The sequence below is a fragment of the Bradyrhizobium sp. USDA 4354 genome (assembly GCF_054060315.1).
The window spans coordinates 2,566,843-2,624,513 of sequence record NZ_JBSSDC010000001.1 but is presented as its reverse complement, the minus strand read 5'-3'; the positions used below and the strand labels follow the sequence as shown (position 1 = coordinate 2,624,513).

General features: G+C 64.4%; 45 protein-coding genes and 2 pseudogenes (1 of these 47 running past the window's edge). 26 read left to right on the top strand and 21 right to left on the bottom strand.

Annotated features, from left to right (window positions below; all coding sequences use genetic code 11):
• The first annotated feature begins 75 nt into the window (after positions 1-75).
• Positions 76-2,607, top strand: a complete 2,532-nt coding sequence (locus ACVIIV_RS12245) for an NAD-dependent epimerase/dehydratase family protein (RefSeq protein ID WP_456744412.1) — start codon at positions 76-78, stop codon at positions 2,605-2,607.
• 154 nt (positions 2,608-2,761) lie between these two features.
• Here the strand turns inward: ACVIIV_RS12245 and ACVIIV_RS12240 are convergent, their stop codons facing one another.
• Complete coding sequence (locus tag ACVIIV_RS12240) at positions 2,762-3,496, bottom strand: SDR family NAD(P)-dependent oxidoreductase (RefSeq protein ID WP_456744411.1); 735 nt, start codon at positions 3,494-3,496, stop codon at positions 2,762-2,764.
• 84 nt (positions 3,497-3,580) lie between these two features.
• On the opposite strand from ACVIIV_RS12240, the gene ACVIIV_RS12235 reads away from it, so the two are divergent.
• The 5 genes from ACVIIV_RS12235 (at position 3,581) to ACVIIV_RS12215 (ending at position 10,819) form a co-directional block, all read left to right on the top strand.
• Positions 3,581-4,027, top strand: coding sequence for a winged helix-turn-helix transcriptional regulator (locus tag ACVIIV_RS12235; protein ID WP_456744410.1), 447 nt, complete (start codon positions 3,581-3,583; stop codon positions 4,025-4,027).
• Between the two features lie 471 nt (positions 4,028-4,498).
• Positions 4,499-5,941, top strand: coding sequence for an FAD-binding oxidoreductase (locus tag ACVIIV_RS12230; RefSeq protein WP_456748711.1), 1,443 nt, complete (start codon positions 4,499-4,501; stop codon positions 5,939-5,941).
• Positions 5,942-5,987: 46 nt separating this feature from the next.
• Positions 5,988-9,317: an AAA family ATPase gene (locus ACVIIV_RS12225; protein WP_456744409.1), complete on the top strand. Its 3,330-nt coding sequence runs from the start codon at positions 5,988-5,990 to the stop codon at positions 9,315-9,317.
• A 261-nt stretch (positions 9,318-9,578) separates the two neighbouring features.
• Positions 9,579-10,310 carry a haloacid dehalogenase type II gene (locus tag ACVIIV_RS12220; protein ID WP_456744408.1) on the top strand — a complete coding sequence of 244 codons (732 nt, stop codon included), beginning with the start codon at positions 9,579-9,581 and terminating at the stop codon, positions 10,308-10,310.
• 41 nt (positions 10,311-10,351) lie between these two features.
• Positions 10,352-10,819, top strand: a complete 468-nt coding sequence (locus ACVIIV_RS12215; RefSeq protein ID WP_061879018.1) for a YbaK/EbsC family protein — start codon at positions 10,352-10,354, stop codon at positions 10,817-10,819.
• A 107-nt stretch (positions 10,820-10,926) separates the two neighbouring features.
• Here ACVIIV_RS12215 and ACVIIV_RS12210 read toward each other — a convergent pair whose 3' ends face one another.
• Together ACVIIV_RS12210 and ACVIIV_RS12205 are read right to left on the bottom strand one after the other, a co-directional pair.
• Positions 10,927-11,274: a hypothetical protein gene (locus tag ACVIIV_RS12210; protein WP_456744407.1), complete on the bottom strand. Its 348-nt coding sequence runs from the start codon at positions 11,272-11,274 to the stop codon at positions 10,927-10,929.
• Positions 11,275-11,370: 96 nt separating this feature from the next.
• Positions 11,371-12,357, bottom strand: coding sequence for a tripartite tricarboxylate transporter substrate binding protein (locus ACVIIV_RS12205; RefSeq protein WP_456744406.1), 987 nt, complete (start codon positions 12,355-12,357; stop codon positions 11,371-11,373).
• A 149-nt stretch (positions 12,358-12,506) separates the two neighbouring features.
• Here ACVIIV_RS12205 and ACVIIV_RS12200 point away from each other — a divergent pair, with 149 nt between their 5' ends.
• The gene (locus tag ACVIIV_RS12200) at positions 12,507-12,764 is read left to right on the top strand and encodes a hypothetical protein (protein ID WP_456744405.1); all 258 of its coding nucleotides are present in this window, start codon (positions 12,507-12,509) and stop codon (positions 12,762-12,764) included.
• Between the two features lie 116 nt (positions 12,765-12,880).
• Here ACVIIV_RS12200 and ACVIIV_RS12195 read toward each other — a convergent pair.
• Positions 12,881-13,817 (bottom strand): annotated as a pseudogene (locus ACVIIV_RS12195) (LysR family transcriptional regulator).
• A gap of 119 nt (positions 13,818-13,936) precedes the next feature.
• Between ACVIIV_RS12195 and ACVIIV_RS12190 the strand changes: the two are divergent.
• The 3 genes from ACVIIV_RS12190 (at position 13,937) to wrbA (ending at position 16,166) form a co-directional block, all read left to right on the top strand.
• Positions 13,937-14,689, top strand: a complete 753-nt coding sequence (locus ACVIIV_RS12190) for an SDR family NAD(P)-dependent oxidoreductase (protein ID WP_456744404.1) — start codon at positions 13,937-13,939, stop codon at positions 14,687-14,689.
• A 38-nt stretch (positions 14,690-14,727) separates the two neighbouring features.
• Complete coding sequence (locus tag ACVIIV_RS12185; protein ID WP_456744403.1) at positions 14,728-15,426, top strand: pirin family protein; 699 nt, start codon at positions 14,728-14,730, stop codon at positions 15,424-15,426.
• A 140-nt stretch (positions 15,427-15,566) separates the two neighbouring features.
• A complete protein-coding gene (gene wrbA, locus ACVIIV_RS12180) occupies positions 15,567-16,166 on the top strand; it encodes an NAD(P)H:quinone oxidoreductase (RefSeq protein WP_456744402.1) in 600 nt (199 codons plus the stop codon).
• 273 nt (positions 16,167-16,439) lie between these two features.
• Here wrbA and ACVIIV_RS12175 read toward each other — a convergent pair whose 3' ends face one another.
• Together ACVIIV_RS12175 and ACVIIV_RS12170 are read right to left on the bottom strand one after the other, a co-directional pair.
• The gene (locus ACVIIV_RS12175) at positions 16,440-17,324 is read right to left on the bottom strand and encodes a protein-L-isoaspartate O-methyltransferase family protein (RefSeq protein ID WP_456744401.1); all 885 of its coding nucleotides are present in this window, start codon (positions 17,322-17,324) and stop codon (positions 16,440-16,442) included.
• Between the two features lie 116 nt (positions 17,325-17,440).
• Complete coding sequence (locus ACVIIV_RS12170; RefSeq protein WP_456744400.1) at positions 17,441-17,917, bottom strand: Lrp/AsnC family transcriptional regulator; 477 nt, start codon at positions 17,915-17,917, stop codon at positions 17,441-17,443.
• A 122-nt stretch (positions 17,918-18,039) separates the two neighbouring features.
• Here ACVIIV_RS12170 and ACVIIV_RS12165 point away from each other — a divergent pair, with 122 nt between their 5' ends.
• Positions 18,040-18,579, top strand: a complete 540-nt coding sequence (locus tag ACVIIV_RS12165) for an RBBP9/YdeN family alpha/beta hydrolase (RefSeq protein WP_456744399.1) — start codon at positions 18,040-18,042, stop codon at positions 18,577-18,579.
• A 15-nt stretch (positions 18,580-18,594) separates the two neighbouring features.
• Here the strand turns inward: ACVIIV_RS12165 and ACVIIV_RS12160 are convergent, their stop codons facing one another.
• The 3 genes from ACVIIV_RS12160 to ACVIIV_RS12150 all read right to left on the bottom strand — a co-directional run bounded on the left by ACVIIV_RS12160 (position 18,595) and on the right by ACVIIV_RS12150 (position 22,304).
• A complete protein-coding gene (locus ACVIIV_RS12160; protein WP_456744398.1) occupies positions 18,595-19,740 on the bottom strand; it encodes a GNAT family N-acetyltransferase in 1,146 nt (381 codons plus the stop codon).
• 107 nt (positions 19,741-19,847) lie between these two features.
• Positions 19,848-21,200, bottom strand: a complete 1,353-nt coding sequence (locus ACVIIV_RS12155; protein WP_456744397.1) for an O-antigen ligase family protein — start codon at positions 21,198-21,200, stop codon at positions 19,848-19,850.
• A 3-nt stretch (positions 21,201-21,203) separates the two neighbouring features.
• On the bottom strand, positions 21,204-22,304 hold the full coding sequence (locus ACVIIV_RS12150; RefSeq protein ID WP_456744396.1) for a glycosyltransferase: 1,101 nt from the start codon (positions 22,302-22,304) through the stop codon (positions 21,204-21,206).
• 248 nt (positions 22,305-22,552) lie between these two features.
• On the opposite strand from ACVIIV_RS12150, the gene ACVIIV_RS12145 reads away from it, so the two are divergent.
• Positions 22,553-23,539 (top strand): glycosyltransferase, encoded by a 987-nt coding sequence (locus ACVIIV_RS12145; RefSeq protein WP_456744395.1) that lies wholly within the window; start codon positions 22,553-22,555, stop codon positions 23,537-23,539.
• A 15-nt stretch (positions 23,540-23,554) separates the two neighbouring features.
• Here the strand turns inward: ACVIIV_RS12145 and ACVIIV_RS12140 are convergent, their stop codons facing one another.
• Positions 23,555-24,583 (bottom strand): glycosyltransferase family 2 protein, encoded by a 1,029-nt coding sequence (locus ACVIIV_RS12140; protein WP_456744394.1) that lies wholly within the window; start codon positions 24,581-24,583, stop codon positions 23,555-23,557.
• A gap of 323 nt (positions 24,584-24,906) precedes the next feature.
• Here ACVIIV_RS12140 and ACVIIV_RS12135 point away from each other — a divergent pair, with 323 nt between their 5' ends.
• From ACVIIV_RS12135 to ACVIIV_RS12115, 5 genes are all read left to right on the top strand, one after another.
• On the top strand, positions 24,907-25,707 hold the full coding sequence (locus tag ACVIIV_RS12135; protein ID WP_456744393.1) for a class I SAM-dependent methyltransferase: 801 nt from the start codon (positions 24,907-24,909) through the stop codon (positions 25,705-25,707).
• Positions 25,708-25,986: 279 nt separating this feature from the next.
• Positions 25,987-28,359 (top strand): exopolysaccharide transport family protein, encoded by a 2,373-nt coding sequence (locus ACVIIV_RS12130; RefSeq protein ID WP_456744392.1) that lies wholly within the window; start codon positions 25,987-25,989, stop codon positions 28,357-28,359.
• The gene (locus tag ACVIIV_RS12125; RefSeq protein WP_456744391.1) at positions 28,352-29,155 is read left to right on the top strand and encodes a WecB/TagA/CpsF family glycosyltransferase; all 804 of its coding nucleotides are present in this window, start codon (positions 28,352-28,354) and stop codon (positions 29,153-29,155) included. The genes ACVIIV_RS12130 and ACVIIV_RS12125 overlap by 8 nt, the downstream gene beginning before the upstream one ends.
• Positions 29,156-29,174: 19 nt before the next feature.
• The gene (gene galE, locus ACVIIV_RS12120; protein WP_456744390.1) at positions 29,175-30,167 is read left to right on the top strand and encodes a UDP-glucose 4-epimerase GalE; all 993 of its coding nucleotides are present in this window, start codon (positions 29,175-29,177) and stop codon (positions 30,165-30,167) included.
• A gap of 221 nt (positions 30,168-30,388) precedes the next feature.
• Positions 30,389-30,730: a hypothetical protein gene (locus tag ACVIIV_RS12115; RefSeq protein ID WP_456744389.1), complete on the top strand. Its 342-nt coding sequence runs from the start codon at positions 30,389-30,391 to the stop codon at positions 30,728-30,730.
• Here the strand turns inward: ACVIIV_RS12115 and ACVIIV_RS12110 are convergent.
• Complete coding sequence (locus ACVIIV_RS12110) at positions 30,704-34,810, bottom strand: bifunctional diguanylate cyclase/phosphodiesterase (protein WP_456744388.1); 4,107 nt, start codon at positions 34,808-34,810, stop codon at positions 30,704-30,706. The two genes, ACVIIV_RS12115 and ACVIIV_RS12110, sit on opposite strands and share 27 nt — an antisense overlap.
• 294 nt (positions 34,811-35,104) lie before the next feature.
• Here ACVIIV_RS12110 and ACVIIV_RS12105 point away from each other — a divergent pair, with 294 nt between their 5' ends.
• The 3 genes and pseudogenes from ACVIIV_RS12105 (at position 35,105) to ACVIIV_RS12095 (ending at position 37,530) form a co-directional block, all read left to right on the top strand.
• Positions 35,105-35,440: an Ldh family oxidoreductase gene (locus ACVIIV_RS12105; RefSeq protein WP_456744387.1), complete on the top strand. Its 336-nt coding sequence runs from the start codon at positions 35,105-35,107 to the stop codon at positions 35,438-35,440.
• On the top strand, positions 35,361-36,728 hold the full coding sequence (locus ACVIIV_RS12100; RefSeq protein ID WP_456744386.1) for an LLM class flavin-dependent oxidoreductase: 1,368 nt from the start codon (positions 35,361-35,363) through the stop codon (positions 36,726-36,728). Before ACVIIV_RS12105 ends, ACVIIV_RS12100 begins: the two co-directional genes overlap by 80 nt.
• 15 nt (positions 36,729-36,743) lie before the next feature.
• Positions 36,744-37,530: pseudogene (locus ACVIIV_RS12095) on the top strand (fumarylacetoacetate hydrolase family protein).
• Between the two features lie 110 nt (positions 37,531-37,640).
• On the opposite strand, the gene ACVIIV_RS12090 reads toward ACVIIV_RS12095, so the two are convergent.
• Positions 37,641-38,096 (bottom strand): Lrp/AsnC family transcriptional regulator, encoded by a 456-nt coding sequence (locus tag ACVIIV_RS12090; RefSeq protein WP_456744385.1) that lies wholly within the window; start codon positions 38,094-38,096, stop codon positions 37,641-37,643.
• A 154-nt stretch (positions 38,097-38,250) separates the two neighbouring features.
• Between ACVIIV_RS12090 and ACVIIV_RS12085 the strand changes: the two genes are divergently transcribed.
• Both ACVIIV_RS12085 and iaaH read left to right on the top strand, forming a co-directional pair.
• Positions 38,251-41,700: an indolepyruvate ferredoxin oxidoreductase family protein gene (locus ACVIIV_RS12085; RefSeq protein ID WP_456744384.1), complete on the top strand. Its 3,450-nt coding sequence runs from the start codon at positions 38,251-38,253 to the stop codon at positions 41,698-41,700.
• A 58-nt stretch (positions 41,701-41,758) separates the two neighbouring features.
• The gene (gene iaaH / locus ACVIIV_RS12080; protein WP_456744383.1) at positions 41,759-43,177 is read left to right on the top strand and encodes an indoleacetamide hydrolase; all 1,419 of its coding nucleotides are present in this window, start codon (positions 41,759-41,761) and stop codon (positions 43,175-43,177) included.
• A 148-nt stretch (positions 43,178-43,325) separates the two neighbouring features.
• Here the strand turns inward: iaaH and ACVIIV_RS12075 are convergent, their stop codons facing one another.
• Positions 43,326-44,237: a LysR family transcriptional regulator gene (locus ACVIIV_RS12075; RefSeq protein ID WP_456744382.1), complete on the bottom strand. Its 912-nt coding sequence runs from the start codon at positions 44,235-44,237 to the stop codon at positions 43,326-43,328.
• Positions 44,238-44,537: 300 nt separating this feature from the next.
• Between ACVIIV_RS12075 and ACVIIV_RS12070 the strand changes: the two genes are divergently transcribed.
• The 3 genes from ACVIIV_RS12070 to ACVIIV_RS12060 all read left to right on the top strand — a co-directional run bounded on the left by ACVIIV_RS12070 (position 44,538) and on the right by ACVIIV_RS12060 (position 47,935).
• Entirely contained in the window at positions 44,538-45,719 is a 1,182-nt protein-coding gene (locus tag ACVIIV_RS12070; protein WP_456744381.1) for an HlyD family secretion protein, read from the top strand.
• A gap of 118 nt (positions 45,720-45,837) precedes the next feature.
• The gene (locus tag ACVIIV_RS12065; protein WP_456744380.1) at positions 45,838-47,445 is read left to right on the top strand and encodes an MDR family MFS transporter; all 1,608 of its coding nucleotides are present in this window, start codon (positions 45,838-45,840) and stop codon (positions 47,443-47,445) included.
• A 28-nt stretch (positions 47,446-47,473) separates the two neighbouring features.
• Positions 47,474-47,935 (top strand): carboxymuconolactone decarboxylase family protein, encoded by a 462-nt coding sequence (locus ACVIIV_RS12060; RefSeq protein ID WP_456744379.1) that lies wholly within the window; start codon positions 47,474-47,476, stop codon positions 47,933-47,935.
• Positions 47,936-48,145: 210 nt separating this feature from the next.
• On the opposite strand, the gene ACVIIV_RS12055 is transcribed toward ACVIIV_RS12060, so the two are convergent.
• The 6 genes from ACVIIV_RS12055 to ACVIIV_RS12030 form a co-directional block, all read right to left on the bottom strand.
• Positions 48,146-49,006 carry a D-amino-acid transaminase gene (locus ACVIIV_RS12055; RefSeq protein WP_456744378.1) on the bottom strand — a complete coding sequence of 287 codons (861 nt, stop codon included), beginning with the start codon at positions 49,004-49,006 and terminating at the stop codon, positions 48,146-48,148.
• Between the two features lie 181 nt (positions 49,007-49,187).
• Positions 49,188-49,919: an amino acid ABC transporter ATP-binding protein gene (locus ACVIIV_RS12050; protein ID WP_456744377.1), complete on the bottom strand. Its 732-nt coding sequence runs from the start codon at positions 49,917-49,919 to the stop codon at positions 49,188-49,190.
• Positions 49,920-49,931: 12 nt separating this feature from the next.
• Positions 49,932-50,624 carry an amino acid ABC transporter permease gene (locus ACVIIV_RS12045; RefSeq protein ID WP_212378523.1) on the bottom strand — a complete coding sequence of 231 codons (693 nt, stop codon included), beginning with the start codon at positions 50,622-50,624 and terminating at the stop codon, positions 49,932-49,934.
• A 4-nt stretch (positions 50,625-50,628) separates the two neighbouring features.
• Positions 50,629-51,360, bottom strand: a complete 732-nt coding sequence (locus ACVIIV_RS12040) for an amino acid ABC transporter permease (protein WP_456744376.1) — start codon at positions 51,358-51,360, stop codon at positions 50,629-50,631.
• Positions 51,361-51,547: 187 nt separating this feature from the next.
• A complete protein-coding gene (locus ACVIIV_RS12035) occupies positions 51,548-52,459 on the bottom strand; it encodes an amino acid ABC transporter substrate-binding protein (protein WP_456744375.1) in 912 nt (303 codons plus the stop codon).
• A gap of 87 nt (positions 52,460-52,546) precedes the next feature.
• Positions 52,547-53,932: a M20 family metallopeptidase gene (locus ACVIIV_RS12030; protein WP_456744374.1), complete on the bottom strand. Its 1,386-nt coding sequence runs from the start codon at positions 53,930-53,932 to the stop codon at positions 52,547-52,549.
• A 299-nt stretch (positions 53,933-54,231) separates the two neighbouring features.
• Here ACVIIV_RS12030 and ACVIIV_RS12025 point away from each other — a divergent pair, with 299 nt between their 5' ends.
• Positions 54,232-55,614, top strand: coding sequence for an LLM class flavin-dependent oxidoreductase (locus ACVIIV_RS12025; protein ID WP_456744373.1), 1,383 nt, complete (start codon positions 54,232-54,234; stop codon positions 55,612-55,614).
• A gap of 188 nt (positions 55,615-55,802) precedes the next feature.
• On the opposite strand, the gene ACVIIV_RS12020 is transcribed toward ACVIIV_RS12025, so the two are convergent.
• Positions 55,803-57,464 (bottom strand): thiamine pyrophosphate-binding protein, encoded by a 1,662-nt coding sequence (locus ACVIIV_RS12020; RefSeq protein ID WP_456744372.1) that lies wholly within the window; start codon positions 57,462-57,464, stop codon positions 55,803-55,805.
• Between the two features lie 165 nt (positions 57,465-57,629).
• Positions 57,630-57,671, bottom strand: the 3' end of a protein-coding gene (locus tag ACVIIV_RS12015; RefSeq protein WP_456744371.1) for a GFA family protein. 462 nt of this gene lie beyond the right edge of the window; 42 of the gene's 504 nt are visible here — the last part of the coding sequence; its start codon lies off the right edge, out of view; the stop codon is at positions 57,630-57,632.

Here is a 57,671-nt window from a genome sequence, read left to right as displayed (position 1 = left end):
GGACGCAAAAGCAAGTTGGAGAGAAACTTTCGGGTGCCCGGGTCGTTCGCTAAGACACGTTGAGCAGCGAATGTCATGTCCCGTCCCACCGTCCTGATCACCGGCAGCAGCGGCTTTCTGGGCCAGGCGATCGCGCGCGGCTTGATGGATCGTTACCAGGTCATCGGCCTCGATGTCAGCCGCCCTAAGAAGCCGTTGCCCGGCATGGAGACGATTGAGATCGACCTCACCTCGGATGCAATCGTGGCGAAGGCGCTGGACCAGGTTCGTGCGCGAACCGGCGGTCGGATCGCCTCGGTCATTCACCTTGCCGCCTATTACGACACGACCGGCGAGAACGACCCGAGATACGATGCCGTGACCGTTCAGGGAACGCGCCGACTGCTGGCGGCGCTTCAGGCATTCGACACCGAGCAGTTCGTCTTCTCGAGCACGCTGCTCGTGCATGCTCCCAGCCCCGCAAAGGGAACAAAGATCGATGAAGATTCGCCGATCGAACCAGCTTGGGCCTATCCGCAATCAAAGGCGGAGACCGAGACCCTGATCCTGAACGAGCACGGGGACATCAAGGTCGCGATCCTGAGGCTTGCAGGTGTCTATGACGAGGACTGCCGAGCGGCGTTCATCGCGCAGCAGATCGCCCGCATCTTCGAGCGCTTGCCGACCGCCTATCTCTTCACCGGCGACATCACCACTGGCCAACCTTATCTCCACAAGAACGATCTCGTCGAGGCCGTGGTGCGCGTGGTCGATCGGCGCAACGATCTTCCTGATGAAACGACATTGCTCATTGGCGAAGAGGAAACGCCGACCTACGACGAGATGCAGAGGCGGATTGGCCAGCTCGTGCATGGGGAGAGATGGAGGACGATGTCCCTCCCGAAAGAGATGACGAAGCTCGGCACCTGGATGCAGGAGAAGGTTCTCGATCAGGAGACCGACATTAAGTCGTGGATGATCGAAAATGCCGACGACCATTACGAGATCGATACTTCGCGAGCGAAGAAACTGTTGGGGTGGCAACCCCGACACAGTCTGACCGCCACGCTGCCAGAAATGATCCGGCGGCTTAAGGTCGACCCAACGGACTGGTACGAGACGAACAAACTTCATCCTGCGACGGTCGCCGCTTCCGAACCTGAGCTCGATCAGGCCGCGAAGAGACTGGGGCAGCCGCTGGGGCCTTCGAAAGATGAGGTTGAGGCCGAGACGGAACGACATCGGGCGCGCACGCTCTGGGCGCCGCTGACCAATGCAGCGATTGGACTGTGGCTCGTGGCCTCACCTGTCACGCTTGGCCTGTTCGATCCATCCGCGGCGCCAATTCCGCCGGCGCTGGGACATGAGATCGCTTCGCCCGAGACGCGTGACGGCAGGCTCGGCATCAGCGAGATCGGGTCGGGCATTCTTGTCGCCGCGTTCGCACTCATCGGCATGCGTCGGGGCTGGCACTGGCTGCAGTGGCTCACCGCTGCCGTCGGCGTATGGGTCATGTTCGCACCTCTCGTGTTCTGGACCACCAGCGCTGGGGCCTACTCCACCGATACGCTTGCTGGCATGCTGATCGTGACGCTCGCGGTGATGGTTCCTCCAACGCCGGGCATCAGCCGCCAGGCCCTCGCCGCCGACGATGATCGCCCCCTCGGCTGGACCTACTCGCCATCCACATTCAGCCAGCGCCTCCACATCATTGCTCTGGCCTTTGTCGGCCTGTTCGTCTCGCGTTATCTCGCCGCCTATCAATTGGGTCATATCGACGGGCTGTGGGATCCTTTCTTCGGCCCAGGTGATGCAGCGGTCGCCAATGGCAGCGAGGCGGTGGTGACCTCTTGGGTCTCGAAGGGCTTTCCGGTCGCCGATGCCGGGTTTGGCGCCTTCGCCTACGCGCTAGATGCCCTGGCAGGCGCGATCGGCGACCGTCGCCGGTGGCGCACAATGCCATGGATGGTGATTCTGTTCGGCCTACTGGTTATCCCGCTCGGACTCGTGAGCGTCAGTTTCATCATTATCCAGCCCCCGCTGATCGGTGCGCTGTGTACGCTCTGCATCATCCAAGCCGCGATCACGATAGTGCTCATTCCCTATTCGATAGATGAGGTACTGGCGAGCTGTCAGTATCTGTGGGGCGCGAAGCAGGCGGGCGAGCCGTTCTGGCGCACCTTCTGGCGCGGTGGCCCGGCGCTCTCGGAGAAGCAGGCGCCGACGCCCGACCTCGACCGCCCCTTATCGGATCTGCTGCGTGACATCGCCACTGGCGGCGTCAATTTTCCCTGGACGCTGATCGCGAGCTCTTTCATCGGAGTGCTGCTGATGACGACGCCGCTTGCCTTCGGCACGCGCCCGCCCCTGTATTTCAGCGATCATGTCACCGGCTGCCTTGTCATCCTAGTCGCCGTTGCGGCGATGGCGGAGGTGGCGCGTGCGGCGCGGTTCGCCAACGTCGCGCTCGGAGCATGGGTGGCAATCTCCCCCTTTGTCCTCGACGGCGGCACGGCAACAGCGACGATTGCCAACGTTACGGCCGGCGTTCTCCTCATCGGGCTGAGCCTGCCACGCGGCACCCGCAGCGGCGCGCATTACGGCGGATGGGACCACGCAATAGTATGATGCAACGGCCGACTCGCTAAAGCGTGATGAGTTGAGGCTCGATTGCTGCAACGACGGAAGGTGCACTCCCTCTCCCGCTTGCTTTGCGGGAGAGGGAGCTTCCGCGATGGGACAATCCCCAAGAGGAGAAAGCCATCACGCTCAGACGAAAGCTTCAGACTTGAGCCAGGCCTCCATCGACGAAGACCTCGCCGCCGGTCATGTAGCTGCTGTCCGAGGAGGCCAGAAACGCGGCCACCGCCCCGGTCTCTGCCGGGTCTCCCACACGCCCGATCGGCGTCGTGCTTCCAAGCGCATCAAACGCCTCCTCGCCGACGATCTCCAGCGCCAGCTCCGTCTTGGTCGGCCCCGGTGACAGCACATTGACGCGGATGCCGGTGCCGCGCAGATCCAGCGCCCAGCTCCGCGCCAGATTGCGGATCGCGGCCTTGGTCGCGCTGTAGATACTGAACTGCGGCGTCCCCATCACGCCGGTGCTCGAGCCGGTCAGGATGATCGACGATCCCTCCCGCATCAGCGGCAGCGCTTTCTGCACCGTGAACACCAGCCCTCTCACATTGATGTCGAAGATCTGGTCGTAGTGCTCGGGCGTGATCTCGCCGAGCGGCGCAAACGCCCCGGTCCCGGCATTGGCGAATAGAACGTCGACGCCGCCGCGTTCGGCCTTCACCGCCGAGTACAGCCGGTCGAGGTCGGCCAGATCCGTCACCGAGCCCCTGACGGCACGCGCCGAGGACCCCAGCTGCGCGAGGGCGGCATCGAGCGGCTCCTGCCGCCGCCCGAAGATGTAGACGAACGCGCCTTCGTCGACGAACCGTTTCGCCGCCCCAAATCCGATGCCGGTTCCGCCGCCGGTCACCACTGCCGTCTTGCCTTGTAGTCTGCTCATGATGTGCTCCTTCACTGAGGTTGCACTGAGCTGGCGGCGTACCCACCTATCGACAAGTATGCACCTTTTGGTAAGTACCAAAAAATGTCCTCAAATCGTTCAGACTCAATTCCCCCGCCGGCGCAGGCTCAAGCAGACGTCCAGCGTTGCACACCGAATCTGCCCGGCTTCACCTGCGGCTTGGATGCGACCCTGCGGGTCGTCTCCGGGAAGTGGAAGCCGCTGATCCTTTACTTCCTCGCCCAGGACGGATCGACCCGTTACGGCGAGCTCCGGCGCGCCATACGCGACGTCAGCGACAAGGTGCTGATCCAGCAGTTGAAGGAGCTGGAGGCCGATGGTCTCGTGAAGCGGACCGACTACAAGGAGGTGCCGCCGCGGGTGGACTATAGCCTCACCGCTTTGGGTCACAGCCTCGCGCTGGCGCTCGTGCCTCTCTGCACGTGGGGCACCGAGCACATGGCGGAGGTCAGCCGGGTCTTTGCCGAGCGAGAGGGCTGGACGCGGCGAGGACGCCAGCAAACCGTCTAGCTTGCGCCTGCACTTCGTCCGAGGTTTGCTCCGCCCCTGAGCGCGTTGGTGCAACTCGCCTTGAGTCCGGCTCGGGCCAGGAGCTGAATTGCGAGAAGTGGCAGCTGCTGGCGCAAAACGGGCATCGGCCGGCGAGTTGGCTTCAGCAATGGGAGCCAGAGGAACCCCATCCTTTCTCTGCCCCCGCAGTTCCCTCTGCGCACCGGATTTTCTTGATTTCGTTTGCAAGTACCGGCGCGGGTTTGTGGGCGCTTCTCATCCGCGAGACATTCTGTCGCAGAACCATTCGATTTGCCGGAGGACTAACCTCTAGGCGGAAATCTGTCGTTCGCAAGTCGAACGGCATGCAACGGGCGATCCTGCGCCGTCAAGGTTGCAAGAGCCGTGGGCGGTGGTCGCCCCTTTGCCGATCTGTCCAAGAGCGTGAAGCGGACTGCTGCAATACTGACCACTAGTCACGGAGGAGATACCATGACGGAGATCCGGCTGGCCTCACTGCAGGGCGGGGCGATTACGCTTGAAAGCGATGCAATTGCTGCCTTTCGCCAAACCTTGCGAGGCAACGTCTGTCTGGCCGAGGAGCCGGGCTATGATGAAGCACGCACGATCTGGAATGCAATGATCGATCGCTACCCGGGCGCGGTCGTGCGCTGCAGAGGCGCCGCTGACATCATTCGTGCTGTACGCTTTGCCCGTGCGCATGGCCTCTTGATCGCCGTGCGCGGCGGCGGCCATAACATCGCGGGCAATGCTGTTTGTGACGGCGGGCTCTTAATTGATCTTTCCCTCATGCGCTCGGTCAGGGTTGATCCATTTCACCGCACCGCGCAAGTAGAGCCGGGCGCGACGCTTGGCGACTTCGACACGGAGGCGCAGGCTTTCGGCCTTGCGACCCCGCTGGGGATCAACTCGACGACCGGCGTTGCGGGATTGACATTGGGCGGTGGCTTTGGGTGGCTCAGCCGCAAGTTCGGGCTTGCCGCTGACAATCTGATCTCGGCGAACGTGGTGACGGCCGAAGGCGAGCTTGTCCGGGCGAGCATCGCCGAGAATACCGACCTGTTCTGGGCGCTCCGCGGAGGCGGAGCCAATTTCGGGGTGGTGAGTTCGTTCGAGTTCCGCCTGCATCCTGTTGGCCCAATGGTTCTGGCCGGCCTCATCATCCATCCCTTTGCGCGGGCGAAGGAGCTGCTCGCGGGCTATCGCGACGTCGCCGCGAAGGCGCCCGACGAACTAACGGTGTGGGTGGTGCTGAGGCAGGCGCCGCCGCTGCCGTTCTTGCCAGCCGAGGTTCACGGCAAGGAGATTGTCGCGTTCGCCGTCTGCTACACGGGAGATGAGAACGAGGGCAAGCGTGCACTGGAGCCGTTGCGCGCGCTCGGAGAGCCGATCGCCGACGTGATCGGCATGCAGCCGTTCGCGGCTTGGCAGACCGCATTTGACCCACTGCTCACGCCCGGCGCCTATAATTACTGGAAGTCGCACAATTTCGTTGAGCTGAACGATGGCCTCCTCGACACGCTGGCAAGCTATACGACAAGCCTGCCGACCGCGGAATGCGAGATTTTCATTGGTCAGCTTGGTGGCGCCACCAGTCGCATGGCCGTCGACGCCACGGCGTTCCCTCACCGCGATGCGAAGTATGTCATGAATGTTCACACGCGATGGCGCGATCCGGCGGATGAGCAACGTTCGATCGCCTGGGCGCGCGAGATCTTCACTGAGACCGCGCCTCACGCAACCGGCGGCGTCTACGTCAACTTCATGCCGGAGGACGAGACCGATCGTGTAGCCGGCGCCTATGGCCCGAACTACGCTCGTCTTGCCGCACTGAAGGCCAAGTACGATCCCGGCAACCTGTTCCGGCTAAACCAGAACGTCAGGCCGGCCGCCGAACAGCGATCGGCCGCCTGATAAGAGGAAGAGGGGATCCGTAATCGAGGGGGCTACGGAGACGAAGTTGGATATCGGAGAATGGCTGCGCAGCCTGGGCCTGCAATCCTATGAGCAGACGTTTCGCGACAACGGAGTTGACCTTGAGATCCTGCCCCACCTGACGGTTGAAGATCTCAAGGAGATTGGAGTCCAGGCTGTCGGCCACCGGCGGAAGCTTCTCGATGCAATCGGCCTGCTACCAGCGGACCTGGCGGCGGCGCGGCCCCCCGCGTCGGTGGAGCGCCGTCAGCTCACGCTCATGTTCGTCGACCTCGTCGGCTCGACCGACCTCAGCCGCCGTCTCGATCCCGAGGAGCTGCGCGAGGTCATGCGGGCCTACTCCAACACGGTGGCGGGAGAGATTGCGCGACTGGAGGGCCACGTCGCGAAGTTTCTGGGAGACGGAGTGCAGGCCTATTTCGGCTGGCCGCGCGCAAGCGAAGATGCGGCAGAGCAAGCTGTCCGTGCGGGACTTGCGGTCGCAACAGCGGTCAGCGGCATGTCGTCAGGCACAGGAGGCCTGCTGGCAGCGCGCGTCGGCATCGCCACCGGGCTTGTCGTGGTGGGTGATCTGCTCGGGGAAGGTGCTGCGAAGGAGGAAGCGGTCACTGGGGAGACACCTAATCTCGCGGCCCGTCTGCAACAGGTTGCGGAGCCTGGTACGGTCGTTATCGCCGACAGCACGCGCCGTCTGGTCGGCGATCTCTTCGAATTTGTTGAGCTTGGTTCCCTTCGGCTCAAGGGCTTTGCCGAGCCGGTGCAAGCTTGGCGGGTCATCGGCGAAGGCCGGGCAGAAAGCAGGTTCGAGGCTTTGCACGGAGCCCACATCACGCCACTCGTCGGGCGCAGCGAGGAGCTCGATTTGACGCTGTCACGGTGGCAGCTTGCCAAAGGACGGGCTGGACAGGTCGTCTTGATTTTTGGCGAGCCAGGAATCGGAAAATCACGATTGGTGCTCGCGCTGCGAGAACGGCTACAGGACGAACAAGTCACGCTCGTTAGCTACGCCTGTTCGCCGCATCACCTGAACAGTCCGCTCTTTCCCTTCATCTCGCAGCTCGAGCGGGAGGCGCGGTTCGCACCTGAGGATGCCGCAGAAACACGGCTCAAGCGCCTCGAGTTACTCCTTGGCGAAAACGGCGAAGGGCTATCTAGCGATGCAATCCAGCTTATTGCCGATCTGCTCGGCATTCCAAATGAGAGGCCGAGCACCCAGCCAGAAATGTCGCCGCAGCAAAGGAAGGCTCTTCTGTTCCGCACATTCCTGGCCCGCCTCGATCGACTTGCCGCTCGCGGCCCGGTGCTGATGGTGCTTGAAGATGCGCACTGGCTCGATCCCACCTCGCGCGAGCTGTTCGACCAGATCGTGGATCGTCTTCAGGACCTGCCAGTGCTGGTCGTCGCCACATTCCGCCCCGAGCTCCCGCCGCCATGGACCGGGTTTCCGCACGTCACGTTGCTCATGCTAAACCGCCTGCCACAGGCGCAGGTGGTTGTACTCGTCGACAGGATCACCGAAGGCAAATCGCTTCCAGCCGAGGTCCTCGACCAGATTCTGGCGCGGACCGAGGGTGTGCCACTCTTTACCGAGGAGCTCACGAAGGCCGTTCTTGAAGCCGGGATCCTCCGCTACACCGGCGCTCGCTACGTCCTCGCCGGCGCATTCCCGTCCTTGGCGATCCCGGCGACGCTGCACGATTCGTTAATGGCGCGGCTTGACCGTCTGGCTCCAGTCAAGGAGGTCGCCCAGATCGGAGCCTGTATCGGCCGCGAGTTCGATCACGAATTGCTCGCTGCGGTCGTTTCGATGCCCGCGGGGGAGCTCACTGCGGCGCTTGACCGCCTGGTAGCGGCAGAGCTCGTTTTCCGCCGCGGTCTCGCGCCTGCCGCTACCTATGTCTTCAAGCATGCTCTGGTGCGCGATGCCGCCTACGAAAGCCTGCTCAAGCGGCGCCGCCAGGAGCTGCACGCGCGGATTGCCACATCGATCGAAGCGGTCTTTCCGCAACTTGTCGAGGCGCAGCCGGAGCTGGTCGCCCGTCACTTTGGCGAGGCGGGATTGGCCGAGAAGGCCATTCCATACTGGATGAGGGCCGGTCGCCTCGCAGCCACCCGATCGGCGAATATGGAGGCAATTGCCCATCTGAGATCAGGGCTAGATTGCGCCCAAGCACTTCCGCCCGGAGCATCACGCTCGCGCTTCGAAGTTGCCCTGCAGCTTGGGCTCGGCGGCCCGCTGATTGCAACTAAAGGATTTGCTTCACGCGAGGCAGAAGCGGCGTTCCAGCGCGCACAGGAGCTCAGCCGCGAGCTACAGAGCGAGGCTGATCTCTCCGCCGCGCTGAAGGGGCTCGGCCACGTCTATCACGTGCGCGCCAACCTGCGCGAGGCCACAAGTCTGGTTAAGGAGACGGAGGCGCTCGCGAAACGGAGCGGCGATCCCGTACGTCAAGCCGAAGCCGATCATCTTGCGGGAGTGCTCTCGTTCCACCTCGGCCAGTTTCAATTCTCACGCAACCGGCTCGACAGAAGCGCACAAGCCGGCGAATACCGCGGCCGCTATTATTCCGAAGTCTACGGAATTGATATGAGCGTATTCTGCCGCGCCTACATGAGCCATTGCGACTGGCACCTCGGGTACCCCGTTCGTAGCCTTGGGATTGCCGAGAAAGGGCTCGCCGTCGCGCGTGAGATTTCACATCCATTCAGCATCGCGCTCGCGCTCAACTATCTGGCGATGCTATATCAATTCAGGCAAGAGCCCGATGCCGCACTGAGGGCTGCTGCAGAGTCACGCGACATCTGCACCGAGTACCGCTTCGACTACTATGGTGCATGGGCCAGCCTCGTTCGCGCCTGGGCGATCGCTGAATCCGGCAGACTTGAGGAAGGTCTTGCGGACTTTGACGCTGGGCTTGAGGATCTCCGGCGAACCAGCGCGGGACTACGCATTCCGCACCATCTTGGGTTGCTCGCGGCGCTTCATCGCAAGGCCGGAAACGCCATGACCGGGCTTCGGATCATCGACGAAGCGGTCGCAATTGCGGACGCAAGTCTCGAGAGCTGGTGCGCCGCCGAGCTTCACCGGGAGCGCGGTGAACTGCTGTTGCTGACAGTCGGGGAGCAGGCGGGAAATCAAGCGGACGCGGAGTTCGAAACTGCGATCAAGATCGCCGCTGCCCAGGGAGCAAAGTTGCCCGAGCTTCGCGCAAGCATTGCGCGCGCCAGACTGCAAGCGTCACGCGGCATGCGACGAGAGGCGCGCGACGCTCTTGTGCCGATCTACAGCTGGTTCAGCGAGGGCTTAGAAACGCGCGATCTCGTGGAAGCTCGCAAGGTGCTAGCAGACTTGTGACGAAGTTACCGCCATAACCGCGCGATCTAGGTTCCGGACAAGACTGAGCTTTCGCAGCTTTGGGGTCAAAGTGCTACCTGACCCAACCGGCCTGTAATGGCGCAAAGCGAACATCGTGCTGACGCGCCACTTCTGCTACGGGTCACAAGCCGCCGATCACACTTGCAGTGGCAGACTTCCGCTTTGCTCTGGTAAGCTGACGATTATGCGCACTCCCCCAAGCGGCGTTCTCGCGACCACAACTGCCTGGAAGGACAGCCAATGAGCATCAAAGCCGTCGTATTCGACGCCTACGGAACGCTTTACGACATCCAGTCGGTCGCAGAAATCACCGAGGATGCATTTCCGGGCTATGGCGAGATCATCACGCAGATCTGGCGCATCAAGCAGCTCGAATACACCTGGCTGCGCTCGCTGATGCGGCGCTACCAGGACTTTGCCGCGGTCACCCGCGACTCGCTCGCCTATACGCTGCGTGTGCTCGGGCTGGCCTACGAGAGCGAGGCGTTCGAGCGCGTGATCGAGAAGTATCTGCATCTCGATCTCTATCCGGATGCGACCGCGACGCTTGCGGCCCTGAGGCCGCGCAAGCTCGCCATCCTCTCCAACGGCAGCCCGGACATGCTCAATGCGCTCGTGCGCAATTCCGGCCTCGATGCCCTGCTCGATGCCACCATCAGCGTCGATGCGAAGAAGATCTTCAAGCCGAGCCCGGACGCGTATGAGCCGATCGGCGAGGTGCTCGGCACCGCGCCGAACGAGGTTCTGTTCGTCTCCTCCAATCCCTGGGACGCAGCCGGGGCGAAATCGTTCGGATTGAAGGTTGCCTGGATCGAGCGGGTGACGCCCGAAGCGATGGCGCTGGCTTGCGTCGAGAACGAACTCGTGGCACCGCTCACCATGTTCAAGGCGATCCGCACCCAGATGGACGAGCTCGGCTTCGCGCCGGATCATCGTATCCGCGCACTCTCCGAGCTGCCAGGAATAGCTTAAAGGTCGCCGCCCGCCTGTGAGATTGGAATGAGCTGCCCGGAATGAGCCTGGAATCCGTTCGCGCCTTCTTCGCCGAGAAAGCCCCCGACATCTCCGTCATCGAATCCCCGATCAGCTCCGCGACCGTGGCGCTGGCGGCCGAAGCCTATGGCGTCGAGCCGGGACGGATCGCCAAGACGCTGTCGTTGCGGATCGGCGAGCGTGTGATCCTGATCGTCGCCGCCGGCACCTCACGCATGGACAATAAAAAGGTGAAGGCGCAGTTCGGCGGCAAGCCGAAGATGCTGGGTCTGGAGGAGGTCGCCGACATCACCGGGCACGAGGTTGGCGGCGTCTGCCCCTTCGGTCTGAAATCGCCGCTGCCGATCTACTGCGACGTCTCGCTGAAGGCGTTCGACATCGTGGTTCCGGCCGCAGGCTCGACCCACAGCGCGGTGCGCATTACGCCTGACCGGCTGGCCGAGCTGGTCGCCGCCGAATGGGTCGATGTGTGCGAGCACCGGTCCTGAGCGAGACGCGAGCATGATCCGGAAAAGTGTGCAGCGGTTTTCCGAAAAGATCATGCTCAAACAATAACCTAAAGCGCGATGACGCTTCATCCTAATCGCATCGCGCTTTAGTCATCCTCGTCATAAGGATAAGGAGGATAAGGCCGCGGCGGGGCCGGTGGCGCGGTGTTGTAGCGCTGCTGGGGCGTGACGCGATTGCGCGGCACCGGCTGCGCCTGATTGTTGGACTGGAACACGGCACGGCAGCCGCTGGAAAGCTGCGGCGTGTTCTGTTGCAAGCAGGCCACGATACGGTTCACGTCCGGAATCTGGTCGCTGCACAGCCGCCACACATCCGGCGTGCAGGCCATCTGCTGTTCCATGGTCCCGCGATATTCCTGGGCGGACGCAGCGCTGTGCGCGACGATGCCGCCAATCGCGAGCGCCACACCCAGCGCAATCCGCTCTGTTCGCATCTCTCGATTCCTTCCCGAGTCTCTCGAATTCTCATCAAACAATGAGACACGGGCAGGTTCTGAACCAACAACAAAATGTGAAGACGGAGCTGGAACCTACTCCACCTTGCCGATCTTCTTCACCGCCGCGATCAGACGCGCGCTGTCGGCGGCAATGAATTGGGCGAAGGCCGGCGCGTCCTGATAGGCGACGAGACTGCCCGAGGTCTCGAACGCCTTGAGGACGTCAGGACTCCTCATCACCTGCGCCATCGCCTCGCGCAGGCGGGACGCGATCGGCGCCGGCAGCGCCCTCTGCGCGAACAGCCCGGCCCAGATGTAAAACTCGACGTCCTTGTAGCCGAGCTCCTGGAACGTCGGCAGGTCCGGAAAGCTCGCGATGCGGTGCGCGCCGCAATTGCCGAGCACGCGCAGTTTGCCGTCGTCGACCTGCGGCTTCAGCGTGCCCGGTGCGGCGGCGATCGCCTGCACGGTGCCGCCGAGGATGGCCGTCAGCGCGGGACCCGCGCCGCGGAACGGCACGTGAAGCAGCTTGATGCCGGCGCTGTTCGCGAACATCTCCATCGCCACATGCAGCGTGCCGTAGGGACCGGACGAGCCGTAGGTGATCTGGCCCGGCCGCGTCTTCGCGTCCTCGACGAAATCCTGTGCCGTCTTCCAGGGCGCCGACGCCGGCACCGCGAGCAGCGTCGGATCGGCGAGCACGCGCGCGATCGGCATGAACTGCGAGACCTCATAGGCAACGGGTCGGTCGAACAGCCGGTCGGCCTCGGGGAGCACCGCGAGCGAGGACAGCGTCATCAGCAGCGTGTAGCCGTCGGGCTCGGCGCGTGCCGCCGCCGCATTGCCGACCGATCCGCCGCCGCCTCCGGCTCGGTTGTCGACGATCACTGGCTTGCCGAGAACCCGCTCCAGCCCCATCGCGACCGGTCGCGCAGCGAGATCGGCCTGTCCGCCGGCCGGGAAAGGCACGATCATGGTGATGTTGCGCACCGGATAGGTTTGCGCCAACGCCCTGTCCGGTAAAGCAGCCCGCAACAACGGCAATGCCGCAGCGGCGCGCAACAGATCGCGTCGATCCATGGTGGTGCCTCCCCCTGATTTTCTTTGTTTCACCGGCCAGCCTAACGTGGCGACCGGCAAGAACAAGTCGTTTACGAAGCGTTAGCCATGTCCGACCCGGGCCAGGAACGCATGCCTGGAGCCGCCGTTACCCTCCCAGGGAGTGAGTGATGCGCAATCTTGGGACTATCGACGTTGCCTTGGACGAGATGCTGGTGAATCTCGCAGCGATCGTGTTGCGGCTTTCAACGCCCGAATTGACGCAAACGCCCGAAGCGCGGCATGCCTTGGCACAATCCGTCCATCAATATGCCGCCTGCGCGGCGCGCTCGAGCGATCCGCGCGTTCACGAATTGAAGACGCGGTTGGAAGAGACGCTGAAGCCAAGCCTGCGCATTGTCGCGATCAATGGCGTGAAGGTGGCTTAGTCCGACTCCGTCATTGCGAGGAGCTCTTGCGACAAAGCAATCCAGACTGTCGCCGCGGAAAAATTCTGGATTGCTTCGCTACGCTCGCAATGACAGGGGCGTTGAAGCCGTTCGCGCTACGACGCCTTCTCTCTCCCGCGCGGCCGCCGCTTGCATGTGCCCGGCAGCTTCGCCGCGAGGAAATCGCCGAGCGCTTCCACGCGCGCGGGGCGCGGGCCGCCGGGCGGTGTCACCAGGTGCACGGCGGCCTTCGGCCTGCTTCCAGTCCTTCAGGATGACCTCGACGGCGCCGGACGAGATCGCCTCGCCGACGATGAACTCCGGCAGCTCGGCGATGCCGAGGCCCGCGATCAGCGCCGGCATCACGGCTTCGCCGTTGTTGACGCGAAGCTGGCCGCCCGGGCGCACGCTGGCCTGCTCGCCGGCCGAATTGGTGTAGTGCCAGACGTTGGGCGTGGAGAGATAGGCGTAGCTGAAGCATTTGTGCTCGGCCAGATGCATCGGGTGCGTCGGCCGTCCATGGCGTTTCAGATAGGACGGCGCGGCGACCGTGTAGCGCGGCATGGTGAAGAGCCGGCGCGCGATCAGCGATGAGTCCGGCAGCCGCGCGATCCGCACCGCCATGTCAAACCCCTCGCCGATCAGGTCGATGGTCGCATCGCTCAAATGCAGGTCGACCGAGACCTCCGGATAGGTCTCGAAAAATTCGGGCAGAAGCGGCGCCACCGCCTTGATGCCGAATGTCATGGGCACGGCGAGCCGCACCAGGCCGCGCGGGGCCACCGACTGCGCCAGCGCCTCGTTCTCGGCGGCCTCGCCGTCGGCAAGCAGGCGCGTCGCGCGTTCGGCCAGCTTGTGGCCGGCATCGGTCAGCGCGAGCCGGCGCGAGGTGCGGTTGAACAGCCGCGCACCGAGCCGCTCTTCCAGCCGCGTGACCGCCTTGGACACCGTGGCCTTGGACATTACGAGCTCGCTCGCGGCCCCCGCAAACGACCGTAATTCAACGACTTTTGCGAAAATCGCGAGCGCTTCGAAGTCTGGGAGCTTTGCCATGGCAGCCGGTCCAAATAGGGCACTCAGGGAAACAATGAGTTTCAACAGTTTCTATTTCTATACCACAGGCGGAGGCTTATCCAAGGGTCATCAGAAATTTCAGGACATGGAGAAATCCAATGACCAAGAAGCTCTCCGGCAAGGTTGCTCTCGTCACCGGCGGCTCGCGCGGCATCGGCGCAGCCTCTGCCCGCGCACTGGCCGATGAAGGCGCTGATGTCGCCATCAGCTACGTCGCCTCGCCCGACAAGGCGGAGGCCGTGGTCGCCGAGTTGAAGGCGAAGGGCGTCAAGGCGCGTGCCTTCAAGGCCGACCAAGCTTCCGCGAAGGACGTGACGCAGCTCGTCAACGATGTCGCCAAGGAATTCGGCCGTCTCGACATCCTCGTCAACAATGCCGGCGTCGCCGCCGGTGGCGCAATCGACGATCCCAAGGCCGACGCGGACGCGTTTGCCCGCCAGGACGCCATCAACGTGCACGGCGTGATCGCGGCGATCCGCGCCGCCGCGCAATTGATGGGTGAAGGCGGTCGCATCGTCACCGTCGGTTCGATGCTTGCCGACCGCGCCTCGTTCCCGGGTCTTGCCGACTATGTCGCCACCAAGGCGGCCGTGGTCGGTTACACCAAGGGCGCGGCGCGCGACCTCGGCCCGCGCGGCATCACCGTGAACGTGGTGCAGCCCGGCTCGATCGATACCGACATGAATCCGAAGGACAGCGGCGAGTTCGCCGAGACCCAGCGCAAGCAGCACGCGCTCCAGCGCTTCGGTCGCCCCGAGGAAGTCGCCGCCGGAATCGTGTTCCTCGCAAGCCCCGAAGCCTCCTTCGTCACTGGCACGGTGCTCAATGTCGACGGCGGGTTCGGCGCCTGATCCGAACCGCCACCCTCTCAAGTCAAGGAATTGCGCAGATGATCGAACTCAGACCTTTCGCAAAGCTCGGCGGCGCCGATCACGGCTGGCTCAAGGCCAAGCATCATTTCTCTTTCGCCAGCCACTATGACCCGAACAACATGGGCCACGGCGCCTTGCGGGTGTGGAACGACGACGAGATCGCGCCGAACACCGGCTTTCCGGCCCATCCCCACGCCAACATGGAAATCATCACCTATGTGCGCGAGGGCGCGATCACCCATCAGGACAGCCTCGGCAACGAGGGCCGGACTGACGCCGGCGACGTGCAGGTGATGAGCGCCGGCAGCGGCATCCGCCACTCCGAGTACAATCTCGAGCCGACCAGGACGCGGATCTTCCAGATCTGGATCGAGCCGACCGAGCGCGGCGGCCAGCCGACCTGGGGTTCAAAGCCGTTCCCGAAGGGGGACCGCTCCGGCAAGCTCGTCACCATCGCGAGCGGCTTCGAGGGCGACACGGACGCACTGCCGATCCGCGCCGATGCCCGGGTGCTCGCCACCACGCTGAAGGCGGGCGAGAGCGCCGAGTATGAGCCGCAGACGTCGCGGCATCTCTATCTCGTGCCCGCGGCGGGCGCCGTCGAGATCAACGGCGTGCGCGTCAACGCTCGCGACGGCGCTGCGATCCGCGATGAGGCCAGGCTGAAGATCACGGCGCTCGAAGACTCCGAGCTCGTGCTCGTCGACGCTGCGTAGCACCTCTCTCCGTCATGGCCGGGCTTGTCCCGGCCATCCACGCCTCTCCACGCGCTGACAAGAACGTGGATGCCCGGGACAAGCCCGGGCATGACGATCCCGGCAATCCGCCTATCACAACTGCATCAACGGAGACCACCATGACCAAAGTTCTCGTCCTCTATTATTCCGCCTACGGCCACATCGAGGCGATGGCCAATGCCGTCGCCGAAGGCGCGCGCGAGGCCGGCGCCACCGTGGACATCAGGCGCGTGCCCGAGCTGGTGCCGGCCGAGGTCGCGAAAGCCTCGCATTACAAGCTCGACCAGGCCGCGCCGGTCGCCAGGATCGAGGACCTCGCCAATTACGACGCGATCATTGTCGGCACCGGCACCCGCTTCGGCCGCATGGCCTCGCAGATGGCAAACTTCCTTGACCAGGCCGGCGGGCTCTGGGCCAAGGGCGCACTGCACGGCAAGGTCGGCGGCGCCTTCACCTCGTCTGCGACCCAGCACGGCGGCCAGGAAACCACGCTGTTCTCGATCATCACCAACCTCTTGCATTTCGGCATGGTGGTGGTCGGCATGAACTACGGCTTTGCCGGCCAGATGAAGCTCGACGAGATCACGGGCGGCGCACCGTACGGCGCCACCACGATCACCGGCGGCGACGGCAGCCGCCAACCCAGCGCCAACGAGCTCGCCGGCGCACGCTATCAGGGCCGCCAGATCGCGGAGACTGCCAGGAAGCTGCATGGCTGAGCTGCACGGCTAAGCCTCGCAGTTAAGCTTTACGATCGACTGCATGGCTGATGCGACGCGGGCGGCATTCTCATTCGGGAATGCCGCCCATCTGTGGCTGGAATACTTGACAAAGAACGATACGAATGGCTTTCGAGCTCCTGTTGATCGCGCAGATGATCCGCAAGCCAGCACAGGCACTTGCGCGACGCTGGTATTGCCGCAACTTGTTCCGCGCCTCGCGCGGCCGGCTTCACTGCGCCGAATGCACGGGATCGCGAGACGCGGTCACCGCTAGACCTGCGTAAGATCGGCGTGAGGCCGAACTGACTCCGTCGGCATAGGTGCCGGCGCCGTCGAAAGCCACCAGCCCTCTCCTGCAAACCAGCATGTCTCGTCGGGAGCGCCCTCTCTCCGCAACGACTGCACCCCTTCCCATCCTCTTGCGAACGCCTCGCCCAATCGCCGGCCAGCCTCCGCATCCTGCAATCCTGCGCAGCCGATGAATTGGGCGCGGCTGAGGAACTTCGCCGGCCAGATCGCACCGTCATCCGGCCGGGTGATCATCAACATGCCGCCGAGCATGCCTTCCGGCGCCAACGGAAACACCAGTCGCCCGCCGCGCCGCAGCGCATCGAGCCAGTCCGCCGCCGGCTGCGCCGCGCCCGCGCAGACATAGATCACGTCCGCAGCCGGCAGATCCGACGCGATGCCCGAGCGGTCGCGCACATCCACATGGGCGATGTCCTTCAGATTGTCGCGCGCGAGTCCCGCCAGACGTTCATCGATCTCATAGGCCTGAACGCGGCCGCCGGGACCGACGAGATGCGCGAGAATCGCGGTGTAATAGCCGCTGCCGGCGCCGATCTGGACCACGGTCTCGCCTTCCTTCACGGCGCAGCCGTTGAGCCAATAGGCGTGCGCACCGGGCATGCCGATGTTGAGACCGCGCGCCGGGTCCAGCGCCAACAGCGCGTTCTGATAGAGGAAAGCGGGATCATCGTCAGGCGTGACCACATAGGGATGTCCACCGAGACAGATCGACCACGGCCCGGGCCCGACGAACGGCTCGCGCCTGACGGTCCGAAAGGCCTGCTCGAGACGAGGGTCCGCAGCCTTCGCCGCCGCGCAAATCAACTGCGCATAGAATGCACGATATTTCGCCGAACGATCTTCCATGTCACCTCCGGAAAAACGGAGACGACGATAACACAACTCGCGCGTTAATCGGAAGCTCGGCGCAATCGAGGGCTTTGTGGCGGCGCCGTGACGCGTCGATCGTCGCAGGCCACGCTTCAACTGCGTTCGATCTTCTTCCTGACGAGGTCTTTGCCGATCGGCCGCACCGGCTCGCTCCGCAGCACCAGCGAGGTCGTGACGGCGCCGAAGCCGGCAATGCGGTCCACGATCGTCTCCAGATCTTCCGGCGCCGGAACGAGCACCTTCAGCACGAAGCAATCGTCGCCCGTCACGCGATGGACCTCGATGATGTACGGAATCTCGCCGAACCTCTTCAGACAGGTCTTGATGTGCTCATGCGTGGTGCGCAGGCGGACCAGCGCCATCAGGCCGAGCCCGAGCGCGCGCGGATTGATCCGGGCACCGTAGCCTTCGATGATCCCGGCTTCCTCGAGCCGCTTGACCCGCTCGGAAATTGCCGGCTGGGACAATCCGACGGATCGGCCAAGCTCGGACAGCGGCACGCGCGCATTGGCTTGCAGCGCCTCCAGGATCTTCAAGTCTTTCGCGTCAATGCTCCCGAAGCGATCCAACCGAATTCTCCATTCCGCCTTGAGATCATCGGCAGATGAACGATTCCGCCGATGACTTGCCATGTGATGCAGGACCCGAACCGGCCACACTGCGATCTCACCTCAGATATCACGGGACGATCATGCACGACATCATCACCTTGCCCGGCCTTGGCGGCTCCGGAGATACCCACTGGCAAACGCTATGGGAGCGCACCGATGCGCGCTTCACGCGATTCCAGCCGGCGAGCTGGGACCAGCCAGACCTCGGTGACTGGGAGCAAGCCCTGGAGCGGGCGGTCAGGCACTGCGCGAGGCCGCCCGTCCTAGTCGCACATAGTCTCGCCTGCCTGCTGGTGGCACACTGGGCCGCGCGCTTCCCGTCCGTGATCGCGGGCGCATTCCTGGTCGCCGTGCCCGATCCAGGTGGGGCCAATTTTCCCAGCGAAGCCGCCGCGTTCAAGCCGGTGCCCGACCGCTCACTGCGCTTTCCTTCGCTCATCATCGTCAGCACGGATGATCCCTATGGCGGGCTCGAGATGACGCAGCGACGGGCACGCGTTTGGGAATCCGACTTGATCGTGCTGGGCGCACTCGGCCACATCAACGCGTCGAGCAGGCTCGGCGACTGGCCGCAGGGCCGCGCATTGCTGGATGCCTTTCGTGCGGGCCTTTCGAGATGACGCCTCTCCGCCGCGTTAATGCGCGCCCTTGCCCATCGCCCGCGCCGCGAGGGCGGCGAGCTTCGGATAGCGGCGAAGGCCCTGCGCGGCGTGATCGCGCCAGGCGAAAGGCAAACCACGCCAGGACAGCGCGACGCTGACATCGGTCAACGGCACCCTCTCGGCGCCGAAACGGCGCTTGTAGGCTTGATTGCCGATGCTGAGGTCAAAACGGCGCACGCCCTGCGCATGCAGTGCCGCCATGGTGCGCTGGATAACGAGAAGACCCGGCGAGCAGCTCGACCATGAATCGCCGGCATGACTGATACGGAGCAGAAAATAGGTCGCGCCATGCCTGACCCCAAACGCGGTGGCGACGACGCCCTCGTCGCATACCAGCGCCGAGACCATGGCATAACCTTCGGCGAGGCCCCGGCGGACGACCTCGCGATAGAATCGCGCGTGGGTCTCGTCGTTGAGGACGAACGGCGAGCCGAGCTTTTGCATGCGTGCCTGTTGCTGGACATCCGTCACATCCAGCAGCTCATGCGCACGCACGACGTCCGCGGCGATCTCGAACCGCGCGCCGGCATGACGGCTGAAGACCCGCCAGCAGCGCGGCATCTGCAGGCGCTTGATCGAAGCCTGATAGTCGTCATAGTCATCGCCCATCAACACGAGATTGCCATTGAGCGAGGAGGATCCGATCCGGCCGAGCGATACCAGCGGGTTCGGCCTGCCGCCGACCTGGGCCGGCATCTTCTTCAGGCGCAGCAGGTCGAAACGGTCGGGCAGCGCGCGCAACGCTCCGATCAGCGCCCTGTTGATCGCATCCGTCGCCCCCGCATCCAACGCGGCATCGAGTGCCAGGACCGGCGCGTTGTTGTCGGAGACGCCGAGGTCCGCGAACTCGACAATGCGGATGCCGCGCCTGATATGGCTGATCATCGGCACGATCGCGATATCCTCACCCGTGGCGGCATCGGAGATCACGGCGATCAGCGGAGCGACGTCCTGAAACGCCTCGTACCACGCGCCGAGCCAGTAAGCATGCTGGAAAGCGGTGCGGTGCCCGGCATTCAGGCGCGAGGCGGCGTGCCGCCAGTCACGGACGAAATCGATTGCGATTCCCGACGCGCTGGACACCTGGCCGTCTAATTGTTCGACGCTGAGAAACGTCATCTGCTGGGCATACGATTACTGAATGTTTCCAGATAGATTATGTTTTGTCGCAGGCCACTTTATCGTTAAGCCAATGCCACTCGAGGCGGCTTGGCTGCGGTAAGCTGTCAGCGTTTCGGTTCGATCTGCTCGACGCACTGGAACCTCGCCAGGAAGTGCAGGCCGGCCACGGCAAGAGCGAACATGAACCAGATCGGATTCTGCCGTTCGAGCAGGAAGGTCTCGGTGGCGCCGTAATACAGGCCGAACAGCCACACCGTCAGGAACAGCTTGGCCAGTGCGCCACTGCGGCTGTGAGCCTGGGCCGTCTGGAAATTCCCGAGCGGCGCGAGGACGAAGACGAGGATCACGAGCACCAGTCCCGGCGAGCCGATGGTGACCGCGAGATCGAGATAGCTGTTGTGGCTGTGCGCCGCCGACGTCGCCCATTCGGCGCCTTGGGCGGTCTGTCGCGCACTCACGTCGTCCCAGAACGATCCATAGCCGTGACCGATGATCGGCTTCTCGGCGACGGCAGCGAGGGCGAACTCCCAGATCGCAGAGCGGCCGGTGAAGGTGGGATCGAGCGGAAGCAGCCGCGTCATCGCCCCGAGCGCCGGGCTCATGACGCTGCCGACGGTCAACAGGTTCATCGCGACCAGCGGCACGAAGCAGATGATCCGCTTCAGCCATAGGCCCGGCGTGACATAGACCAGCGAGGCGAGAGCATAGACCGCAAGGCACAGCACCGACGACGTCTTGCCGCCGGTGAAGATCAGGAAGGTGCCGGCCAGCACGGCGATCGCGGGGCCCATCACGAACGAGCCCACGGCCGACAGGTAGATGCCGACATAGACCAGGATGGTCATCACGGCCGAGGCGATGTTCTTGTGGCCAAAGCTGCCGCGCCAGTCGCCGGCAAGCTGCGGCTCGGTGACGTCGAGGACCGTGTGGATCGAATATTGCGGCGCGAGGATGACGCCGAGATAGCAGAGCGCGAGCAGCACGAGCGCGGCGGCACCCAGGCAAAGGTTGAAGCTGCGCTGCGTCGGCGGCAGCAACGGCAACAAGACGGCGAGCGACGTCACGCTGGCCGCGAGCACGAATCGCTGGATCGAAACGCCGCGACTCTCGGAGAAGACGATGTTGATCGCCAGCCAGCCCAGGAGGCAAAGATGAAGCGGTGTCACCAGGCTCTTCAGCGCGGGTGCATCCGAGGCAGCGACACACAGCACCGCAACCGCGGCCAGGAGGCCCCAGGAGATATAGGTCAGCGCCATTCGTCCGCCGACGATGGTGGTGACGTCGGGATTGCGCAGGTCCGGGAACGGATCGAGCGTCACCAGCACCAGCAGTAGCGACCCGACCGCAACGAGGCAGCGCGCCACCTGCACGGCATTGAGCCCCGCAAGGCGGTCGCGCAGGACATGGCCCAACGATTGGACCTCGACGTCGGTCATGTCAGCGGCGCTGCGGTCCATGGCTCACGACATCTGGTGACGCCGGTGAGCCTTCAGGTCCCGGCTCAACCCTGTTAAGCCGCCGTCAACGGGCCTGCCGGAGGTCTGAGACACCGCTGGCTGCACGATGCTCCGCGCGATCTCGTAGTATTGCAGCGCCCGTTGCTCCAGCGTGAGATTGTCGAGGATGTAACCGCGCGGATCGAACTCGCCCGCGGCGCACCCGGCCCAAAACTTTTCCCAGCCCGCCTCGAACCCCGCGATGTCGGTGAACTTGGCTCCGCAGCGTTCGTCCCAATACGGCACCGAGGACACCGGCGCGAACCTCACCCGGTGCGGATAATAATCGGGGTCGCGCCACGGCCCGCCGGGATCCCAGGCAAACACCGGCACGCCGCAGGACAAGGCCTGCTGATAGGCGATGCCCTGGCTCTCGCTCTGGCACAGAAAGATCATCGCCCGCGAACGCGCCAGCGCGGCCTGATAGTCTTCTTCCTTGTAGCTGCCGTAGCGCAATTCGGTGAAGGAGCGACCGTCCTTACCCAGCCGCGCGCGAACGGGCTCGATCATCTCCGGCGCATAGCGCTCGCGCTCCCAGTGGACCTTGTCGTAGATCAGCACGTCGACCACCTTCCGCGAGACGTGCGACGGCGCCCAGAGATCCGTATCGATGCCGACCGGCCAGGCCACGGTGTCCGGCCAGTACGGCCGGTACATGTCGACATACCAGGAGCCGGGCACCACGACCTTCTTCACCGGCAGACGCTTGAACAGATCGGGGTCGTCGAGCGGATGATTGTGGGCGGCAACGCCAAGCAGGATCGGGTTCTTCCACGCGAACTTATCGAGCAGGAAGGTGCGGCCGATGATGCAGGCGAGCTCATCGGGATGCTGGGCGATATGGCCGTAGTCGTTGACGCGGTAGCGGATGCCGAGCCGGTCGAGCCCCGCACAGAGATTGAGGAACACGCGAAGCTGGCCGCTCATGCGCGGCTCGCCGAGCAGCAACCGGCGAGCCATGCGCCGCAGATGCCGGTCGCCGGGAAACCAGCGGTCGTCCTTGTCCTCATAGAAGAGGTTAAGGATCATCGCGTCGGGGTCGTGTTCGAATGTCTTTGCGGGCACTGGATCCATCCGCGGCAGTCCGATCCGCATTCTCGCATGGGGCCGGCTGTCGCACTCTTCCAAATTTGCCACAGCCTTAATGCCAGCGGCTTAACGCTATTCTACGAAACCGGCGGCGCACAGGCCTTCCCGGCAACGGTTTGCCCGCAATGCGAGTATCATCCGCCGCCAGCCGGGCTTGCGATCGCAAGCATTGCCAGCGCGGCAGATGGATCCTGGTTAACAGATCATTAAGGGCGAGCCGTAGCTTGATCACCGCCGAAGACGTTCTCGACCTGCCGGCCGCCTCCCGCGCGGCAGCGCCGGCGCGCTTGCCGCTTCAAGTCGGCTCGACCACATCGGTATCCGTCGTCATTCCCGCCAAGAACGTTGCGGCTTATGTCGGCGAAACTCTCGCTAGCGCACTGGCGCAACGCGAGGTGACCGAGGTGATCGTCGTGGACGACGGCTCGACCGATGAAACCGCTGCAATCGTCCGGGACGTGCGTGACTCGCGGTTGCGCTTCATCGATAACGATGCCGCGGGTGTCTCGGCGGCACGCAATCTCGGCGCCCGGCATGCGAGCGGCGAGTGGCTGCTCTTCCTCGATGCCGACGACCGCCTGCGCCCCGGCGCGGTGGCGGCACTCCTGGCGGCAGCGCGCGGCGCGCCGCGCGCAGTTCTCGTCTACGGCGACTACAACACTATCGACAGCGAAGGACGGCAGATCGGCCGGCGCGAGCTTTTGAAGGGACGTCGCAAGCCATCAGGCGACGTGCTGGTGCGGCTCACGGCCGGGAACTTCATCGTCAACGGTGGCATCGTGCTCACCCGTGCGGAGGCTTTTCGCGCCATCGGCGGTTTCGACGTCTCGCTCAGATATTGCGAGGACTGGCATTGCTGGTGCCGCCTTGCCGCGATCGGTGAGTTCGAATTCGCGCCCAAACTTCTGCTGGACTATCGCCTGCATACGGCCAACACGATGAACGCGGCGGTGCGAACGCCGCAGGATTTCTTGCCGGCGGTCGCACGCGTCTTCGATGACGGACTGATCCTGGCGAGACTCCCCGAGGGTGCGGCGCGTGGGTTGCGTCAGGCTGCCGAGATTCATCTCGTCACGTATTCGGCGATGCAAGCGATTCGCTTCGGCAGATATCGCGACGTCTTCACTTATCTGGCGATGATCGGCCGGCGGTCGCTCAAGTCGTTGCCACGCTCCGCAATCCGGGTCGCCCTCGCCCGTTTCGGCATCTAGTCCGTCGCCGTCGCATCAAGACACGATCTTCGAGGCTTCGTAAGGTTTCGGCTCGAGGCCGAAGGCCGCCAAGGCGGCGCCAAACGCGACCATCACGGGATGCATCGCGACGACGGCTTTCGACGACGTCAACAAGGCTGCGGCGCGAACCATCGACAGCGGCAGCCGTCCAAGCATCTGCGCAAACACCCGCGCCCGCGCCGCTGCGCTTCGCGCGGCCTTGTACTGCACACGATAATTGATCGCACCGATGCGCAGGCCGCGCTTTGCGATCCAGCCGAGGCTGGTGCGGCTGTGCGGCACGGTCTCGGTGATGACAGCCTCCGCCGTCCAGTGGAATATCATGCCGGCGTCACGGCACCGCACGAAGAAGTCACAATCGCCGCCGCCGAGAAAATTGAAGCGCAGGTCGAACGCAGGACGATCGAACCGTTCGAAGGCGGCACGCGTGATCAGACAATTGCCGCAGCCGTAGATCAGCGGCACCGCACCGCTGTAGTCGTAGGCGGGACAGAAGGCTGGATGACGCGAAAGCCAGGGCTTGCTGTCGTCGTCGAAGACCGGCAGCACCGGCCCGCCGACCACGTCGGCACCGGTCGCCTCCGCAGTGCGGACCATCAGCTCGAGCCAGTCGCTTGATGCGATCTCGTCGTCGTCGATCATCAGGAAACGGGTCGCGGCGGGAAACAGCCCCTGCGCCGTCTCGAATGCAGCATTGATCGCCTGGCAGTTCCCCTGCCGCTTCTCGATGAGGCAAACACCCTGGAGCCTTCCAGCGGCCAGAAACTCCGCGGCAACCGGCGCGCTTTCGCGCCGCGCGGCATCATTCTCGACCATGACGACGGCAAAGGAACGCGGGGTGCGCTGGTTCGCCAGCGATTCCAGCGTCAGCCGCAGGTGCTGCGGACGGCGGAAGCAGGGAATGCAGACGACGACGCCGACCGACAGGTCGATGATCGCAGAGCTCGCCGCGATCTCCCGATTGGGATCGCGCACTGCATCCGAGATGCGCGCGGCGGAGAGGTCTGTCGGGATCAATGTCATGACGTTCTAGATGTCCGAGATATATTGAAAAAGCCCTGCTTCGATCGCGCGTCCCACGACGATACATCGCCGCGGGACAGATGCGTCCCAAAATAGGCGGCTGCCGAGCGGCACATCGCCGCAAGATTCACCGGGCGTGATACTGCAATTGGCGGTCCATGCGCCGACAAGGCCCCAACATGAACAATGCTGTAGTTAATGCGCATGCGCATTAACCCGACCGTAAGCACTGCGACCGGTGAGACGGTGCGGCATCGGATTTGCTCTTCGGGCAAGCGCGTTTTTTCCTGTAAATTTGAATAGAACAAGCGCGGTCAGAAAATATGAACAAACCAGCCACGATCGATTTCGCGACAGCCACGGCGATCCAAATCCCTGCGGCTGCGACATATGCCCAGGCGCTTCATGATCTTGTCCCCGGCGAAGCCCGCGACAGCCTGCTCGCCGTCCATGAGGTGCTGTGCCGCGAGCTGCCGCAGGACCGGCTCGCCATCTATGAAGCAGGTGGCGGCTCATGCAGCGTTCTGCCGCCGGACTTGCTGAGCCGCAGCAAGGTCACCGTCGTCGACATCGACGAGGACCAGGTCCGCAACAACACCTACGCCGACGAGGCGATCCTCGGCGATGTCCAGACCTACCGCTTCGGCGGCGAGACGTTCGATCTCGTGATCTGCTACAACGTGATCGAGCATCTGCCGAACGTCGACGCCGCGCTCCTGAACTTCCGTGACGCGCTCAAGCGCGGCGGGATGATCCTGATCGGCGCGCCCAATCCGCGCTCGCTCTCCGGAGTCGTCACCAAATACTCGCCGCACTGGTTTCACGTCTGGTTCTACCGGCACATCCGCGGCATCAAGGACGCCGGCCTGCCTGGCGAGCCGCCGTTCCCGACGTTCTTCCATCCGCTGGTGACGCTGCCCCGGCTCGAAGCATTCGCGGCCGCCAACGGCCTCGAGATGATCTATCGTCGTGAAGTCGAAAGCCCGCGCTATCCCGAGATGCGCCGGCGCAAGCCGCTGTTTGCGGCCCTGGTCGACGCCGGCGCTGCGGTGCTGAACGCCGTGCTCCCGCGCGGCACCGACGTCCGCCGCGGCGACTATCACGTGATCCTGCGGAAGCGCTGACCGCCATGTGCGCGCAGTTGATCGCACGACGAGCGACGCGTCGCAGGCCCGCTGCGCGCGGTAACGAACCGTTAATCTCTGGGGGATCTCGGCGTCACGGCGACGCAGCCAAGGGCGGCATGCGCTTAAACGCTTTGTTTGCCATTTCGGTGAATAGTCCCTCAATGAGTATGGTTAATTTTCCCTGTTGCGTTGATTGGGCACCCATATCCCGGGTGCGTGGCGTAAAGCGAAGAGTAACCCCTCAGCCCGCGGCGCTTGGAATGAAAGCTGGGGATCATGCTTGACTATAACCAGCCGATCGATCGGGCCGGACCGGAGGCCTCGCAACGGAAGCCTCAGGCCGGCTTCAACGTGCTGGAGCTTGCAAATTTACTCTGGCGGCGAAAGGTAGCGATCACCGCGGCCGCCCTGCTCGGCGCGACGCTTGCCGTCACCATCGGCAAGAGCGTGACGCCCCGCTACACCGCTACCGCTCAGCTCTATGTCGACCCACGCGAGCTCCAGCTCGTGGACCGCGAGCTCACGCCCCGCGCCCAGGACGTCTCCGGCATGTCCATGGTGGTGGAGAGCCAGGCGCGCCTGATCACCTCCAACAGCGTGCTGCTCCAGGTGATCCAGCAGGCCGGTCTCGACAAGGATCCGGAATTCGGCGGCGGCGAGGGTGTGAGCCTGACGTCGTCGCTGCTCGGCCTGATCGGCCTGCAACCCCGCGCGCCCTCCGCCGCGGAGAAGAAGGAAGTGCAGCTCGCGGCGCTCGAGGCGCTGAGCAGGCACATCACGATCCGCAAGACCGAGAAGAGCTTCATCGTCGACATCGAGGTCTGGTCGACGGACCCCGCCAAAGCGGCCATGCTCGCCAACACGCTGACCAATGCTTACCTCGCCGAATCCCGCAACTCGCAGGCTTCGGCCGCTCGGCGCGCCACCAACGATCTCTCCAGCCGCCTGAAGGAGCTGCGCGAGCGGCTGCGCAACGCCGAGACCGCGCTCGCCACCTACAAGGCCCAGAACAATTTCGTCGGCACCCAGGATGCGTTGATCAGCGACCAGCAGCTCTCCGCCAGCAACCAGCGGCTTTCCGCGGCTCGCGCGGCGACGATGGATGCCCAGGCGCGGCTCGACCAGATCGAAGCGAGCCGCCGTACCGCTGCCGATGCCGGCGCCATTCCGGAGGCGCTGCAATCGCCAACCATCGCCAATCTGCGCGCGCAATATGCCGACGCCCGCAAGAAATATGCGGAGCAAGCCGGCGAGCTCGGGCCGCGCCATCCAGCGCTGCGCCAGACCGAGAAGCAGGTCGAGGATCTCAAGCGCACCATCAACGAAGAGATCGACCGCTTCGCTCAGTCCGCCAAGAACGATTTGACGCGCGCCCGTGATTTTGAGGCCTCGCTCAACCGGGCGCTGGAAGCGCAGAAGCGGCAGAGCATCCAGCTCAGCCAGGCCGCCGTGCGCCTGCGCGAGCTCGAGCGCGAAGCCGATGCCAGCCGCGACGTCTATCAATCATTTCTCAAGCGCTCCCGCGAGACCGAGGAGCAGGAGAGCCTGAACACTTCGGCGGCCCGCGTCATCGGCGAGGCGACAGTGCCGCAGCGGCGCTCGTTCCCGCCAGCCATGAGCCTGTTCGCCATGATCGGCTTCATGTTCGGGGCGATCGCGGCGTCAAGCTGGTTCGTCGCGGTCGAGCTCCTGCTTACCGGCGCGACCACACCAGCACCGACGCCGGCCCGTCCCCAGCGCACGCCAACCCCGGATCCTGCGCGAACGCCGCAGGTCGCACGAGCTCCAGAAGCCGCTCAGCCTCGACCGGCTGCGCGAGCGCCAGAAGTTGCGCAGGCTCCGCCGGAACTTGCCGCGCCCCCGCTGCAGCCTTCGATGGTCGAAACGCCTCTGATCGAAAAGCCGCTGATCGCACGCTTCCAGGAGGCCGACGTCATCCACACCCTCGGCGCCATCCTCGCCACGGGAGGCGGCGTCGACCTCACGCGGCTGGGTTGGCCGACGCTCCGCCCCGGTTTTCCCCTGACAACGCTGCTCAACGCCTGGCGCGACATGCGCGCCGCAGTGGCGCGACGCGCCGGCGGCAAGGCGATGCCGGTCATCGCGCTCGTCGGTGCCGGCAAGACCACCGGGCGCAGCGTGACCGCGCTGAATTTCGCGCTGGCGGCGGCGCGCGACGGCGCCCGCGTGCTGATGATCGATGCCGACCATCAGGCCCGCTCGCTCTCGAACAAGCTCATCCGTCCCGGCAAGAGCGAGCCGAGCAGGCTCGGCTGGCTCTCGATCGGCAGCAAGGACGCCCGCGAGATCAAGACGGTCAACGGCATCTCGGTGCTGCCGGCCGCGGAGGGCGACGCCGGCAAGGCGGCCGACGCCATCCGCAAGGCGATCGCGCAGGCCCGTTCCGCCGGCGGCTATGATCTCGTGATCCTCGACGGTCCGGCGATGCCGTTCTCGGCCGGCGGCCGCAAGCTGCTCGACGACACCGACTCGCTGGTGGCCGTGCTGCCGACCAGCCTCGACGTCAACGACAGCCTGGAAGAGATCCTGGCCGCGCTCGGCCCCGCCGAGGGCAAGCTCGTCGGCGTCGTGCTCGACGAGCTCACCCCTGCAATCCAAACGCGCCAGCGAGGCAGACAATATGCTTGAGCGCCGCGTCAACCTCGACGGACGGGTAGCAACTGCCGACGTGCCGCGAATCACCGTCGGCGGGCTTCGCATGGCCGCGCTCGACCTGGAAGCGACCGCCGATTTCATGATCGAGGCGACCGATCCCGACAATCGCATCGGCCGTCCGCTGTTCCTGACCTCAGCCAATGGCGAGGTGCTGGCGCGCTGCTCGACCGAGCCGCAGACCGAGCGCCTGTTCCGCGCCGCCGACCTGATCAACGCCGACGGCCAGCCGCTGGTCGCGGCCTCGAAGCTGCAATCCTGGTTCCCGCTGCCGGAGCGCGTTGCGACCACGGACCTGTTCCACATCGTCGCGCGCAAGGCGGAGGCAGTCGGCCGCACGTTCTATATGTTCGGCGCAAGCGAGGCCGAGAACGCCGCTGCGGTCGAGAAGGTCCAGAAGATGTATCCACGCCTCAAGATCGTCGGGCGCAGCCACGGCTATCTGCGCGGCGAGGCGCTACGTGCCAAGATCGAGGAGATCAACGCCCTGGCGCCGGACTATCTGTGGGTCGCGCTCGGCGTGCCCAACGAGCAGGCATTCGTGAAGGAATTCACGCCGCATCTGACCAATGTTGGCGTTATCAAGACATCCGGCGGCCTGTTCAACTTCTTGTCAGGGAGCCGTTCCCGCGCGCCGCAATGGATGCAGAAGATCGGACTCGAATGGGCCTGGCGCACCTTGCTCGAGCCACGCCGTCTGTTCTGGCGCTATTTGACCACCAACCCCCGCGCGCTCTATCTTCTCTTCAGCCGCAACCGCCCCCTCCGCTAAGAGAAGAGCAGAAGACGACATGACCGACCGACCGACCGTCCTCGTCACCGGGGGCGCGGGCTATATTGGCTCGCATGCCTGCCGCGCACTGACCGCCGCCGGCTACCAGCCCGTCGTTTATGACAATCTCTCGACAGGTCATCGCAGCTTCGTCGCCGGCCCATTGGTGACGGGCGATCTGCTCGACGTCGCGGCGCTGGCGCGCGCCTTCGTCGACCACAAGATCGCGGCGGTGATGCATTTCGCGGCGGCGAGCCTCGTCGGGGAGTCCATGACCGACCCGCAGAAATACTACATCAACAACGTGCAAGGCACGCTGTCGTTGTTGCAGGCCATGCGCAACGCGGGCTGCAATCGCATCGTGTTCTCCTCGACCGGCGCCGTCTATGGCAACGCCGATTCCAAGGCGCTGCCGGAAGATTTTCCCTGCGCGCCAATCAATCCGTACGGCGCATCGAAGTTGATGATCGAGCGCATGCTCGCCGACTACCGCACGGCTTATGGCTTCGGTGCGTTCTGCCTGCGCTATTTCAACGCCAGCGGCGCCGATCCGGCCGGTGGAATCGGCGAGCTGCGCGACAACGAAACCCATCTCATTCCGCGCGCGATGATGGCGCTCCAGGGCCATGTCGACTTCGCGGTGTTCGGCGACGATTACGATACGCCCGACGGCACCGCGATCCGCGACTACATCCATGTCACCGACCTTGCGGCCGCGCATGTCGCGGCCTTGAGGCTTCTGGAACAAGGGCATGCCGGGGGCAGCTTCAACCTCGGCACGGGCGCCGGCTTTTCCGTGCGCGAGATCCTCGACGCCATCAGGCAGGAGACCGGACGCGAGGTGCCGCACACCGTCAAGCCGCGCCGCGCCGGCGATCCCACCTATCTGGTCGCGGATCCCTCTGCTGCGAGAAAGGTGCTGAACTTCGTGCCGCGTCACTCCGACCTGCCTACGGTCATCCGTACGGCCTGGGCCTGGCACCAGAAAGCGCATCCGTTCAGACCGCGTTAGGCAACCACAGCCCCGTTAGCTTGCTTGCCGGGCCCTTCAGCGGCTAGGATGGATCTTCGCGGCCGCGCTGGCGCATCGCCGACAGCAGCGTAATCCCGCATTGCCGACGACGATGTCGGCTTGCATGGTTCGGCCCAAGTGCGCGAGCCGATTTCCGAGCGAAGTGACGATCAATCCGCGCGTCGGCCTCGTCAGGCGCGGATTCTGGGAGTATCGACCACATGCATCAGGCGGCACGCCTGGAATTCGAGCGCGTGATGGAGGAGTACGTCCGCTGGCATGTCGTGCCGGAGGACGAGCGCTCGCCTGCGCCTGCCTGGTGGTGGGGACCCGCCATGGCTGTGGTCGACGACCAGGAGGCGATGAGCGAAACATGCTGCTCCGCGTTGAGCGTGAGCGAAGGGACGAGTTTCGCCGAGGGCGCGCGCAGCATTCTCGCGCTGTTCATCGAGCAGACGTCACTGACGGGGCCTCAGGATTTTCCGAGCAAGGCCGACGGGCGAGAACACGAGGTCCGCGAGCTGCACCCGCAGCCGTCAGACGACAGCGCGTTTCAGCCCTGAGGCTGCGCCTTCGTCGGCCGGTTCCGGTTGGAGCGGCGGCGCGACCGGCAGCACCAGCGGCCGCAGCAACTCGGCCATCTGCCGCGCCGGCAGCGGCTTGGAGATGAGGAAGCCCTGCATCTCGTCGCAACCATGGGTGCGCAGGAACGCCTCCTGCTCGGCATTCTCGACGCCTTCGGCGACGACGGTCATGCCGAGTGCCTTGCCCATGCTGATGATCGCCTGCGCGATCGCCTGATCCTCCGAGTCCTGCGGAAGGTCGCGCACGAAGGAGCGGTCGATCTTGATGGTGTCGATCGGAAAGTGCTTCATCAGCGACATCGACGAATAGCCGGTGCCGAAATCGTCAATGGCGAGCCGGATGCCGCGGCTCTGGATGGAGTCGAGCACCCTGAGCGCGCGGCCGACATTGCGCATCATCATGCTCTCGGTGACCTCGAGCTGGAGCAGCACCGGCGACATGCCGGAGGCCGCGAGCGCCTCGTCGACGTCCTGCAACAGATGTTCGTCGGCAAACTGCCGTGGCGACAGGTTGACCGCCATCGACAGCGGCAGCAGGCCGCGGCGCTGCCAGGCCATGGCCTGCGCGCAGGCCTCATTCAGCACCCAGCGGCCGATCGGCACGATCAGCCCGGTTTCCTCGGCAAGCGGAATGAACTGTGCGGGCGAGACGTTGCCGAGATCCGGATGCGTCCAGCGCAGCAGCGCTTCGACGCCCGTGATCTGACCCGTCTCCATGTCCACCTTGGGCTGGTAGTTGAGCGAGAACTGCTCGCGCTCCAGCGCGCGGCGCAGCGCGCTCTCGAGCGACAGCCGCTCGATCGACTGCGTCTTCACCTCCTTGGAGAAGAAGCGATAGCCGTTCTTGCCGTCTTCCTTGGCGAGGTACATCGCCATGTCGGCGTTCTTGGTCAGCGTCTGAGCGTCGGAGCCGTTGGCCGGATACATCGCGATGCCGATCGAAGCCGTGGTATGGCACTCGTGGCCGGCCAGCTCCATGGGCGCGGCAAGCGTGGCGAGCAGCTCGGTCGCGATGCGCTGGACGTCCTCGATCTCGCCGCACTGGTCGAGGATCACCACGAACTCGTCGCCGCCGAGGCGCGCCACCACGTCGCTCGTTCGCAATGCGCAGCGCAAGCGATTCGCCACTTCGAGCAGGAGCAGGTCGCCGGCCTCGTGACCCAGCGAATCGTTGATGACCTTGAAGCGGTCGAGATCGATGAACAGCACCGCAAAGCGATGATCGTGGCGCTGCGCCACATCGATCGCCTCGTGCAAGAGCCCGTTGAAGGTCTCGCGGTTCGGCAGGTCCGTCAGGCTGTCGTGCGAGGCGAGGTATTCGATCCGCTCGTCGGCCTTGTTCTTCTCGTCCGCTCGATCGAAATTCTCCATTGCGAAGGAGACATTATCGGCGAGGCGCTGCAACAGCTCGACGAATTCGGGCGTGAAGGTCGCCGGCTCGGTCGACATGTAGATCATGACGCCGACGGCCTGGTCGTGCGCGACGAGCGGAAACGCGGCGCCAGACCGCGCGCCGTCGTTGCGGACGATGGCATGGAAAGCGCGAACGCGATCGTCGTTGAGATAATCGTTGCTGATGCAGGGCTGCCGCGTCCGGAATGCCGTACCGCTCATCCCACGCCCTTCAGGCCGCCCGGGATCGATGGAGAGACGGACATTGCGCGTGGTGTCGGCGGACGGACCGGCGGCGGCGACGATCTCGAGCTGGTCCGTGCCGGCTCTGGCCAGCGCAATCGTGGTCGAGGTGAACTTGGCGCCGTTCGATGCCGCAAGGCAGACGAGGTCGAACAGCTCGGCGCGCGACTTCGCCCGCATGATCGCCTCGTTGGTGGCGCTCAGGGCCGCGAACATGCGCGTCAGGCGCTCCTTCTGCGCCTCGGTGCGGGCCTTTTCCTCGGCGCGATCGAAATTGTCGAGCGCGAAGGAGACATTTTCCGCCAGCCGCCCCAGCAGCGCGACCAGATCGGGCGTGAACGTATTCTCTTCCGGTGCGAGGAAGAGCAGAATGCCGACCGGCTCCCGTCCCGCCCTCAGAAGCGGGAAGCTCGCCGCAGCCCGCGTTCCATCCTCGACGGCCTTTGTGCGCCAGTATGCGGAGCGCGGCTCGTTCAGATAGTCGTTCATGACACTGGGCTGGCGCGTCCGCAGCGAGGTGCCGATGATGCCATCGCCCTCGGGATGGCCTGCGGAAATGCTACAGGTCCGTCCAATCATGCGCTCCTGCAGGCGCCCCCTGACCGCAACGACGCGAACGAGCTCGTGCTCTTCATCGATGATGCCGATCGTCGCCGAGGCGAACAGACCGCCGAGCACAGCGGCCTGGCAAGCAGCCTCGAACAACTCCTCGCGCGTCTTGGCGCGCATGATGGCTTCATTGGTCGCGCTCAGCGCCTCGAACATGCCGCTCAGGCGACTGCGCTGCTTGTCCGCCCGCGCCTTCTCGTCGGCGCGGTCGAAGCTTTCGAGCGCGAAGGCGACATTGGCCTGAAGCTTGCGCAGCAACTCGACGAGCTCGGGCGTGAAGGTGCCGCGCTCCGGGGAGTTGAACAGAAAGACGCCCTCGACCCGGTCACCGTTGAACAGCGGCAATGCCGCGGAGGACGCGATGCCGTTGCGACGGGCGCTGGCGTGCCAGGGCGCGATGCGGCCGTCGGCGAGCACGTCGTTGCTGACGGCGGGCTGACGTGTGCGGAACGCGGTGCCGGTCAGCCCGCGCCCCTCGGGCACCTGGTCGGAGGTGGAGAACTTGAAGTTACGGACCTGGTCCGCGTTCGGTCCGTAGCAGGCGACGACGCGCAGCAGCTCGGCCCGACGGTCGACCAGCGCGATGGTTGCCGAGATGAACTTGGCCCCCTTCGCCGTCGCCTCGCAGACGAGGTCGAGCAGCTCGGACTGCGACCGCGCGCGCAGGATCGCCTCATTGGTGGCGCTGAGCGCCGCGTACATGCGCGCCAGGCGTTCCTCTTCCGCCGCGATCCTGGCCTTGTCGACCTCGCGGCCAAAATTCTCGATCGCGAACGAGACGTTCTCCGCCATGCGCAGCAGCAGCGCGACGATCTCCTCGTCCTTGGCCCAGAAGCGACTGATGAAGAACAGCAGCACGCCGACGCTCTCGCCGTACCTGATCAGCGGCGCGACGACGCAGGCGGCAACGCCGGTGTTGACGTTGGCCTGCTCCCACGGCGTGCCCCTGGTGCGGCTGGCGAGATCGTCCTCGACGATGGCTTTCTGCGTCCGGAACACCTGGCCGGAGATGCCTTTGCCGTAGGGATTTTCCGGATCGACCGAATAGCGCGCCTGGGTCACGAGATCCAGGTTCTGCCCGGTGGCGGCGACAGGCTTCATCCAGTGCGAGTCCGGCTCGCGGAGCAGCACGATGGTCGCCAGCGACTTGCCGCTGTGGACGGAGGCATCGCAGACGAGCTGGTACAGCTCCTGCTCGGTCTTGGCACGCAGGATCGCCTCGTTGGTGGCGCTGATGGCGCCGAACATGCGGTTGAGCCGCCGTGTCGCCCGTTCGCTGGTCTGCTGCGCGGTCTCGCGCGCGAAATTGTCCAGCGCGTAGGAAATGTTCGCCGACATGCGCGCGAACAGCGACACCATCTGCTCGTTCAGCGAGTTGGCCTCGCTCCGCGTCACATACAACACGCCGACGCTCTTGCCGTTGCAGAGCAGCGGCAGCGCCGCGGCCGCACCGATATGGGCCTTGGCGGCGCCCTCGCGCCACGCCAGCGAGCGCGGATCGTTCAGATAGTCGTTGCTGACGCACAGCTTCTGATCGCGAAACGCCTCGCCGCCGACGCCAGATCCTTCGGGCGTGCCGGCTTCCGTCGTGATCACAATCGAGCGGAGCCGCGCAATGTCATCGCCACAGCCGGCCGCAAAGCGCAGCCGCCGGCCGTCAGGCTCGACCAGAAACACGGCAACGGCCAGGAAGTCCCCGCTCGAAAACCCGGCGTCGCAGACCTTCTGGTACAGCTCGTTCGGCGATCTCGCGTAAAGGATCGCTTCATTGATGGCGCTCAACGCCGCAAAGGTGCGCGCGAGTGTCGTCGGCACGATCTTAGCTCCCGGGCATTTCTGCCTATTTCTCCCGGTGCCTTTATGAACGGCGATCGCCTAAGTGGTCGTTATTGCGCACGACAAACCGTCGATCAAAGTGAACGAGGAGCGAACGGGCAGCACAAAACCGCCGGAAATACCGCCGCGCGGAGCGTCCTTCGACCAAGAGCGCATTCTCCTTACGAATTTGCAGCCCTGTGTTGGTTTACGGGAGATTGATATCGCTCTCGTGCTTTGAGACGATGGCCCCCAACAAGCGGCCTGTTAAGGGCACCAAGCCGAGGGAACGCCATGCCGATCGTCAAGGCCGATCGCCTCACGCGCATCAGCGCCGCCCTGCTCCGCGCCGCCGGGGCGTCCGAGGAAGAGGCCGATGTAGTCGCAATCGGCTGCGTCAACGCCAATCTCGCCGGCCATGATTCCCACGGCGTGATTGCCGTCCCCACCTATATCGACCGCATCAAGGCCGGGCACATCGTTCCCGGCGCGCGAGTACCGGCTCGACACGGTCCTCGATCTGGCCTGACGGCATCAGGAGAACAGCAGCATGAATCGGCAGATGGTACTGGTCGGCTTCCTCCAGGCGCAAAACTGCACGAACTTGCCGAGCTCCTGGCGGCATCCTGACTCCCGCAACGATTCGATGTCGGCGGACTATTATCAGGAGATCGCCAGGGTTCTCGAAGCCGGCAGGTTCCACATGGCCTTCTTCGACGATCGCCTGGCGATGCCGGACCGCTACGGCAACGACCACGCCCACACCGTAGAATACGGCATCCGCTGCGTGAAGATGGACCCGCTGATCGTGCTGACCACGATGGGCATGGTCACCGAAAGGCTCGGCTTGGGCGCAACATGCTCGACGACCTACTTCGAGCCGTTCGACGTCGCGCGGCGCTTCGCAACACTCGATTTGATGTCCGGCGGACGCGCGGGGTGGAACGTCGTCACCTCGCTCAACGATGGCGAGGCGCTCAACATGGGCCGCGACTCCCACCCCGAACACGATTCCCGCTACGACCGCGCCGATGAGTTCATGGAGGTCGTGCTCGGCCACTGGGACACCTGGGAGGACGGCGCGCTCATCATGGACAAGACCAGCGGCCGCTTTGCCGACCCGACCAGGGTGAAGCGGCTCGATCATAAGGGGCAGGCCTTCAAGTCGCGCGGGCCGTTCACCGTGCCGCGGTCGCAACAAGGCCATCCCGTGATCATCCAGGCCGGCGCATCCGGCCGCGGTCAGCGCTTTGCCGGCCGCTGGGGCGAGGTGATCTTCACCGCCGCGCGCAATCTCGCCGCCGCCAAGGAAGGCTATGCTTCCGTGCGCAACGAAGCCGCCAAGGCTCGCCGCGATCCTGACCAGATGTTCCTGTGCAATCTGACGACGCCGGTCTGCGCCGCGACCAAGGCTGAAGCCGAAGACAGGATGGCGCTGATCAACAAGCTGCCGCTCGAGATCGACGCGCTGTCGCTGCTCGCCGAAGCGCTCAATTACGACTTTGCCTCCAAGGATCTCGACGAACCGCTGACGACGGAAGAGCTGAACAGCATGCAGGGCATCCTGGGCATCCGCGACGGCGTGCTGAAGAATTCGGGCAAGAGCAATCCGAGCGCGCGCGACTTCGTCACCTTCTCCGGCCGCGGCCAGGTCCAGGACGCAATGGTCGGCGGCCCCAGGGAGATCGCGGACAAGCTTGAAGAGATGTTCGTCGAGCGCGGCTGCGACGGCTTTGTCATCGCCGCGACTTACGTGCCCGGCTCTTACGCCGATTTCGTGCAGCATGTCGTGCCGGAGCTGCAGCGCCGCGGCCTGTTCCAGAGGGACTATCGCGGCAAGACGCTGCGCGACAATCTCGGGCTCAAGCGGCCGGCTGCGGGGGCCTGGAAGGTGCGACCGCGCGATGCCGCGGAATAACAACGAGGACATGACATGCGCTGGCTGAAATTCACTGCCTCGGGCAAGACCTCGTGGGGAATCGTCAAAGGCGACAAAGTGGTCGCGGTCGACGGCGATCCGCTCAGTGAATGGCAACGCACCTCGCGCACGCATCCGCTTGGCGACGTCAAGATCGAGCTGCCGCTGATCCCGCGCACCTTCTATTGCGTTGGGCTGAATTATCTGAGGCACCTGAAGGAGGCCGCCGACAAGCGCGGCGAGGTGCCGGCCGTGCCTGATAGGCCCGAGATCGGCTATCGCGCGCAGAACGCGCTGATCGCGCAGGACGAGGATGTCGTGATCCCGTCCTTTGCGACGGACAAGATCCACTATGAAGGCGAGCTTGTCGTCGTCATCGGCAAGAAGGTGAAGCACCTCACCGAAGCGAACGCCATGGATTGCGTGTTCGGCTACACCATCGGCAACGACGTCAGCGAGCGCAGCTGGCAGAAGGCCGATCGCAGCCTGTGGCGCTCCAAGAACGCCGACACGTTCAAGCCGATGGGCCCGTGGATCGAGACCGGGGCCGATCTCGACCAAGATGGAGACGATCGTCCGGGTCAACGGCCGCGAGACCAACCGCTTTCACACCAACGACATGATTTTTGGCGTGGTGCCGTTCCTGCTGGAGCTGACCAAGTATTTCACGCTGTGGCCGGGCGACGTGATCTGGATGGGCACCGACGGCGCCTCGCCCGACATCAAGCACGGCGATGTCGTGGAGGTCGAGATCACCGGCGTCGGCACGTTGCGGAACAGGTTTGTGCGGGAGGGGCGGTGACAAAGGTGCCGTAGGGTGGGCAAAGCGAAGCGTGCCCACCACCTTCGCAAATTGAGGCGAGATGGTGGGCACGGCGCAAGCGCGCCTTTGCCCACCCTACACGACCTCGCTCAAAACGGCAGCGCCACGCTGGTCTTGATCTCCTTCAGCACCACGTTGCTGCGGACATAGCGGATGCCAGGAATGCGGAACATGAACTCGTCGAGGAAGCGGTTGTAGGCGGCCATGTCCTGCACGACGACGCGGAGGTGATAGTCGGCATCGCCCGTGGTCGCAAAGCACTCCAGCACCTCGCGGCGCCTGGTCACCCGCGTCACGAACTCGTCCACGAACTTCGCATCGTGCCGCTCCAGCGAGACGTGGAGGACGGCCGACATCGTAAATCCCGCCTGCTCGCGCGCGACCAGCGCCGCATAGCCCTGGATGACGCCGCTCTCCTCCAGCGCCCGCACCCGACGCCAGCAGGCCGAGGTGGACATGCCGACTTCCTCCGCGAGCTGCTGGTTGGTGGCACGGCCATCCTTCTGGAGGTGGGCGAGAATGCGGGTGTCCTGCTCTTCGATCATGGAAGCTCCCCAATTCGATAGAAACTTACCAGAAATGGCAACTAAACGCAAAATTCTACCGAAATGTCGCTCAAGGCGGGATGAATAGGTAAGACCTACCAACCCCTCGGGCATAACCTTCCATCACTGGGCAGGATGCCGCGCGAGGTCCGCCATGGACGCCATTCCGTCACTCGACACGTACGAGCTCTCCGACCGCTACGAGCGCGAGGAGGGCCGCGTCTTCCTCACCGGCACGCAGGCCATCGTCCGCATCGCACTCGACCAGGCGAGGCGCGACCGCGCGAACGGCCTCAACACAGCAGGCTTCATTTCCGGCTATCGCGGCTCGCCGCTCGGCGGCATTGACCTCGAACTGTGGCGCATCCAGGAACGGCTCAAGCGGGACCGCATCGAGTTCCTCCCCGCAGTGAACGAGGACCTCGCCGCCACCGCAGTGCTCGGCTCGCAGCAGGTCGAGACGCAAGGAGACCGCGAGGTCGATGGCGTGTTCGGGCTCTGGTACGGCAAGGGCCCGGGCGTCGATCGCTCCGGCGATGCGCTCAAGCACGGCAACGCCTATGGCTCCTCGCCGCATGGCGGCGTGCTGGTGGTTGCCGGTGACGACCATGGCTGCGTCTCCTCCTCGATGCCGCACCAGTCCGATGTCGCCTTCATGAGCTGGTTCATGCCGACGTTGCATCCGGCAAGTGTCGGCGAATATCTCGCGTTCGGCGAATATGGCTATGCACTGAGCCGCTTCTCCGGCATGTGGGTCGGCTTCAAGGCGATCTCGGAGATCGTGGAATCAGGCGCATCCGTCGCGCTGCGCCCGCCGCGTGTCTTCCGCACGCCCGACTTCACGCCGCCGCCCGGCGGCCTGCACTATCGCTGGCCCGACCTGCCGGGTCCGCAGATCGAGGAACGGCTGGAGGCGAAGAAGCACGCGGTCTACGCCTTCGCCAAGGCCAACCCGATCGACCGCCACATCTACGATATTCCGGGCGCCAGCTACGGCATCGTCACCACGGGCAAGGCGCATCTCGACCTGATGGAGGCGTTGCGGCTGATGGGCCTCGACGAAGCGGCCTGCCGCAGCATTGGCATCGACGTCTACAAGGTCGGTATGGTCTGGCCGCTGGCGCTGCATGACGCGATGGACTTCGTGAAAGGCAAGCGCGAGATCCTCGTGGTCGAGGAGAAGCGCGGCATCATCGAGAGCCAGTTCAAGGAATACTTCTACGACTATCCCGGCAGCAAGCCCGAGCGCATGGTCGGCAAGCATGACGAGCGAGGGGCACGGCTGATCTCCTGGATCGGCGAATTGTCCCCGCGGGCACTCGCTTCCGTGCTTGCGCGGCGGCTCGATCCGATGTTTCCGGGCCTCAATCTCGCCGCGCGCGCCGCCGCCTTGATGCCGGAAGCGGCGCGCACGATCAACGTCAGCGGCGCAACGCGCACGCCCTATTTCTGCTCGGGATGTCCGCACAACATTTCGACGAAAGTGCCGGAGGGATCGAAGGCGCTGGCCGGCATCGGCTGCCACTTCATGGCGAGCTGGATGGACCGGGAGACCTCGTCGCTGATCCAGATGGGCGGCGAGGGCGTGAACTGGGCGGCATCGTCGAAATTTACCGGCCAAAAGCACATCTTCCAGAACCTCGGCGAAGGCACTTACTACCATTCCGGCTCAATGGCGATCCGGCAGGCGATCGCGGCAGGCGCCAACATCACCTACAAGATTCTGTTCAACGACGCGGTGGCGATGACCGGAGGCCAGCCGGTCGACGGCCCCGTCAGCGTCCATGCCATCGCCCACAGTGTCCGCGCCGAAGGTGTTGAGCGCATCGCGCTGGTGTCGGATGATCCCGCACAGTTCTCGCCTGCCGACCTGCCGACCGGCGTGACCATCCACCCCCGCGAGGAGATGGATACCGTGCAGCGTGAGCTGCGCGACGTCCCCGGCGTCTCGGTGCTGATCTATCAGCAGACCTGCGCCACCGAGAAGCGGCGCCGACGCAAGCGCGGACAGATGGACGATCCCAAGCGCTTCGCCTACATCAACGATCTCGTCTGCGAGGGCTGCGGCGACTGCTCGGTCGAATCCAACTGTCTCAGCGTCGAGCCAAGGGAAACGCCATTTGGCCGCAAGCGTCAGATCAACCTGTCGGCCTGCAACAAGGATTTTTCCTGCCTCAACGGCTTCTGCCCGAGCTTTGTCACGGTCGAAGGCGCGACGCGCCGAAAGAAGGGTGCGAGCCAGATCGATGCGGTCGGACGCTCCGCCTCGCTACCCCTACCCGCGCCCGCAACGCTCGATCGGCCCTACGACCTGCTGGTGACCGGCGTCGGCGGCACCGGCGTAATCACGGTCGGCGCGCTGATCGGCATGGCCGCGCATCTCCAACACTTTGGAGTCTCCGTGCTCGACTTCACCGGCTTCGCGCAGAAGTTCGGCCCGGTGCTGAGCTATATCCGCCTCGCCGCCTCATCCGAAGCGCTGCATCAGGTCCGCATCGACCAGGGCGCGGCCGATGCGCTGATCGGCTGCGACCTCGTCGTCAGCTCCTCGCCAAAGGCGTCCGGCACCTATCGCCGCGGCACGCGCGCAACCGTCAACACCGCGGAGATGCCGACCGGCGACGTCGTTCGCTTTCGCGATGCCGATCTCGCTTCGCCTGCCCGCCTGCGCGCAATCCGTCAGGTCATCGGCAATGACAACCTCGACACGATCAACGCCAACGCGCTGGCCGAACGGCTGCTCGGCGATGCCGTCTATGCCAACATCATCATGCTGGGCTTTGCCTGGCAGCACGGCCTCATCCCTGTCTCGCTGCAAGCGCTGCTGCGCGCGATCGAGCTCAACGGCGTCGCAGTCGAACGCAACAAGCAGGCCTTTGCCTGGGGCCGGATCGCCGCGGCCGATCCGGATTCTCTGCCGAAGCCGGACGATGCGCCCAAAGCCGAGACGCTCGACCAGCTCATCGCCCGGCGCGCCGAGTTCCTCACGGCCTATCAGGACGAGGCCTATGCGGCACGCTACCGGACGATCATCGCCAGAGTGCGCAATGCCGAAGCCGGCCTGAACAGCGAGGCGCTGACCGAGGCCATCGCACGCGCGCTGTTCAAGCTGATGGCCTATAAGGACGAGTACGAGGTGGCGCGGCTGCACATGCGAAGCGGCTTTCTCGACGAGTTGAAGGGCGAATTCGAGGACGGCTTCAGAATCCAGTACCATCTCGCCCCGCCGTTCCTGCCGTCGCGGCGCGATGCACGTGGACGTCCGCGCAAACGCGCCTTCGGCCAGTGGATCCAGATGCCGCTCGCCATGCTCGCGCGCTTGAAAGGGCTGCGCGGAACGGCGTTCGATCTATTTGGCTACACCGCAGAACGGCGCGCCGAACGGGAGCTGATCACCTGGTATGTAGGGCTGATCGAACGGATGCTCCGGGAGCTCGACGCGACGCATCTGCCAAATCTCGTGGCGATCGCCAAAGGCCCAATGGATATCCGCGGCTACGGGCCGGTGAAAGATGCCGCGATCGTGAAGGTGAAGGGCGAGGTCGAACGGCAGTTCGCTGAACTCGACACGCCTTCACCGGCCGGGATGCGCGCTTACGGTTGACGCGGCGCTCGTGAGGCTTCAGCTTCCGGATTGGCCCTCTGCAATCGGGTGACGCATCATGGATTTCGACCAGTTGAGACTGACCGAGGCCGTCGCCGGCCTCAGCGCCGGGACAATCACAAGCACCATGCTCACCCGGGAAGCCCTGGCCCGCGCCAAGGCCAACGCCGAGCTCAATGCCTTCGTCACGCTAGACGAAGCCGGTGCCTTGAAGGCCGCCGCCGCATTCGACGCGACTGGCGACAAGACAAAGCCGCTCGGCGGCGTTCCGATCGTGATCAAGGATAATATCGAGGTGGCCGGGCTGCCCTGCAGCGCCGGCACCCCCGCGCTGAAGAACTACATTCCGAAGGCCGATGCGCCTGTTGTGGCAAAGCTGCGCGACGCCGGAGCGATCATCATCGGCAAAACCAGCATGCACGAGCTGGCCTTCGGCATCTCCGGCTACAACACCGCATTCAAGACCGGCAGCGAGTTCGGCGTGCGCAACGCCTATGATCGCGCCTTGATCGCCGGCGGCTCCTCGTCAGGCACGGGCGCGGCGATCGGCGCGCGGATCGTCGCCGGCGGGCTCGGCACCGACACCGGGGGATCGGTGCGGGTGCCTGCCGCCCTGAACGGATGCGCCTCGCTGCGCCCGACCGTCGGCCGGTACCCGCAGGACGGCATCGCGCCGATCTCGCACACCCGCGATACCGCGGGCCCGATGGCCGCGACGATGGCGGATGTCGCGCTGCTCGATCGCGTGATCGCGGGCGGCGACGCGATTGCGGCGGCTGATCTGAGGCAGGTACGGATCGGCATTGTGAAATCGATGCTGACCAATCTCGACGCCGACATCGACGTCGCATTCCAGGAAGCCGTGACGAAAATGAAGGCGCAAGGCGTCGCGGTCGTCGATATCGAGATGCCGCAACTGGCCGAGCTCGACGCCCAGGTCAGCTTTCCCGTCGCGCTGTACGAGGCCTATGACGATCTGGTCGCCTATCTCAAGCACACCGGCACCGGCCTCACGATCGAGACAGTGGCGGAGGAGATCGCCAGCGCCGACGTGAAGGGCACCTATGATGGCCTCGTAATCCCACGAAAGCTGCCCGGTCCCGACAACACGCTTGTCGATGGCAAGCCAATCTACGACGCCGCGATCAAGATCGCACGGCCGGCGCTGCAGGCGCTGTACGCCAAGAGCTTTGCCGACAACCGGCTCGATGCCATCGCCTTTCCGACCACGCCGCGCGTCGCTATTCCCTCCAACCCCGATTCCAGCAGCCTCGAGAATTTCGGCCTGTTCATCCAGAACACCGACCCCAGCAGCAATGCCGGCATTCCCGGCATCCAGATCCCGATCGCGCTCGGTGCTTCGACTCAATTGCCAGTCGGCCTTGAGCTGGACGGCCCCGCGGGAAGCGATCGCCGGCTGCTTGCGATCGGCATGGCGCTCGACAGCGTGTTTGGACGATTGCCGCCGCCGCGTTGACGGAATCGTAGGATGGGCAAAGCGCCTTGTCCGCCGTAGCTCGCAGAGCGAAGGCGGAAGCGTGCCCACCGCTTATTCCGAATTCACCGAGAGATGGTGGGCACGACGCAAGCGCGCCTTTGCCCATCCTACGGCGTGATGCGCCAACTCACGAATACGGGTTGATCAGCTTCTGCTGCTCGGCGCTGTGGTGCACGAGCAGGTCGATGAAGGTTCTGACTTTCGCCGACAGATGATGCCGATGCGGATAGACCGCATTCATGGAGAGCTCGACCGTCCGATATTCCGGCAACAGGCGTATGAGGCGGCCGGCTTCGAGGTCGTCCTGAATGAGGAACCCGGCCAACAGGCAGACGGCAGCGCCCTCCAGCGCGACCTTCCGCAGCGCTTCCCCGCTATTGGTGACGAAGCTGCCCGAGATGCGCACGGAGGCCGGCGTGCCCCGGCGATCAAGGAAGCGCCATTCGTCGCCGAATGGATAGTTCAAGTGCCGACCACAATTGTGCCCGGTGAGCTCGTCCAGCTTCTGCACCCGGCCGTGTTTCTCGATGTAATCGTGGGAGCAGCACAGCACGTGACGCCAGGTGGCAAGGCTCCGCACGATCAGGCTCGAATCCGGCGGCGGGGTCATGCGCAGGGCAACGTCGTAGCCTTCCTCGATGAGATCGACATCGGCCTCGCCCATGCGCAGGTCGATCTTGAGTTCCGGATAGGTTGACAGCAGTTTCGCCACGACCGGCGCGACGAACGGCACCATATGGGTGGCGACGTGAATGCGCAGCGTGCCGCGAGGCACTGACTGCAATTCGCTCGCGATGTCGTCGGCCTGTTCGAGATCGTCGAGGATCTGGACGCAGCGGTCGTAATAGGCCTTGCCGATCTCGGTCAGATTGACCTTGCGCGTGGTGCGGTGAAGCAGCCTCACCCCGAGCCGGTCTTCCAATGCCTGAATGTGATTGCTCACCATGGTGGTCGACATGTTGAGCTTGCGGGCCGCTGCGGAGAAGCCGCCGGTCTCGACCACCCGGCTGAACACTTCGAGGCTGGTCAATCGATCCATGGCCGAACGATTATCCGCTCTTGATCGACAATCGCGGGGCATTCGTCCCGGATTATCCAGTTCACATACATCGCTCGTCCCGCTTGCAGCTTCGCTCGCAAGAGGCGCACGCATCAGCAGCAATCGCGCGACAGCGACGGCAATCGCTCTGGGGCGGTCGCACGGCTGATTCGGTAGACATCACGAACCAAGACGACGGCTCCGATTATCCACCTCCAATGGATAATCCTTCCAGAACTTTGCCAATTATCACCCGGGCCGGCAAGACCGATAGTCTCAACGAGCCGACAGGAGACCGTGATGTCCGAGATGCCCCGCACCGAGATCTTCCAGCAAGCAACTGAAATCACTCGCGATTATTCCAAGGCGCCGCCGGCTGTCCCAGCCCGGAATAGGGTCCGGCGCGCCGCCTTGGTGCTCGCGCTCCTCGCGGGGACGGCAGCCATCGCCTACTACGGACACGATTACTGGACCAACGGCCGCTATCTCGAATCCACCGACGATGCCTATGTGAAGGCCGATTCCACGATCATCGCACCGAAAGTCTCCGGCTACATCGCGAAGGTGCTGGTCGGCGACAACGAGAAGGTCAAGGCAGGCCAGCTGCTGGCCAAGATCGACGACCGCGATTTCAAGGCGGCACTCGACCAGGCCCGCGCCGATGTCGCGGCTGCCGAAGCGTCCGTGCGCAACATCGATGCCCAGCTCGAACTACAACAGCCGATCATCGAGCAAAGCACGGCTGATGTCGCTGCAGCGGATGCCAATTTGAAATTTGCACAGGAGGAGCGCGCCCGGTACGACGACCTCATGAAGTCGGGCTCCGGCACGATCCAGCGCGCACAGCAGACCGATGCGGCGCTGCGCGCCAGCAGCGCGCAATTGCAGCACGCGAAGTACGGCCTTGTGGCTGCGCAACGCAAGATTGACGTGCTCACCACCCAGCGCGCCCAGGCCGCAGCCCAGCTCGAACGCGCCCGTGCGGTCGCGCAGCAGGCAACGCTGAACCTGTCCTATACCGGGATCACCGCGCCGGTGGACGGCACGGTTGGCGCCCGCAGCTTGCGCGTCGGCCAATACGTGCAAGCCGGCACGCAATTGATGGCAGTGGTGCCGCTCGATGCGGTCTATGTCGTTGCCAACTTCAAGGAGACACAGCTCACGCATGTGCGTCCGGGCCAGCCGGTCGAGCTGCACGTCGACAGCTTTCGCAATCGGACCCTGCGTGGCCACGTCGACAGTCTGTCGCCGGCGAGCGGGCTCGAATTCGCGCTGTTGCCGCCCGACAACGCCACCGGCAATTTCACCAAGATCGTGCAGCGCGTGCCGGTGAAGATCGTGCTCGACGACCACAGCCTCACCGGCCTGCTGCGCCCCGGCATGTCCGCGGTGCCGACCATCGACACCAAACAGGCGGTGCTGGCCGAGCGCGAGACGGCCAAGCGTCTCGCAGACAACATGCCCCGCCCGAACGGCGGTTGAAGGCAAGGAAGGCTCCGGCAGATTGTCAAATCCTGCCGAATGGTCCTTCCAGGACATCCTCGATTATCGAAGCCGTCAGCCTAATGCATCCTGTCTCCGTCATTGAGACGAGGCTTCCATGAGCACGCTCCAACCCGCCCTCAACGCCGCAGCCGCCACCAACTTTCCCGCGCCGGCCGCTCCGGCGGTACCCGCCAAGACCTGGATCGCGGTGATCGGCGCCACGCTCGGTGCCTTCATGGCGGTGCTGAACATCCAGATCGTCAACGCCTCGCTCGCCGACATCCAGGGCGCGATCGGCGCCGGCATCGACGACGGCGGCTGGATCTCGACCTCTTATCTGATCGCCGAGATCGTGGTGATCCCGCTGTCCGGCTGGCTCGCGCAGGTGTTCTCGATCCGCATTTATCTGCTCACCAATGCGATCCTGTTCTTGCTTCTCTCCGCGGCCTGCGCGCTGGCGCAGGACCTGTCGCAGATGATCGTGCTGCGCGCCATCCAGGGTTTCACCGGCGGCGTGCTGATCCCGATGGCTTTCACGCTGATCATCATGCTGCTGCCGCGCGGCAAGCAGCCGGTCGGTCTCGCGCTGTTCGCGCTGTCGGCGACGTTCGCACCCGCGATCGGCCCGACCATCGGCGGCTATCTCACCGAGAATTTCGGCTGGCAATACATCTTCTACGTCAACCTGGTACCCGGCGCGATCATGGTCGGCATGCTTTGGTACGCGGTCGAGGCCAAGCCGATGAAGCTGGCGCTGCTGCGCGATGGCGACTGGGCCGGCATCATCACCATGGCGATCGGCCTGTCCGCACTCCAGACCGTGCTGGAGGAAGGCAACAAGGACGACTGGTTCGGCTCGCCCTTCATCGTCAAGCTGTCGATCATCGCCGCCGTGGCGCTGACCGCCTTCCTGATCATCGAGCTCACGGTGAAGAAGCCGCTGTTGAACCTGCGTCTGCTGGTCCGCCGCAATTTCGGCTTCGGCATGCTCGCGAACTTCCTGCTCGGAATCGCGCTGTACGGCTCGGTGTTCATCCTGCCGCAATATCTGTCGCGCATCCAGGGCTACAATGCCGAGCAGATCGGCATGGTGCTGGCATGGACCGGGCTGCCGCAGCTGGTGCTGATCCCGCTGGTACCGCGTCTGATGCAGCGCTTCGACGCGCGGATCATCATCGGCATCGGCTTCGTCCTGTTCGCGGCCTCGAACTTCATGAACATGTATATGACCAACGACTACGCCGCCGACCAGCTGTTGTGGCCGAACGTCGTTCGCGCCATCGGCCAGGCACTGGTCATGGCGCCGCTGTCGGCGGTGGCAACCGCCGGCATCGAAGCGGAGAATGCGGGCTCGGCTTCCGGCCTGTTCAACATGATGCGCAATCTCGGCGGCGCCGTCGGCATCGCGCTGCTCCAGACCGTCTTGACCAAGCGCGAGCAGTATCACTCCAACGTGCTGATGCAGTCGGTCTCGGTGTTCGAGCAGGCGACGCGCACGCGGCTGGAGCAACTCACCCAGTATTTCATCAACCATGGCGTCCTCGACCATACGGATGCCTCGCATCGCGCCTATGTCGCGATCGGCCGTATCGTGCAGAAGCAGGCCTATGTCCTCGCCTTCAGCGACACCTTCTATCTGCTCGGCATGGCGCTGGTCGTGGCGCTGCTCGCCGTCATCTTCCTGAAGAAACCCGGCCAGACCTCGGCCGGTGGTGCCCACTGACCTCGACCCTAGACGCAAGGAGACGACCATGAAACCCCGCATGAACTACTACCAGGCCGCGCCCGATACGATCAAAGCGCTGATGGCTCTGGAGGCGCAAATCCAGTCGACCGGCCTCGAGAAATCGCTGATCGAGATCGTCAAGATCCGGGCGTCGCAGATCAACGGCTGCGCCTTCTGCATCAACATGCACACCGAAGACGCGCGTAAACGCGGTGAGACCGAGCAGCGCATTTACCTGCTCAATGCCTGGCGCGAGTCGCCGCTCTATACCGAGCGCGAGCGCGCCGCGCTGGCCTGGACCGAGGCGGTGACGCTGATCTCAGAGACGCATGCGCCGGACGACGTCTACGAACAGGTTCGCGCGCAATTTTCCGACACGGAGACGGTGAACCTGACCATGCTGATCGGGGCGATCAACGCCTGGAACAGGATTGCGATTGCGTTTCGCGCTGTGCATCCGGTGAAAGTGAAGGCGTCGGTGGCGTGAGGGCGATGTTAATGGCGGCGACGATGGAAGCTATGCCGCCTCCACACATTCAACTGTCATGCCCCGCGAAGGCGGGGCATCCAGTACGCCGCGGCCTCTCGGTTCAATCACTGATGTCGCGGAGTGCTGGATCGCCCGGTCAAGCCGGGCGATGACACCTGAGCTTGGTGATGCAGTGCCGCGACACTCGCGCCTCGCAACCTGGTCGGCCTAAACCGCCGTCGCCTTGGCGAACTCCACGTAGATCTCGCGAAGGCGCGTTGCCATCGGACCGGGCTTGCCGTCACCGATCGTCTTGCCGTCGATGGCGACCACCGGCTGCACGAATGAGGATGCGCTGGTGATGAACGCCTCCTTGGCGGCGAGCGCCTCGGCGACCGTGAAGGAGCGCTCCTCGACGCGGAGCTGGCGCTCCTCGGCAAGCGCGATCACGGCCTTGCGGGTGCAGCCCGGCAGGATCGCGTTGGAATTCTTGCGGGTGACGATGACGTCGTCCTTGGTCAGGATGAAAGCCGAGGACGAGCCGCCCTCGGTGACATATCCATCTTGCAGCATCCAGGCCTCGCCCGCTCCGGCTTCGGCCGCGGCCTGCTTCGCCAGCACCTGCGCCAGCAGCGCCACGCTCTTGATGTCGCGGCGCTCCCAGCGGATGTCGGGCACCGTGATCACGTTGATGCCGGTCTTTGCGACGGGAGCGTTGATGATGTCCTTCTCCGAGGTGAACATCACCAGGCTCGACTTGACGTCAGCTTTGGGGAACGGGAAGTCGCGGCCCTTGTCGGCGCCGCGCGTGACCTGGAGGTAGACGAGGCCGTTCACGAGCTTGTTGCGCGCGATCAGCTCCTTCTGCAGCTCGGTGATGCGCTCGATCGTCTCCGGCAGCCTCAAGCTGATCTCGCCGACGGAACGCTCCAGCCGGACCAGATGCGAAGCATTGTCGACCAGCTTGCCGTCGAGCACGGCAGAGACCTCGTAGATGCCGTCGGCGAACAGGAAGCCGCGATCGAGCACCGAGATTTTGGCTTCCGAGAGCGGGACGAATGAGCCGTTGACGTAGGCGATCGAATCCAAGGCAGGGTCTCCTGGCGAGGGGAAGGGATTTGGCGCGCTTATACGCCAGTTGGAGGCGTCGATCACCCCTCGTTTCGTCATTCCGGGGCATTCGCGCAGCGAATGAGCCCGGAATCCATAACCACCATCGGGAGTATGGATCCCGGGCTCGCGCTGCGCGCGCCCCGGGATGACGGCGGAGTTAGTGGGAGAGAATCTTCGACAAGAACTTCTGCGCGCGGTCGCTGCGGGGCTTGCCGAAGAAATCGTCCTTCGCCGCGTCCTCGACGATCTCGCCGCGGTCCATGAAGATCACGCGGTTGGCGACCTTGCGGGCAAAACCCATCTCGTGGGTCACAACCATCATGGTCATGCCCTCACGGGCGAGATCGACCATGACGTCGAGCACCTCGCTGACCATTTCAGGATCGAGCGCCGAGGTCGGCTCGTCGAACAGCATCACGATCGGGTCCATCGCGAGCGCGCGGGCAATGGCGACGCGCTGCTGCTGGCCGCCGGAGAGCTGCGCGGGAAATTTCTGCGCCTGCTCCTTCAAGCCGACGCGCTCGAGCAGCTGCATGCCTTTGGCCTGCGCCTTGTCATGCCCCCTGCCCAGCACCTTCTCCTGCGCCAGGCAGAGATTGTCGATGATCTTGAGGTGCGGAAACAGCTCGAAGTGCTGGAACACCATGCCGACGCGCGACCGCAGCTTCGGCAGATCGGTCTTGGGATCGTTGACCTTGGTGCCATCGACCAGGATGTCGCCGCTCTGGAACGGCTCCAACGCATTGACGCATTTGATCAGCGTCGACTTGCCCGAGCCGGATGGGCCGCAGACCACGACCACCTCGCCCTTGGTGACGCTGGTGGTGCAATCCGTCAGGACCTGGAAGCTCGGCGTATACCACTTGTTGACATGGCTGATTTCGATCATGACCGACACGCTCTATCGAATGATGGCGATGCGCGCCTGGAGGCGGCGGACGCCGAAGGAGGCGATACAGGAAATGGTGAAATAGACGACTGCTGCGAACAGATACATTTCGACGAGGCGCCCGTCGCGCTGCGCGACCTTGCTCGCCGCGCCGAGGAAGTCCGTGATCGACAGGACGTAGACCAGCGAGGTGTCCTGGAACAGCACGATGGTCTGCGTGATCAGGACCGGCAGCATGTTGCGGAAGGCCTGCGGCAGCACGACGTAGCGCATCGTCTGGGCGTAAGTCAGCCCCAGCGCGCTCGCCGCAGCGGGCTGTCCGCGCGAGATCGACTGGATGCCGGCACGCATGATCTCGGAGAAATATGCCGCCTCGAACATGATGAAAGTGATGAGCGAGGATGCGAACGCGCCGACGCTGATCGGACGCGAGGCGCCGGTCAGCCACTGCCCGATATAGGGCACCAGGAAGTAGAACCAGAAGATCACCAGCACCAGCGGCAGCGAGCGCATGAAGTCGACATAGACGCCGGCGATCCGGCCGAGCAGCTTCAAGCCGGAGAGGCGCATCAGGGCGAGCGCAGTGCCGAAGACCAGGCCGCCGAGCGCTGCGAGCGCCGTCAGCGTCAGCGTGAACGTCATGCCCTCGTAGAACAGATAGGGCAGCGCGCGGCGGATGACATCGAAATCGAAATTGCCGAGCATGGCGCTATTTCCCCGTGATGTAGCCGGGGATCGCAACCCAGCGCTCGAGGAAGCGCATCGCGGTCACGACGACGGCGTTGACGAGGAGGTAGAGGATGGTCGCGGCCGTGAAGGCCTCGAACACCTGGAACGAGAATTCCTGCATCGAGCGCGCCTGTCCGGTCAGCTCGAGCAGGCCGATGGTGATGGCGACCGCGGTGTTCTTGATGGTGTTGAGAAACTCGGATGTCAGCGGCGGCAGGATGATGCGGAAGGCCATCGGCAGCAGCACGTAGCGGTAGCCCTGCACGGTGGTCAGGCCGAGCGCGGTCGCCGCCATCTTCTGCCCGCGCGGCAGCGACGAGATGCCAGCCTGCAACTGCACGGCCACGCGCGCCGACATGAAGAGGCCGACGCCGATCGCAGCCGTCCAGAACGGCGCGTTCGGCAGTTGCTTCAGCCACAGGCCCGCAGCCCTGGGCAGGATCTCCGGCAGCACGAAAAACCACAGGAACAGCTGCACCAGGAGCGGCATGTTGCGGAAGAATTCGACGTAAGCGAAGCCGAACCAGGTAGCGCTCTTCGACGGCAGCGTGCGCATGACGCCGACGATCGAGCCGGTGATCAGCGCGATAACCCAGGCCAGCGCCGCGGTCTTGAGGGTCAGCGCCAAACCCGACAGCAGCATGTCGAGATAGGTGCCGGTCCCCATCGGGTTCGGCTGGAAAAAGATTCCCCAGTTCCAGTTGTAGTTCACGTGTCCCCCGCGCGAACGCGCCAGTCATGGATGTCCTGAGCGCCTATGCAAATGTCCGGCCACTCCCTCCAGAATAGCCTGAATGTACTCCCTCTCCCCGCTTGTGGGGAGAGGCAACGACGGCCTTCGGCCGCCGCTCGCGAATTCCGGCCTCTCCCCGCAAGCGGGGAGAGGCAAATAGTTCAGCTTACTTGTAGTCGTCCGGGTTCGGCGAGTCCGTTGGCTTCGCGAACTCGTTCTTCAGCTCGGCCGAGATCGGCGTGTTGAGGTTCAGTCCCTTCGGCGGGATCTTCTGGGTGAACCACTTGTTGTAGATCTTCTCGGCCTCGCCCGAGGTGTAGAGCGCGGCGGTCGCAGCATCCACCACCTTCTTGAAGGCGGGGTCGTCCTTGCGCAGCATGATGCCGTAGGGCTCGGGCTTGGAGAACGCGTCCTTGGAGATGGTGTAGTTATCCGGAGCCTTCGAGCCGGCAACGAGGCTCGCCAGCAGAATGTCGTCCATCACGAAAGCGACCGCGCGGTCGGTCTCGACCATCAGGAAGGCTTCGGCGTGGTCCTTGGCCGGAATGATGTTGGCGCCGAGGCTTTTCGCGACGTTAGCCTCGGTGAGCTGCTTGATGTTGGTGGTGCCGGCGGTCGAGACCACGGTCTTTCCCTTGAGGTCGTCGATCGACTTCAGGCCGCTCGACTTCTTGAAGACGTAGCGGCTGGCGGTCAGGAAGTGGGTGTTGGTGAAGGCGACCTGCTTCTGGCGCTCGGCATTGTTGGTGGTCGAGCCGCATTCGAGGTCGATGGTGCCGTTGGCCATCAGCGGGATGCGCGTCGCCGAGGTCACCGGGTTGAGCTTGACCTCGAGCTTGTCGAGCTTGAGCTCCTTCTTCACGGCGTCGACGATCTTGTAGCAGATGTCCATCGCGAAGCCGATCGGCTTCTGGTTGTCGTCGAGATAGGAGAACGGGATCGAGGAGTCGCGGAAGCCGAGCGTGATCGCGCCGGTGTCCTTGATGTTCTTCAGCGTGCCGGTCAGCTCCTGGGCCCCGGCCTGGCTGACGACGAAGGTCGCGGCGAGCGCGAGCCCGATGTGGCGGAAATGTTTCACTTTTCTCTTCCCCTTTCGGATGATGCGGCCCGGATGCAAGCACAAATCGAGCCGGATTAGAATGTAACTTTCGGCGGGATCAACGGCTCAGGTTAACGGCGCCGGCAACTCGCCGAGATCCCAGAACAGCCCGGCCATCACCGTCAAGGCCTCTTCGGTCAATGGCAGCAGGATGTGCTCATTGGGCGCATGCTGGGAGCAGCCGGGATAGGAGTGCGGCACCCAGATCGTCGGCAGGCCCAGGATTTCGGAGAACACGTCGTTGGGCAGCGAGCCGCCGAAGTTCGGCAGCACCGCCGGCACCTTGCCGGTGGTGTCTTGCACCGAATCCGCCGCCCATTTGATCCAAGGACTGTCGAAATCGGTGCGCGATGCAGCAAAACTCTGGGCCGCCCGAACCTCGACCATCGGGAAACCGCGTCCGACCAGATGCGCCCGGATGGCGTCGATCAGCCCGTCAATCTTGGTGCCGACCACGAAACGCAGTTGCAGCACGGCATTTGCGTGGCCGGGAATGGCGTTCGCCGGCTTCTCGATACTGCCCGAGGACATCGCCAGCACTTCCAACGTGTTCCAAGCGTAGAGCCGTTCGGCCGCCGACAGTCCCTCCTCGCCCCAGTTCTCGGCCAGCGCCGGCTCGTCCGCGGTCGGCACCACCTGCACGTCGGCGAGATAGCTGCGGATCTGGTTGGTGAGCCGCGGCGGCTTCAAGGCATCAAGCAGGAGACGGCCGTGGCCATCGACCAGCGTCGAGATCGCGTTGACCAGGATGGTCGCGGGGTTGGCGAGCACGCCGCCCCAATTGCCGGAATGGTGGCCGCCGTCGCGCAAGTTCACGTCGAGATGGATGCGGATGCCGCCACGGCAGCCGAGAAAGAGCGTCGGCCGGTCGGCGGATAGGCGCGGACCGTCGGAGGCCATGAACAGGTCGGCCTTGAGCAGGTCGCGATGGAGATCGCAGACCTTGCCGAGATCGGGCGAGCCGATCTCCTCGCCCATCTCGATGATGAATTTTGCGTTGAAGCCGAGCTTGCCGCCGCGGGCGTCGCGCACCGCGCGGAGTGCCGCCATGTTGATGCTGTGCTGGCCCTTGTTGTCGGCGGTGCCGCGGCCGTAGAGGCGCGGCCCCGCAACCGTGGTGCGCCAGGGATCGCGCCCCTCGCGCCACTCGCCCTCCATACCGTCGACGACGTCGCCATGGCCGTAGACCAGCACGGTCGGCGCCGACGCGCTTTCGTGATGCTCGGCGAACAGGAACGAGGCCTTGCCGCTCGGGGACTCGACGATGCGGCTGGAAAAATCGAGCGCGGCGAAGGCCGGCTGCATCTCCTGCTCCAGATACCCGCGCAGCTCGGCGCCGCGCGACGGATTCTGGCTTTCGGTCTTGTACGCGACGCGGCGGTCGAGTTCTGCGAGGAACGCACCGGATTTGAAGTCGTCCCGGGCGCGGGCGATGGCGTCGGCTCTGGTCATTGCTTTCGTTTTCAAGGTTTCGACGCGGGCGAACGTAGCGGAGCTACATAGGCCATCGAAAGTGGCGGGGGCTTGGACAGTTGTTGGAGTTTCTCTTGCAGTTCTCTTGGGGTTCGTTCTTGCTCGCTTGAGATCGGCTTGCCACGCGCGGCGGCACCGCTGATTTTAACCTTGCCAATAGCCAAGCCTTTCTATGTTTGGCCCTTGCCAAGGGCCAACTATATGCAAGAACTTCGCCAGATTGGGGCGCACATCTATCATTCGAAGAGCGCTCAGTACAGGGCGCCGAGGGGACCAGCATGGCCAAAGAGATCAGGCTCAACGCCTTTACGATGAATTGCGTCGCGCACCAGTCACCGGGCCTTTGGACCCATCCGCGCGACCGCACCGCCGAGTATAACCGCCTGCCCTATTGGATCGATCTCGCCAAGACGCTGGAGCGCGGCCGTTTCGATGGGCTGTTCCTGGCCGACGTGCTCGGGGTCTACGATGTCTATGGCAACAGCCCTGACGCAGCCTTGCGCAATGCAGCACAGACGCCCTCAAACGAGCCGCTGCTGCTGCTCTCGGCGATGGCCGCGGTGACGCAAAATCTCGGTTTCGGCGTCACCAGCAATCTGTCCTTCGAACCCCCCTACCCGTTCGCGCGGCGGATGTCGACGCTCGATCATCTCACCGAGGGGCGGGTCGGCTGGAACGTCGTCACCGGCTATCTCGACAGCGCCGCGCGCGGCGCCGGCAAGGACAAGCAGACCGGCCATGACGACCGCTACGACATCGCCGACGAATATATGGAGGTGGTCTACAAGCTCTGGGAAGGCAGCTGGGAGGACGATGCAGTGCTGCGCGACCGGGCACGAGGCATCTTCACCGATCCCGCAAAAGTTCATCGCGTCAATCATGAGGGCGCGAACTATCGCATCAACAACACCATTCACCTCAGCGAGCCGTCGCCGCAGCGCACGCCGGTGCTGTACCAGGCCGGCACCTCGCCGCGCGGCCGCCAATTCGCGGCCAAGCATGCCGAGTGCGTGTTCATGTCGGGCCCATCGGCCAAGGTGATCGCGCCGCGCGTCTCCGCGATCCGTCAGGAGGCCGCCGCGCTCGGCCGCAACCCGGCCGAGATCCTGATGTTCTCGATGATGACGATCATCCTCGGACGGACGGAAGCCGAGGCGAAGGAGAAGTACGCCGACTACCGCCGCCACATCAGCCCCGAAGGCGCGCTGGCGCTGATGTCGGGATGGACCGGCGTCGATTTCTCGGGCTACGACCTCAACCAGCAGGTCCGCCACGTCCAGAACGACGCCGGCCGCAGCGCGATGGACAACGTCACCCGCGCCGACCCCGATCGGGTCTGGACCGTGCGCGACGTCATCGAGCATGTCGGTATCGGCGGCGCCGGTCCGGTTGTGGTCGGCACGCCGCAAACGGTCGCCGACAAGATCGAACAGTGGTTCGAGGCGACCGACGTCGACGGCCTCAACGTGGCCTTCGCGATCTCGCCCGGCGACTTCGAGGACATCGCCGACATGCTGGTGCCGGAGCTGACGCGGCGGGGACGGTACAAGAGCGAGTACGCAAAGGGCACACTGCGGGAAAAGCTGTTCGGCCAGGGCCGCGCAAGGCTGGGTATCCCGCATCCGGCGGCGGGGTACCGGGTGGGGAAGAAGGCCGTCTAACGCCCCAGCTGTAAGTTCCGTCATCCTGAGGTGCTCGACCGGCGGTGCATGCACCGCCGGTCGGGCCTCGAAGGATGGACGGCCGAGATGCAGCCGGGCCGTCGCCCTTCCAGGCCTCCGCTTCGCTCCGGCACCTCAGGGTGACGGTGATGGTTCGCAGTACGCTGCCGCACCTTCCTTGCGAATACCTACACCTTCCCGTCAACCATCACCTCGATCAGCTTCGTGCCCGGCCGGCCGAACGCCGACGTCAGCGTCGCCTTCAGTTCGCGGGGATCGCTGATCCTGACCGCCTCGCAGCCGAGCGCCTTCGCCACTCCGGCGAAATCCACCGGCGGATCGGCGAAGTCCATACCGACATAATTGTCATCACCGTGGAAGGCGAGCAGGCGCTGCTTGATAATGCGGTAGCCGCCGTTGTTAGCGATGACGACGTTGAGCGGCAGCTTGTGATGCGCCGCCGTCCACAGCGACTGGATCGAATACATCGCGCTGCCATCGCCCGAGAAGCACACGACGGGGCGATCCGGATTGGCAATGCTGGCGCCGACCGAGGCCGGCAGGCCCCAGCCGATGCCGCCGGAGGCAAGGCCGTGATAGCCGTAGCGGTCGCGGTGCGGCCGCAGCGCCGTCACCTGGCGGCTGGAGGTCAGTCCTTCATCGACGAGGATCGCATGGTCGGGCATGGCCTCGACCATTTGCAGCACCAGGAAGTCGGGATCGATGGGGTTGCGGCCGGCACTCTTGCCGATCTGCTCGACCAGCGCGGCGCGCCGCGCAGTCCAGTTCTTCGGCGCCAGCTCAGCGAGGCGGTGTTTCGCGCGGCTCGCAAGTGTCGCGCCGCCCAACTGCTTCAGCACCGGGATGAGCGCGCGCAGCGTTTCCTTCAGATCCGCCTTCAGCGCGATCTCCGCGCCGTAATTCTTGGCGATCTCCCAATCGACCAGACCGATCTGCACCATGCCGAGGCCGTCAGGCAGCGCATCCACGTCGCTATAGACCGACATGCGCAAAGGATCGCCGCCGAGCGCGATCAGCAGATCGTACGGCGCAAGCGTCTCGCGCGCGGTTTTTTGTACACGCGCGAGCGTGCCGACGAAGCTCGGACTCTCCGAGAGGAAGTGCGCGCCATAGGGCGTCGAGGATTGGTAGGCGGCCGCGCCGAGCAGCTCGGCGAGTTCGGCAGCCTCCTTCAGCGCATCGCTCTTGACCACCTCGTCCATCGTGACGATCACCGGACGCTCGGCCTTCAGCAGCCGCGCGGCAAAGGCCTTCAACGCCTCGTCCGATGGCCTTGTCCGCGCATCGATGCGGGTGGAGCGGCCGAGATCGATGCCGGCTTCGCTGTTGAGGATGTCGCCGGGCAGCGAGATGAACACCGGCCCGGTCGGCGGCGTCATCGCAACCTTGGCGGCTCGGCGCACGATGCGCGGCAGGTCCTCCAGCCGCGTCACTTCGACCGCCCATTTCACCAGCGGCTCGGCCATGCGAACCAGCGGGCCGTAGAGCACCGGCTCCATCAGGCCGTGGCCCTGTTCCTGCTGGCCCGCCGTCAAAATCATCGGCGTGCCCGTGAACTGGGCGTTGTAGAGCGAGCCCATGGCGTTGCCGAGGCCGGGCGCGACGTGAACGTTGCAGGCGACGAGTTTCCCCGAGGCGCGGCTATAGCCGTCGGCGATCGCGACCACCAGGCTCTCCTGCATCGCCATCACATAGGTGAGGTCCGGGTGGTCCTTCAGCGCATGCATGATCGGCAGCTCGGTGGTGCCTGGATTGCCGAACAGATGCGTGATGCCCTCGTCCTTGAGCAGCGCGAGAAAGGCGGAGCGGCCGGTGATCTTGTTCTTCATGTTTCCTCCAGGAGCGGACGTTGCCGCAAGGACTGAAAGCATGATGGCCGAAGTCCTGGGAGACGCGCAAGGAAGCGCGGTCATGGCTGTGTTGCGCGGGAAGATCTCGTGTCCCGGACGCGACGCAGCGCGCAGCGGTGCGGCGCCCGGGGCACGAGAGTGGAGCTACATCTCCTCCCGCCCCAGTTCGAACGGATTTTCCCCGCC

Excerpts from the sequence above, each read along its gene's own strand:
- ACVIIV_RS12100 (WP_456744386.1), top strand. The coding sequence starts at position 35,361 with ATGAATCGGCAGATGGTACTGGTCGGCTTCCTCCAGGCGCAAAACTGC.
- ACVIIV_RS12135 (WP_456744393.1), top strand. The coding sequence starts at position 24,907 with ATGAACAAACCAGCCACGATCGATTTCGCGACAGCCACGGCGATCCAA.
- ACVIIV_RS12235 (WP_456744410.1), top strand. The coding sequence starts at position 3,581 with ATGTCCTCAAATCGTTCAGACTCAATTCCCCCGCCGGCGCAGGCTCAA.
- ACVIIV_RS12125 (WP_456744391.1), top strand. The coding sequence starts at position 28,352 with ATGCTTGAGCGCCGCGTCAACCTCGACGGACGGGTAGCAACTGCCGAC.
- ACVIIV_RS12175 (WP_456744401.1), bottom strand. The coding sequence starts at position 17,324 with ATGGAAGATCGTTCGGCGAAATATCGTGCATTCTATGCGCAGTTGATT.
- galE (WP_456744390.1), top strand. The coding sequence starts at position 29,175 with ATGACCGACCGACCGACCGTCCTCGTCACCGGGGGCGCGGGCTATATT.
- ACVIIV_RS12105 (WP_456744387.1), top strand. The coding sequence starts at position 35,105 with ATGCCGATCGTCAAGGCCGATCGCCTCACGCGCATCAGCGCCGCCCTG.
- ACVIIV_RS12045 (WP_212378523.1), bottom strand. The coding sequence starts at position 50,624 with ATGCTCGGCAATTTCGATTTCGATGTCATCCGCCGCGCGCTGCCCTAT.
- ACVIIV_RS12190 (WP_456744404.1), top strand. The coding sequence starts at position 13,937 with ATGACCAAGAAGCTCTCCGGCAAGGTTGCTCTCGTCACCGGCGGCTCG.
- ACVIIV_RS12065 (WP_456744380.1), top strand. The coding sequence starts at position 45,838 with ATGAGCACGCTCCAACCCGCCCTCAACGCCGCAGCCGCCACCAACTTT.
- ACVIIV_RS12025 (WP_456744373.1), top strand. The coding sequence starts at position 54,232 with ATGGCCAAAGAGATCAGGCTCAACGCCTTTACGATGAATTGCGTCGCG.
- ACVIIV_RS12020 (WP_456744372.1), bottom strand. The coding sequence starts at position 57,464 with ATGAAGAACAAGATCACCGGCCGCTCCGCCTTTCTCGCGCTGCTCAAG.
- ACVIIV_RS12220 (WP_456744408.1), top strand. The coding sequence starts at position 9,579 with ATGAGCATCAAAGCCGTCGTATTCGACGCCTACGGAACGCTTTACGAC.
- ACVIIV_RS12050 (WP_456744377.1), bottom strand. The coding sequence starts at position 49,919 with ATGATCGAAATCAGCCATGTCAACAAGTGGTATACGCCGAGCTTCCAG.
- ACVIIV_RS12155 (WP_456744397.1), bottom strand. The coding sequence starts at position 21,200 with ATGGACCGCAGCGCCGCTGACATGACCGACGTCGAGGTCCAATCGTTG.
- ACVIIV_RS12245 (WP_456744412.1), top strand. The coding sequence starts at position 76 with ATGTCCCGTCCCACCGTCCTGATCACCGGCAGCAGCGGCTTTCTGGGC.
- ACVIIV_RS12165 (WP_456744399.1), top strand. The coding sequence starts at position 18,040 with ATGCACGACATCATCACCTTGCCCGGCCTTGGCGGCTCCGGAGATACC.
- ACVIIV_RS12210 (WP_456744407.1), bottom strand. The coding sequence starts at position 11,274 with ATGCGAACAGAGCGGATTGCGCTGGGTGTGGCGCTCGCGATTGGCGGC.
- ACVIIV_RS12085 (WP_456744384.1), top strand. The coding sequence starts at position 38,251 with ATGGACGCCATTCCGTCACTCGACACGTACGAGCTCTCCGACCGCTAC.
- ACVIIV_RS12240 (WP_456744411.1), bottom strand. The coding sequence starts at position 3,496 with ATGAGCAGACTACAAGGCAAGACGGCAGTGGTGACCGGCGGCGGAACC.
- ACVIIV_RS12185 (WP_456744403.1), top strand. The coding sequence starts at position 14,728 with ATGATCGAACTCAGACCTTTCGCAAAGCTCGGCGGCGCCGATCACGGC.
- ACVIIV_RS12200 (WP_456744405.1), top strand. The coding sequence starts at position 12,507 with ATGCGCAATCTTGGGACTATCGACGTTGCCTTGGACGAGATGCTGGTG.
- ACVIIV_RS12160 (WP_456744398.1), bottom strand. The coding sequence starts at position 19,740 with ATGACGTTTCTCAGCGTCGAACAATTAGACGGCCAGGTGTCCAGCGCG.
- ACVIIV_RS12140 (WP_456744394.1), bottom strand. The coding sequence starts at position 24,583 with ATGACATTGATCCCGACAGACCTCTCCGCCGCGCGCATCTCGGATGCA.
- ACVIIV_RS12230 (WP_456748711.1), top strand. The coding sequence starts at position 4,499 with ATGACGGAGATCCGGCTGGCCTCACTGCAGGGCGGGGCGATTACGCTT.
- ACVIIV_RS12205 (WP_456744406.1), bottom strand. The coding sequence starts at position 12,357 with ATGGATCGACGCGATCTGTTGCGCGCCGCTGCGGCATTGCCGTTGTTG.
- ACVIIV_RS12030 (WP_456744374.1), bottom strand. The coding sequence starts at position 53,932 with ATGACCAGAGCCGACGCCATCGCCCGCGCCCGGGACGACTTCAAATCC.
- ACVIIV_RS12090 (WP_456744385.1), bottom strand. The coding sequence starts at position 38,096 with ATGATCGAAGAGCAGGACACCCGCATTCTCGCCCACCTCCAGAAGGAT.
- ACVIIV_RS12115 (WP_456744389.1), top strand. The coding sequence starts at position 30,389 with ATGCATCAGGCGGCACGCCTGGAATTCGAGCGCGTGATGGAGGAGTAC.
- ACVIIV_RS12070 (WP_456744381.1), top strand. The coding sequence starts at position 44,538 with ATGTCCGAGATGCCCCGCACCGAGATCTTCCAGCAAGCAACTGAAATC.
- wrbA (WP_456744402.1), top strand. The coding sequence starts at position 15,567 with ATGACCAAAGTTCTCGTCCTCTATTATTCCGCCTACGGCCACATCGAG.
- ACVIIV_RS12075 (WP_456744382.1), bottom strand. The coding sequence starts at position 44,237 with ATGGATCGATTGACCAGCCTCGAAGTGTTCAGCCGGGTGGTCGAGACC.
- ACVIIV_RS12130 (WP_456744392.1), top strand. The coding sequence starts at position 25,987 with ATGCTTGACTATAACCAGCCGATCGATCGGGCCGGACCGGAGGCCTCG.
- iaaH (WP_456744383.1), top strand. The coding sequence starts at position 41,759 with ATGGATTTCGACCAGTTGAGACTGACCGAGGCCGTCGCCGGCCTCAGC.
- ACVIIV_RS12215 (WP_061879018.1), top strand. The coding sequence starts at position 10,352 with ATGAGCCTGGAATCCGTTCGCGCCTTCTTCGCCGAGAAAGCCCCCGAC.
- ACVIIV_RS12060 (WP_456744379.1), top strand. The coding sequence starts at position 47,474 with ATGAAACCCCGCATGAACTACTACCAGGCCGCGCCCGATACGATCAAA.